Raw genomic sequence first — 44,516 nt, 5'->3', positions numbered from 1 at the left:
TGCGGCCGCTTCGCGGCCTTGTCTTCATCAGGGCCATAGCGGCTCCCGTTCCAGCGCTTCCCAATGTGCTACGGCAGCGAGTTCATCGCCACCGCCGTCCAGACCTGGCTCGGCCAGATCGGCGTGAAGACGCTCTACATCGCCCCGGGCTCGCCATGGGAGAACGGCTATAACGAAAGCTTCAACGGGTCGCTTCGCGACGAACTGCTCAATGGCGAGATCTTCTACAGCCTCGCGGAGGCCAGGGTGCTGATCGAGGCATGGCGCCGTCACTACAACACCGTCCGGCCGCACAGCAGCCTGGGCTACCGCCCGCCCGCCCCGGAAGCGGTGACACCGCCATTACCGGCCTCCGGTTCCGCTTCGCTCCACCTACGCCCGGCAATGGCGGCGGAGACGACAATGCACTAACTAACAAGCCGGACCACCCGGTGGGGGCTGCTCACGGCCCCGCCCCATCATCCGCTTGTAAGGATAGAAGCGCCAAGCAGACTGCCCGATAGCAGGAGTGTAGTACCATGAACGTGCATAACGGACGCCTCGTTAGCGGTGGGCGGCTACAGCTGCCATCCGACATTCGCCGGGAGCTTGGCCTTGCCGATGGCGACGAAGTCATGATGCGAGTAGTCGACGGGGAACTACACGTTCGGCCGCGGCGAGACGTGCTTAAACGGATACAAGCTATGCTACGTCCTTATGCCCCAGCTGACGGGTTGGTCGCGGACGAACTAATCGCCGATCGCCGTGCGGAAGCTGGACGTGACTGATAGGCCAATCATTCTTGACGCCTCAGCTATCCTCGCTGCGTTCTTTGACGAGCCAAGCGCGGATCGCGTTGCGGAACAGATGGGCGGCGGGTTGATGAGCGCTGTCAACTATGCCGAAGTCATGGCCAAGCTGGTCGACCGCGACACACCCCGCGAGCAGATCCTCGATATCATCGCACAGCTTGACGTTGAGGTGGTGCCGGCCGACCGTAACCAGGCCACTATCGCCGGCCTACTCCGCAGCGAAACGCGTGCAGCTGGACTATCGCTCGGTGATCGAATCTGTCTTGCTTTAGCTATCAGTGGTGGCGGTGTTGCTCTCACGATGGATCGCGCCTGGGACGCACTTCAGTTGGATGTCGAAATACAAATAGGTCGGTGAGATGGGCCTCAAGAAATGCCTATTCGAACCTCCAATTACGCCGACGAAAGCGGACAGACCGCTCTTAGGGGTGAGACTCATTCAGAGCCAGAACGCGGTAGCTGTTGCGAGCGCGACGCCTGAGAGGAAGTTGGCGGCCAGCTTGTCGTAGCGGGTAGCGACGCGGCGGAAGTCCTTGAGGCGGCAAAAGGCGTTTTCGATGAGGTGGCGGCCGCGATAGCGGTCCTTGTCGTAGCGGATAGTGCGCTTGCGGTTGCGCCGGCCCGGGATGATCGGAACAGCGCCTCCGTCGCGCAGCGAGCGCCGCAGCCTGTCGGCGTCGTAGCCTTTGTCGCCGAGCAGGTAGCGTATGCGCCCAGGCCCTACATTTTCGGCGGATGACGTCCTGCAGCATCTCCTTGTCTAAGCTGAGGTTCGCCACCAGCCGTTTCAGCCGGACATTCTCCTCCTCCGGCACCTTCAGGCGCTTCATCACCGACGGCATCAACCCTCCGTATTCGCTACGCTATCGATAGTAGAGCCTGCCCCGGCGTAGGCCGGGGTCTGGATTATTATGCCGGCCTTCCGGCAAACCTCCTCGACGGTTGTTATCCTCGGCCTGCTTGAGGATGAACGCTATCTGCTGCTCGCTAAGCCTCGACTTTTTCATCGGCGGATTCCCTCGTCCAGCACCTGCCAAATCTAACCGGGATTTTTTTTACAAAAAATGGACCGATTCGGAGGGCTCAGGTCATCGCCTGGCCGAACGCGCCGATGCTGCGCGTCGTGATCCGGCTGGCCCGGTCATAGGGGATGGTGGCGATGTCGTAGCGAGCGACCGTCGCGGCGGTGCCGTCGGCATTCCACGTCATCGAGTTGAACGCCTGCGCATTGTCGGTGGTATGTTCGCGACATGCCATCGCGCCCGCGATATATTGGATGCGCGGCGCGTCGCCGATCAGCTGGATCTCCTGGCTGAACTGGATCTGGTCGAGCGCGCGATAGGCGGTGATCGACTTGAGCTGAAGCCCCGGCGCCAGATCAACGCCGAGCGTCAGCCGGTGACCATGGCGGCGACCAATGCTCTCCTGCTGCGGCACGCCGACGCTGGCGACCCGCACCCGATCCGGCAGCAGCGGCAGGTCGGGCGCGCGCGCCGCGGTGCCGGCCGCGACCGTTTGGAGATAGAGCGGCGTCGACGCGTCATAGGCGCTGTCGAAGGCATAATCAGCGCTGACCCCGTCTTGCGGCTTCCACAAGGCCTCGACATGGCCGCCGCGCCGGTCGAAGCCGTTGAAATCAGCCTGTCCGGGCAGAGGATTGACGACCAGCCCGCCGCGCCGCGTGACGATGCCGTCCAGCTTGATGCTGACATCGTGCCATTCGGGCAGGTTGAGATGCGCCTTGGCCTCGTGGCTGCCGAACGCGCCGATGCCCATGGTCGCCGACAGATCGAACCGGCCGGTCGGCCGCTTGGTCACGATGTTGACCGCGCCACCCTCGGTATTGCGGCCGAACAAGGTGCCCTGCGGCCCCTTCAGCACCTCGATATTGTCGATGTCGTAGAGCGCGGTCCCCAGCCCCTGCGCACGGCCCAGATAGACCCCGTCGACATAGATGCCGACGCCCTGGTCGCGCGCCGGCTGGTTGCTGTCGGTGAGCACGCCGATGCCGCGGATGTTCATGATCAGCGCCGAGTTGCGCGAATAGAAGGGCGCGACGCGCAGGCTGGGGATCGCGCCGTCCTGCAGGTCGACCAGCGACTGGACGTGGCGGTTGCGCAGATCCTCGGCCGACAGGACCGAAATGGCGATCGGCGTCTTCTGGAGATTCTCGGGCCGCTTCTGCGCGGTGACGATGATCTTGCCCAGCGTGCCGTCGCCTTGCGCCTTCTGGTCGTCGGTCGTCGATGGCGTCGCCGCGGGCGTGGCGACCGGGTCGGCCCAGGCGGGCGTCGCCGTGGCGATCAGCAGGGCGCAGGACGCAAGGAGCCGGCCCGCACGAAGCGCGGTGGTCGAAGTCATGATAGAAGATGTCCCCCGATAAGTGTCGGCCGGCCCCTTGGCGGCGGATCGTTTCGCGGAGATGACATCGGGCCGTCATTTAATCTGAAAAAGTCGTCATCTTTTCTATCGGTCGACGACGCTTCTAAATGACCGGCTTTACCTTGCTGAACTAATCTTCAATAGACTCAATATTTTGAAGCGTGCCGTTGCGCGGCGGAGGGCATCGCGCTAGGGCGATCCAGACGATCGGCACGGCGCGGCTTGCACGCGCGTCGCTCTGCCGCCAATCCGGGTGAACGATCCCGCGAAAGGCCCGCCATGCTCGACCCCGATATGCCCGTACAGGCCGCCGCTGGCGGTCAGGCCGCCATCGCCTTCGCGCTGTTCGAGCATATCGCTTCGCGCGATCCAGAGGCCGTCGCGCGCAAAGACGACGCCATCGCCGTCTTCCGCGAATGCATGGAGGCGGTCGGCCACCGGGTCGAGCCGGGCCTCGCCAAGCCCCGCCCGATCCGGCTGGGCGGCGACTGAGCGCGGCCCGGCCGGCCGGCCGGCGGCCAAGCGGCGTACCATTATATGGCGTCCTGCTGCGCCCGCGCCTCGCGGGCTTCAGTCCCGCTAGCGGCGATCATCCTCCGAACTCCGGTCGACGATCGCGCCACCGCTGACAGGGACCGTTGCGGAATTCCGCTTCACGCTCTTGCCAGCGCAGGAGCACAGCCGACGCGACAATTAGGGGATTGCGCAATCACGCATTTCCGCGTCCCAGACGGGGCGGTCGACGAGAACCGGAAAATCAAGGCATGGGGAGCTGGATGATGAAAAGGCGCTATTGGCTCGGTGCAGCGTGGCTCGGACTGGCCAGCCCGGCCCTGGCGCAGGATTGCGCCGCGCCGGTCGCCGCCTGCGCGACGCCGCGCCCCGCCGCGCTGCGGCTGATCGCCGGGAGCCGGCCGGCGGTGGTGGTGGTGGACGGCGCGGCCGACCCGGCGGTGCTGAACGCCGCCCGGGGCCTGGCCGGCGACCTGGCGCGCGTGGCCGGCGCGCCCGACGCCGGCGTGCGCACCACCCTGCCCGCGTCGGGCAATCTGGTGCTGGTCGGCGAACTCGGCCGCAGCCCGCTGATCGACCGGCTGGTCAAGGCCGGGCGCGTGTCCACCGCCTCCGTCGCCGGGCGGTGGGAGGCGTATCGCCAGGTCGTCGTCGACCGCCCCTTTCCCGGCATTTTGCGCGCGCTGGTGATCCTGGGCGCGGACCGGCGCGGTGCGGTGTTCGGGGCCTATGACCTGTCGGAGACGATCGGCGTCTCGCCCTGGGCCTGGTGGGCGGACGTGCCGGTGCGGCGCCGGACGAACCTCTACATCACCGCCGGCACGCGGGTCGATGCGCCGGGCGTGCGCTATCGCGGCCTGTTCATCAACGACGAGGAGCCGGCCTTCGGCACCTGGGCGCGCATGCATTTCGGGGGCGTCAACTCCAAGGCCTATGGCCATGTCTTCGACCTGATCCTGCGGCTGAAGGGCAATTATCTGTGGCCGGCGATGTGGGGCAAGTCGATCGCGGCCGACGATCCGGCCAGCATGGCGCTGGCGGACGCCAGGGGGCTGGTGCTCGGCACGTCGCATCACGAACCCATGACACGCGCCCAGGCCGAATGGCACCGCGACACCGATGGCGGCGTGACCGGCGGGGCGTGGGACTATACGACCAACGCCGCCAATCTGCGCGCCTTCTGGCGGGGCGGGATCGAGCGGATGATGTCGAAGAGCGGCCGCGGCTATGAGCAGCTCGTCACCGTCGGGATGCGCGGTGACGGCGACGAGCCTATGAGCCGGGACACCGCCACCGGCCTTTTGGAGCGCATCGTCGCCGACCAGCGCCGGATCATCGCCGACGTCACCCACCGGCCGGCGAAGCAGACGCCGCAGCTCTGGGCGCTCTACAAGGAGGTGCAGGACTATTACGATGCTGGGCTGAAAGTGCCGGACGATGTCACCCTGCTCTTTTCCGACGATAATTGGGGCCAGATCCGCCGCCTGCCGACCCGCGACCGGGCACGCGCCGGGGGTTTCGGCGTCTATTATCACTTCGACTATGTCGGCGGACCGCGCAGCTACAAATGGCTCGCCAACACTCAGGTCGAGAAGACTTGGCAGCAGATGGACCTGGCCTGGCAGAGCGGGGCGCGCACCATCTGGATCGCCAATGTCGGCGGCCTGAAGCCGATGGAATATCCGATCGACTTCTTCCTGCGCATGGCTTGGAACCCAGACGGCATGACGCCGGCCGCGCTGGCCGCCTATCCCCGACAATGGGCCGCCCGCCTGTTCGGCCCGGCGCAGGCCGAGGCGATCGGTGCGCTCGCCACCGACTATGCCCGCCTCGCCGCGTGTCGCAAGCCGGAGCTGGTCGATGCCGACAGCTTCGCGCTGGGGGCGGCCGGTCCGGTCCTGGATGGCGGGGCGTTCGGCTGGGTCGTCAGCGAATGGCACTCGCTCGCCGACCGGACCGCGGCGGTGCGGCAACGGCTCGCGCCAGACCAGCAGGACGCGTTCGCCCAGTTGATCGGCCATCCGGTCGCCGCCATGGCGAACCTTCACGACCTCTATTATGCCGTCGCCTGGAACCGCAAACTCGCCGCGCTGGGCGACGCGCGCGCTAACCTCTTCGCCGACCGGGCGGAGGCGGCGTTCCGGCAGGACAAGGCGCTGACCCAGGCCTATCACCGGCTGGCCGGCGGCAAATGGGACGGCATGATGCTCCAGACCCATTTCGGCTACACATCGTGGAACGATCCCAAGGTCGATGCCATGCCCCAGGTGACGCGTATCGCGGCGATGGGCGGCGCGGTCGCCCCGCTTCGCTTCGCGACCGCCGCGCCCCGGCCCGGCCCAGCGCCCGGCGAGGACGGCACGGTGGACGCGGCGGACCTCGGGCGCAGCGTCGCCGCCAAGGGACTGGCCTGGCGGGTGATCCCGAATCTCGGCCGTAGCCGCGGAGCGCTGGTCGCCTTGCCCCAGGGCCGCCCGGCAACGACCCCCGCCGACGGCATCCGCGCCGATTATGCGATGACGCTTGCCCAGGCCGGGGATGCGACGCTCCGGCTGACCATGATCCCGACGCTCGACGTGCGGGGCGAGGCGGGCGGCCGGATCGGCGTGTCTGTCGATGGCGGTCCGGTCCGGACGCTGACGATGAATCTGGTGGTCGACGGCTCGGACTGGACGCGCGCGGTCAAGGACAATGGCTTCTCACTCGAGGCCAGGCTGGGGCCGCTCACGGCGGGAGCGCACCGCGTCAGCCTGTGGCGCATCGACGATAATATGCCGGTGCAGGCACTGCGGCTCTATACCGCCGCGCCTCCCGATCCGCGCCGGTGACCCCGCCTTCGCCGGCGACACGGCACGGCCTGGCGGTGCAGCCCGGCTAGGATCGGCCACGGGCATGTTCGCGCAGGTCCTGACGACCTCCTACCGACCCTTAGCGATCCCATCTCGTGGCGTCGATCGGCGTCGAGCCGGCCCATCAACGCGTCGCGGCCGCCGCGATCTGCCGAACGGTTGCGTCGATCAGCTGCCGGCGCGAAGATTTAGGCGATTGCAGCCCGCCCCGGCCTTACACCGCCATGGTGAACACCGATCCGGCGTCCACACGCAGCCCGGCACCGGTGATGAAGCTGGCGCGTTCCGAACAGAGGAAGGCGACGGCCGCCGCGACCTCGTCCGACCGGCCGCGCCGGCCCAGCACCATGCCCGGCCGCTCCTCCTTCAGGAAGCTTTCGATCGCCGCGTCGAAACTCTCACCCCGTTCCTCGGCCCGCTTGTGCATCATCGCATCGGTCATCGGGGTCGCGACGAAGGCGGGCGACACGGTGTTCACCAGCACATTGTCGCCGCCATAGGCCTTGGACAGGCCCTTGGCCAGGCTGAGGATGCCGGCCTTCGACGCGCAATAGGGCAGCTCATCGACATAGGGCTGGACGGCGTCCTCGGAGGCGAACAGCACGATCCGGCCCCATTTCCGATCGCGCATCGCCGGGATCGCCTCGCGACACATCCGCACCGCGCCCATCAGGTTGATGTCCAGCGTCTCCTGCCAGCCGTCATCGTCCACGTCCAGGAAATCGCCGGTCGCTCCGGTCACGCCGGCCGCGTTGACATAGATGTCCGGGTCGCCCAGCCGCTCGCGTACATCGACCCAAATGGCGCGGACATCGTCCGGCTTGGTCACGTCGCCGGTGACCGCGATGATCTCGCCCAGCGGCTGAAGCTCGGCGAGGCTGTCATCCAGCGTGCCGCCCGCCTTGTCGGTGATCGCGACGCGCGCGCCGGCCTCCAGCAGGAAGCGAGCGGTGTCCTTGCCCATGCCGGAGTCGGCGCCGCTGATCAGCGCGATACGCTTGGTGATGCCCAGGTCCATGGATGCTCCTTGTCTTATCGGTGGGAGATGGCGGAACAGCGCGCCGCATAGTCGCGGATCAGCGCCGCCAGCGCATCGGGTTGTTCATAGGGTATGAGGTGCGCCGCCTCCGCCACGACGTGAAGCGTGCCGGCGGGATAGTGGGGCAGGTTCCAGCGGCGCTGCGCATCCACACCCAGGTCGCCGTCCTCGGCCCCCGCCAGGATCAGGGCCGGGGCATCGATCCGGCCGACGGGGTCGCGCCAGTCCTCGCGACTGCCCCGCTCCAGCCAGCCCCGCCACGCGGCGGGATTGGTCCGCAGCACGTCCGCGATTGCTTGGTCGCGCCAGGCCCCGATCAGCGGCGCAGCGGTGTTGGCATCGATGAATTCGGCCGCCTGCGCGTGCGTCGGCAGGCCGTCCGCAAACCAGTCGATCATCCGGGCGCGGCGCGCCTCGTCCATCGGCTCGGGCGCGGGCGGGGAGGCCGCGACCAGCACCACACCATGCACCGCGAACGGCATCGCGCCGGCCTGCGCGCGCGCGGCGAGCAGCGTCGCGATCTTACCGCCCATGCTATGCCCGACCAGCAAGGCATCGGTCACCCCGCGCGCGCCGAGATCAGCGACGACCCAGTCGGCCATCGCTCCGACCTCGCCATTGCCGGCTGCGGCCGCGGCTGAAGCCGCGTCGCCGAAGCCGGGCAGGTCGACAGCGACGCTGGCCCGATCGCCCAGCCGCTCGCCCACCGGCCGCCACGCCTGGGCGCTGCCGCCTAGCGCATGGAGAAAGATCAGGGTGGGATGAGTCATGCCGCATCAGGACGCGGCACCGCTCCGTCCGTTCCGGACCGGAGTCACAAAATGTTGATGGCGATCAACTTTCCGTGCGTAACCGCCCCCGGGAGTCGCGCAGCATCCAGAAGCGCGACCAGCGCCGCACGCGCGGCAGGATGACCCAGGTCAGCGCGCCCGTCAGCAGCACCGAAGACAGGATCTGCTGCACCGGCCGAGGCGCGTCGGGCAGCAGCCAGCCGACGACGCCGCTGACCAGCAGCAGTGTGGGCACCACTCCCGCCCAGGTGACCAGCGCCGTCTTCCACTTGCGCGCGGCCGCCTCGCTGGGCAATACGACATGCGACGCCGCACCCTCGACTACCTGTTGCCGGCCGGTGGAGAAATCGTCCGCCGCGCGTTGGCGGTCCGCCTGACCCCCCTGCCCTGTCCAGTTGTCGAGCGCGATGCGACCCGCGAACTGCACTAGCAGATGGTGCATCCCGCCGGCCTGATCGAGACGCAGGGCGGCCTGGAAACCTGGCTGAGAGCAGGCGGACCCGATGACGCCGGCCGCCCAGCCGTCATAATCCCCCTCCCGCCCCGGTCGCATCACCCGACTGATGACGAGCGTGGCGGGGCGGGGGGATGAAGGTGTCATGGGGTGCGGGACATTCGGGCGGGCGGTTGGTTCCGCCGCGTCCGCCCCCTACCCGCCCCGCCGCAGCAGCATCCGCGCGCGGGTGACAGGCGGGTCCTCGTACAGGTCGCGGATTGCGCGATGGCGGAACAGGTTCCACCAGCGCTGCCAGCGATGCTCCGCCGCGTCGTGCAGCATATGGCAACGCTGGCACAGCGCCATTAAATTGGACGGTGCGTTGTTGCCGGGGTCATGGTCGAGATGCGCGCAAGCGAGCACGACATAGGTCGTCCGTACCCGCGCCAGCGCAAAGCCGCCGCGCAGCCGGATCGCCCGGCCCCTGCCCGATCGCCAACGGCCAGACGCCGCATCCCACCAGCGCCCATCGCCCAGATGCGCCACATGACGCCGGTGCGGCCGCCCGCACCGCTCGCACCGCGCCCCCGCCCGGTCAAACCGGATCGCGTCCGACACCTGTCGCCAGTCGATCGGATAGAGCCAGCGATTTTCCGGGCGGATCGGCATGGAGCCGTCATGAATCACCGCGGTCCGGAACAAAAGTGAAATCGCAACGATGTTTCCCCCGGGAAACATCTGCTCGGAACGCATCGGGTTCCCGCTAAGGCGCGGCGGGTCAGGCGGTGCCGTGCAGTCCCGCGCGCGCTGTTTAGGGACCGGCCGCTCGCCTCATCACCCGGCGTTCGATGTTTCCCGCGGGAAACATCGCCGCTTCCGGCAAACGCCTCGCGCCGGACTTGCCAAATTGAATGCCATCCGCCAATCCCGACCGGGAAAAGCTTCAAAGGAGCCCGTCCTTGGCGGAAGATCATGCAGTGCTGACCCAGATCGGCGATCTGGCGGACGCTGGCGAGCGGATGATCGAGCGCTTGCGTCGCAAGGCATTCCTGCCCGAAAGCCGCAAAGGGCTCAACGTCCGGTTCGGCATCGCCGAGGCCGCGCAACTGCTCGGCTGCTCGACCAACCGCATCCGCATGGCCGAGGACGATGGCCGCCTGCCCCCTGCCCCGGCGGCCGAGAATGGTCGGCGCGTCGGCTATACGGTCGAGCAGATGCTGCGCATGCGCGAAGTGCTGGGCGCCTCGCCTGCCCGGGCACCGCTCGATATTCCCGCGATCATCGCGGTGCAGAATTTCAAGGGCGGCGTCGGCAAGTCAACCGTCACTACGCATCTGGCGCATTATTTCGCGGTGCAGGGCTACCGGGTGCTGGTGGTCGATTGCGACAGCCAGGCGACGACGACAACGCTGTTCGGCTTCAACCCGCATTTTAATATCACGCGGGGCGAAACGCTTTATCCCTATCTTTCAATCGACCCCACCCAGGCCGACCTGGCCTATGCGGTGAAGGCGACCCCCTGGCCCAATGTCGACCTGATCCCGTCCAATCTGGAACTGTTCGACGTCGAATATGAGCTGGCCGCGGCCGGCAGCGATGGCGGCTCGGTGCTGGCGGCGCGGTTCCGCAAGCTGAAGCGCGGCCTGTCCGACCTGGCGCGCGATTACGACGTGGTGCTGCTCGATCCGCCGCCCGCGCTCGGCACGATCAGCCTGGCGGTGATGCAGGCGGCGAACGCCTTGCTGGTGCCGCTGGCGGCGACGACGCCCGATTTCTGCTCGACGGTCCAGTTCCTGTCGATGATGGACCAGGTGCTTCACCAACTGACCGGCGCGGGTATCGCGGTCGATTACCAGTTCGTGCGGCTGATCTGCTCCAAGTTCGATGGCAACGATCCCAGCCACGCGATGGTCCGCGCGATCATGGAGCAGAGCTTTGGCCCCGCGCTGCTGTCGGTGCCGATCCTGGAATCGGCGGAGATCAGCCATGCCGCGATGCGGATGATGACCGTCTACGAACTCGACAAGCCGATCGGCACGCCCAAGACCCACAAACGCTGCCGCGCCAATCTGGACGAGGCAATGCGCCAGGTCGAGCAGCTCGTCCGTCAGGGCTGGGGCCGGGTGGAGCCGCTGAGCGAGGAGGCGCTGGTCGATGCCGCGGCCTAGGCTTTCCTACATCTCTTCGTTCGCGGTATGTTCCGGCGAGGAGGCGAATCATGGCGCGTAAGCAATCCGATTACCTGGCCGCCCTGCTGGCGGCGGACGAGGCGGGTCCGGGGGAGGGCGGGCCGGACCGGCGCGATCCACCGGCTGGGACGGCGGAGGCGCAGGCGCGACCGTCGGACCGGGCGCCGGATCGGGTGCGGGGCACGACCCTGCTCGGCCGCGAGTCCGCGCTCGCCCGCCTCGCCAGCGGCGAAGTGCGGCAGGTCACGCAAGTGCTGCTCGACCCCGCCCGCGTGCGGGTGTGGCCGGGCAATGCCCGCAGCTATCGCCACCTGTCGGAGGCGAGCTGTCGCGAGCTGATCGACTCGATCCTGGCGGAGGGCGGGCAGAAGGTGCCGGCGGTCGTCCGCCGGGTCGAGGGCGATCCGGACCATGAGTATGAGGTGATCGCGGGCACCCGGCGGCATTGGTCGATCACTTGGCTGCGCGCCAACCACTATCCCGACATGCAGTTCCTGGCCCAGGTCGCGCAGCTCGACGACGAGGCCGCGTTCCGGCTCGCCGACCTGGAGAACCGCGCGCGTGCCGACGTGTCCGACTTGGAGCGGGCGTGGAACTACCGGTTGGCGCTGGCCAGCCATTACGGCAACCACCAAACGCGGATGGCCGAGCGGCTGAAGCTGTCCAAAGGCTGGCTGTCGAAGATGCTCAAGATCGCGACGCTGCCGCACGAGGTCGTCGGGTCCTTCGCCTCGCCCGCCGAGCTGGCGCTGAAGCCAGCCTATGCGCTGGCGCAACTGCTCGACCATCCGGACGCGCAACCCGCCATCCTGGCGACCGCAGAGCGGCTCGCGCGGGAGCAGCGCGCGCGGCGCGACGACGGTCAGCCGCCGATCCCGGCGAGCGAGGTGATGCGCCGGTTCCAGGACGCGCCCCGGCGGGTGGCGGGGCTCGACTACCGCGAACCGTTGCGCCAATTCGACCATCATGGCCGCCCGCTAGTGTCGGTGCGATCCGCCAACCGCCAGGGCGTGACGCTGCGCCTTCATGCCGGCTCGGGGGCGGACTTGGACGAGACGCTCCGTGTCGTACGCCAGGCGCTGGAGGCGCTGGAGGCGCAGGGTCAGGGATTGAAGCGCTGATGTTTCCCCCGGGAAACATCGGGCCGGACGGGGCCATCCGGCGGAACCCCGAGGTGCGACGCGCTGTGTTTCCCGCGGGAAACACCCGCCGGGGACGGGACATGGATCCACGCCGGGCATGACAAAGCCGATCACCAAGGGTGGGACGGAGCAGATCGACCTGTTTCTGCCCTATCTGTCCGACCTGCCCTTGCGCGATCAGCGCGAGATGATGGAGAGGCCGTTCTTCAGCCTGGCCAAGTCGAAGCGGGTCAAGCCGATCGACTATCGCTCGCCCGACGGTAAATTATGGGTCCATGTCTCCGCCAGCTCCGATTACGGCATGGCGACGATCTGGGATGCCGACATCCTGATCTATTGCGCGTCGATGCTCGCCGACATGGCGCGACGCGGGATCAACGACGTACCGCGGACGCTGCACCTGATGCCCTATGACCTGCTGCGCGCGATCGGCCGGCAGCCCACCGGTCGGGCCTATGAACTGCTCGGCCAGGCGCTCGACCGGCTGGTCGCAACCACGGTCAAGACCAACATCCGCGCCGATGCCGGGCTGCCGGCGGGTGGGCGGGGACGGCGCGAGGCGACGTTCAGCTGGCTCGACGGCTGGACCCAGATGGTCGACGAAAAGACCGAGCGATCGCGCGGCATGACCATCCAGCTCTCCGCCTGGTTCTGGGAAGGCGTGATGATGTCCGGCGGGGTGCTGTCGATCGACCGCGCCTATTTCGACATCACCGGCGGGCGCGAGCGCTGGTTGTACAAGGTCGCGCGCAAACATGCGGGCGGCGCGGGCGAGGCGGGGTTCGCGATCGCGCTCCCGACGCTGTTCGAGAAATCCGGGGCGGAGGGGCAGTATCGCCGCTTCAAGTTCGAGATCGCCCGCATCGTCGAGCGCGACGAGTTGCCGGGCTATCGGCTGGCGCTGGAGACGGTGGAGGGGCAGCGGGAACCCTTGCTGCGGATGCGGCGCCGGACGGCCGGGGCGGCGGCCGCCCCCGCGCCGGCCTCGTCGGCCTCGTCGGCCTCGTCGGCCTCGTCGGCCTCGCCAGCCTCGCTGGCCCCGCCGGCCCCGGCCGGCTCGCCGGCTGTGCCCGACCCGGTGATGGATGTCGGCGCGCTCGTCCGGCGTAGCGTGACCAGCCTGTCGACCCGCGCCCAGGCCGGCGACATCACCGATGCCACGCTGGCGACGCTGCGCGCCGAATGCCCGGGCTGGGATTACCAGACCCTCCATGCCGAGTTCCGCGCCTGGGTGGAGGCCGATCCGGCACGGACGCCGGTCAGCTACCAGAATGCGTTCATCGGCTATGTGCGGCGCTATCACGCGCGCAACCGGCACCTGCTGCGCGGTTGATCCGCACGGCCGCGCGCTTCACCGCGACGCTGTCGTTCCCGATGTATCGGCTGTCCGGAATCGGACGGCGAGCAGATCTTCCTGTTTTCCGTCGATTGAAGCTTCCCAGCGAGCGTGAGCGTCGAACTGATTCAAACCCGTGCATCGTGCGACCGGCTGTTCCGGACCTTCGACACTTCGGGAACGCTCCGACGGCGCACCGACCGGCGTCATCGATATATCGGGAACGGTGCCACGGACTATCGGGAACGCCGGTATCGATATATCGGGAACGATCCGACGATATTCCGGGAACGCCGGTCGACCTGAAAAGCTCGGTTTTCTAACGATTCGGGAGGCGGTTCGGCGCGCTTAACCTTTTAACCCTCTATTTAACCCTCTAACCCGGGGAGGGCTTGAATGGTTGGAAGGACAGAGAAGGAAGAGGGCCTGCGGTCACCGTCCACCTGATCTGGATTGTCGCAAACGATATCGGAGGCGGAGAAGCGGTGACAGGGTGATGACCCGCCGCTAAGTCCGAATCCGTGCAGGCCGTCCGCCATCTTCTCGCGCAACGCCATCTCGCGCTATGGCTGTACGCGGCGACCCTGATCCTGCGCCTGGTGGTGCCGACCGGCTATATGATCGACGTCACGCAGGCTCATGTCGCGGTGATCGCCTGTCCGGGTGTCACCGCGCCATCTGCGATGCCATTCGCAGGCCCGGGCGCAGACCCAGATGCAGCCATGCCGATGATGCATCACGCAGCAGCCGTTTCGGCGGACCCCACGGCGGACCGGGACCATCCACCCGCCGGGCACGAACGCGCCGACATGCCCTGCGCCTTTGCCGGCCTGTCCGCCGCGATGCTGGCGGCGCTCGACCCGCTGCTCCTGGCCGGGTTGATCGCCTTCATCCTGCGGCGGGGCCTCGGCGCAGCGCGCATCGCCATCCCGACCGGCTTCCGCCACGCATGGCCCCCGTTGCGCGGACCACCGGCGCGCGCCTGATCGCCGTTCGCGCGCCGGGCGACTGGAGCGCACGTGATCCCGCCGCCCGGACGACCGCCGGGCGGACCGAAAGCGTCCTCCATGATCCGTCATTTCCTGAAGGCCGGCGCAGCTGCGTCGTGCCTGACCCTGGCCGTCCCGGCCAGCGCGCAAAGCGTCGCGCCCTCCGCACCCGCCGGGGCCGCGATCGTCGTCACCGGCCAGCGCGATCCCCTGGCGCAAGACGCCGGCACCGGCAGCCGGCTGGGCCTGAGCGTCGCCGAGACACCCGCCAGCCTCGAGCAGCTGACTCAAGGCGACCTGCAGCAGCGTGGGCTGCGCACCGCGCGGGAGGCGTTCGACGGCGTGGTCGGCGCGATCGCCGGCAACGTGCCGGGCAATCCGGCGGTGCTGTCGCTGCGCGGCTTCGCCGGCAACGCCGTGTCGATCCTGCGCGACGGCGTCCGCGTATCGACGTCGACCGTGGTCCAGCGCGACACCAACACCTGGCATTATGACCGGATCGAAGTGCTGAAGGGCCCCGCCTCGGTCCTGTACGGCGAGGGCGCGCTGGGCGGCGTCGTCAATCTGGTGACGCGCAAGCCGGTGATCGGCGAGCGCCGGCTCGACCTGCTCACCTCCGCCGGCAGCTTCGGGACGGTCTATGCGGCGGGCGGCGTCAACCTGGCCGTGACGCCCGACCTGGCGGTCCGCGCCGATGCCAGCTACCAGCGCTCTGACAGCCTCTACGATGTCGAGCGCAACGCCAGCCATGCCGCCGGCCTGACCGCCAGCGCGCTGTGGCGACCGGCGGGGCGATGGTCGCTGCTGCTGGGCGTCGAGCATTTCGAGGATCGCTACGCCGCGACCTATCAGGGGCTGTTGCTGATCCCCGGCCGCTACGCGCTGGAGCCGAGCGACGCGGTGCGATCCACGACCGGGTTGGTCGCCGACCGTTCGCTGCGCCGGGTGAACTACAATCCCCGGGGCGCGCGGTCGGACGCGGACGAGACGACGGTGCGCGCGCGGCTGGACGGAGCGCTGGGCGGCGGGTGGCGCGTCGCGGTCGACCTGACCGGCTATGCCGCCCGCCGCGCCTTTCTGCTGGCGGACACGCAGGTCTTCGTGCCGCCGAGCCCGGCCTTTCCCCAAGGCGGCATCCGGCAAAGCTACCAGGATTTCCGCCACGACCATCGCTTCTGGAACGCGCGCGGGCTGGTCGCGCAGGACGGCCGACTGCTGGGCCGGCGCAACCGTTTCAGCCTGGGGGTGGAGGGCAATGCGACCCATTTCGTCAGCCCGCGGCGCCAGGCGCCGCTGACGGCGCTGCCCATCGTCGACCTGCGCCGTCCCGCCATCGTTCCGGCGCCGACCGGGCCGGGGGTGTTCACGACCAGCGACGTGACCTTCGACTCCCGGTTGCACCAGCTGTCGCTGTTCGCCGAGGACGCGCTGAACCTGACCCCCCACTGGCTGGTGCTGGGCGGCGTCCGCCTCGACGATATCGCGCTGACCCGCGCCACGACCCAGAACGCGACCGGCGCGGCCGAGCGCAACGCGCCGCGCTTCGATCCCGTCTCCTGGCGGCTGGGCACGACCTGGGAAGCGCGGCCCGGCGTCACTCTCTACGCGCAATATACCACCGCCGTGTCGCCGGTCTCGTCGATCCTGCTCGCGTCGATCGCCAACAGCCGCTTCCGCCTGACCAGTGGCCAGGCCTGGGAGGCGGGGGTCAAGGCGAGCGGCTGGGGCGGACGGGCGGGCGTCACCGCCGCGCTCTACCGGATCGGGCAGCGCGACATTCTGACCCGCGATCCCAACAACGCGTCGCTGACCGTGCAGGGCGGTCGCCAGTCGTCACGCGGGGCCGAATTGACCGCCAGCGTCCAGCCGGTCGTGCCGCTGCGCCTGTCGGCAGGTCTGTCCTATACCGACGCGCGCTACGACCGGTTGTCCGAGCTGGTGGGCGGCGTGCGGGTCGACCGCCGCAGCAACCGCCCGATCAACGTGCCGGCATCGACCGTCAACGTCACGGCGCTCTATACGATCGGGCGCGTCACCCTGGGCGGCTACCTGCGCGGGGCGGGGGGCTTCTACACCGACACCGCGAACAGCATCCGCGTCGCCGGCCACCGGCTGGTCGATGCCAGCCTGTCGGTGCCGGTCAGCGACCATGCGACGTTGACCCTGCGCGGGCGCAACCTGACCGACGCCTTCTACGGCGAATATAGCGGCTATCCGACCACCAACGTCTATTTCGGCGCGCCGCGTTCATTCGAGATCGCGCTGGCGGGGCGGTGGTGAGGGGCGCCGGGGTAAGGGGGCCGGGAGCGATGCGGCGCTGGATGCGTCGGCTCCACCTGGGCCTGGGCCTCGGCCTGGGGCTGCTCTTCGCATTGATCGGCCTGACCGGGTCGGCGCTGGTCTTCTATACCGGCATCGACGCGGGCCTGCACCCGTCGTTGCGCACGGGGCAGGGGGGCGAGGCCCCCGGCTGGGATTCTTCTGCCTGGGACCAGGCGCTGGCGACGGGTCGGGCGACGCGGCACGATCCGGTCGGCCAATGGACCCTCGAGGCGACCGGCGAGGGCGGGACGATCCCGGCGCGCTATTATGCCATGCCCGGTCACCATGGCGACCGCATGATGCTGTGGTTCTCGCCCGACGGCCGGCGCATCCTGCGCGCTCAACCCTGGGGCGGCTATGCGATGAGCTGGATCTACCAGCTGCACATGCAGTTGCTGGCGGGCGAAACCGGGCACCAGATCGTCGGCTGGTCGGGCGTGGCGATGCTGGTGCTGCTGGCGAGCGGGCTGGTCGCCTGGTGGCCCCGGGGGACCTGGCGCAAGGCGCTGGCCTTCAAGCGGGACGCCGCGGCTCTGCGCCGCCTGCGCGACTGGCACAAGCTGACCGGGCTCGTCAGCCTGGCGGTGCTGCCGGTGCTGGTGGCGACGGGGGTGCTGCTGGCGCTGCCGGTGGTGACGCAGACGCTGTTGGCCCCCGCGCCGCTTCCGACGCCGACGCCGACGCCGGCGGTCGGACCGGTGATCGGCGTTGCCCGCGCGCTGGAGGTGGCGCACCGGGCGCTGCCCGACGGGCGGCTGGTGTTCGTCGACGTGCCCAATGCGCCCGATGCGCCGATCCGCGTGCGGATGCAGGTGCCGGGGGACCCGCAGACGCGGTTCGCCGGCAGCTATGTCTGGGTCGACCACCGGTTCGGCCGGGTGCTGGCGGTGCGCGACCTGCGCCGGGCGGGGCGGCGGGCGTGGGTCGATGCCTGGGTGCGGCCCCTGCACGACGGCACGGTCGGCGGCCTGGCGACGCGCATCCTGGCGGTGCTGGTCGGCCTGGCCCCGGCCGTGCTGTTCGCGACCGGGCTGCTCCACTGGCTGCGACGCAGGCGATCCTATCGCGCCCGGTAGCCCAGCGGGTAGAGCGGGCGGGCGCTGTCGGCCGGGCGGGCGGGGTCCTGCGCCGCGACCGCTGCCATGGTCGCGGGCAGTTCGAACGGCAGCCGGCCGGTCATCGCCGTCCGCCCGGTCAGCGCGTCGAGCAGGCCCGCATCGCCCGCCCCGAAATCGGCCGCGAGCATGCGGGCATGGGGCCGCAACCGGGTCAGGATCGCCGGCCGGTCGAGCCGGACGACGACGATGGTCGGCACCAGCCCGGCGACGCGGCGCAGCCGGGCGAGCGCGGGATCGTCGTCGGGATAGTCGAGCGCCCCCTCATGCTGGACCGCGCCGGCGGGGTAGTGGGGGTGGAGCCGCTCGTGCGGCGCGGCCATGCGCAGGATCGCGACGTCGGCGCGCGCGGGATCGGTCGCGGTCACCAGGCCGGCCTCCGCCACCGCGGCGGGTGACAGGTCGGGCGCATAGACCCGAACCCTACGCAGCGGCAACAGCCGGGCGTCGTCGCGCAGCAGCACGATCGAGCGCGCCTGCGCCGCCCGACCCGCCGCGAGGAAGGCGGGCTGGCCAACGATCCGCGCGGCCGTGTTGGGATCGGCATAGGGATTTTCGAACAGGCCGAGCGCGAAGCTCTGGGTCAGGATGCGCAGCACCGCGCGGTCGACCTGCGCGACCGTGATCCCGCCCTCGCGCACCGCCTGGGTCAGGCTGGCGAGATCCTGGGTGCCGCCGAACTGGTCGATGCCGGCCCGCACCCCGGCCGCGAACCGCTGCGCCGGGGTCAGCGCCTCGACCCCCCAGGGGGTGGCGGCATTGGCCCAGTCCGGCGCCTGGCCCGCCGGGCTGCCGTCGCGGCAGGCGGCGTTGCAATCGTCGGTGATCTTCCAGTCGGACAGGACCACGCCGCCAAAGCGATAGCGGATGCGCAGCAGGTCGGTCAGGAGGTAGCGGCTATAGCCCGCCGCGACCGGGGGCAGGGCGCGGCCCCGCCCGTCGTGCAGCGCGCGCGGCACCGAATACATCGGCATGACGCCCGCGACCCGCGCCGCGAAGGCGGGCAGGAACGGCCGGACGTGGAGCGGCAGCGTCGCGTCGGTGACGGCGGAGAAGCGGCCATAGCGGTTGTGGCTGTCGAAACCCCGGTCGCCGGCCGCGCCGTAGCCGACCCAGTGCTTCACCACCGCCGCGACCCCGTCGGCCCCGGCCCCGCCGCTTCCCGCCTGGAGGCCGCGGACGAAGGCGCCGACCATGCGCGCGGCGACTGCCGGGTCCTCGCCGAACGTCCCGTCGATTCGCGGCCAGCGCGGCTCGGTGGCGAGATCGGCCTGGGGAGACAGCGCCATGCGCAGGCCCACCGCGCGATATTCGCGGCGGATGATGTCGGCATACTGGCGGGTGAGGGCGGCATCGTCGATCGCGGCCATCCCCAGCGGATCGGGAAAGGGCGTGAAGCCGCCCGCCGCGATGCTCGCCCCCATGCTGCCGGCGAGCTGGTTGCGCGGATCGGAGCTGAACAGCACCGGGATGCCGAGCCGGCCCTGTTCGGCGATCGCCTGCACCGCATTGTTCGCGGTGGCGAAGGCGGCGGGCGTCGCCTCCAGCCGGGTGATCATCGCAGTGATCCCCCGGCGCAGCACGAGGTCGCGGACCGCATCCAGATCGTAGCGATCGCGCCCCGCCTGTGGGGCCGAGCCATGCAGCATCTGCCCCAGCTTCTCCGCCAGCGTCATCCGGCGCAGCAGGTCGGCCGCGCGCGCGGCCGGGGGCCGACGCCAATCCTCATAGACGCCGAGCCGCCCGTCGCGGTCGAGATCGCGAAAGCGCAGGCCGTCGACGCGCAGCAGCGGCGCAACGCGGCTGCCCAGCGGGACTTGCGCGACGCGGGCGACCGGTGCGGGCGCGGCCGCCAGGAGCAGGACGGCGGACGCGAGGCGGAGAGGCAGGCGCATCGTAAATCCCTTGTTGGCGGACGGTTGCACGCCTCCGGCGATAGACGATGCGGGCGGGCGATGGCGACCGCCATTTGTCCCCGTCCGATCCGCCCGCTCTGCCGGATGCGGCAATCCGCCGGGCGGTAACGTGCGGATTATCGCACAGGGCAGACGCGCCCGAGGTCGCTGCACCAAACTAACCACCTGAGAATGAAGAGAATTATATTTTTCAAATGGCTGATTTACCCCGGCTTCACGCGCGCGCATCCTGATCCTGCTTCACCTTTTCGGACCCACCGGGTCCGTGTGCGACAGTGACAATGAACGATAACGGGAGAGATGACATGGCGACGACGCCCGTGACCCAGGCGGTCGGGTCCGCCCCGCCCACCACCAACATGCGGCTGAAATCGATCATCGGCGGCTCGACCGGCAACCTGGTCGAATGGTTCGACTGGTATGTCTATGCGGCCTTCACCCTCTATTTCGCGCCGCACTTCTTCCCCAGCGACGACCAGACCGCGCAGCTGCTGAGCGCTGCGGCGGTGTTCGCGGTGGGCTTCGTCATGCGGCCGATCGGCGCCTGGGTGATGGGCGTCTATTCCGACCGGCACGGCCGCAAGGCGGGGCTGACGCTGTCGGTGACGCTGATGTGCGCCGGCTCGCTCATCATCGCGCTGACCCCCGGCTATGCCACGATCGGGGTCGTCGCGCCGGCGCTGCTGGTCATCGCGCGGCTGATGCAGGGCCTGTCGGTGGGCGGCGAATATGGCGCCAGCGCGACCTATCTGTCGGAGATGGCGGGCAAGGACCGGCGCGGCTTCTTCTCCAGCTTCCAATATGTCACGCTGATCTCCGGCCAGCTGCTCGCGATTCTGCTCCTGCTCCTGCTCCAGAACGTGATGGGCAAGCCCGCGCTGGAGGAATGGGGCTGGCGCATCCCCTTCGCGGTCGGCGCGGTGCTGGCCGTGGTCGTCTTCCGCCTGCGTCGCGGCCTGGCGGAGACGGAGAGCTTCAAGAACGCCAAGGCCAGCGACGCGCCCAAGTCGGGCTTCCTGCCGCTGCTGCGCCACCATCCGAAGGAGACCGCGCTGGTCATGCTGCTGACCGCCGGCGGCACGCTCGCCTTCTATGCTTATTCGATCTACATGCAGAAGTTCCTGGTCAACACCTCGGGTTTCTCCAAGGAAGCGGCGACGCAGATCAACGCAGTCACGCTGTTCGTGTTCATGCTGCTCCAGCCGGTGGCCGGCGCGCTGAGCGATCGGATCGGGCGCAAGCCGCTGATGATCGCCTTCGGCGTGTCGGGCATGCTGTTCACCTATCCGATCTTCTCCGCGCTCGAGCAGACGCGCGACATGCTCACCGCCGGGCTGCTGGTGATGGCCGCGCTCATCATCGTGACCGGCTACACCTCGATCAATGCGGTGGTGAAGGCGGAGATGTTCCCCGCCCATATCCGCGCGCTGGGCGTCGCGCTGCCCTATGCGCTGGCCAACACCCTGTTCGGCGGCACGGCGGAATTCGTCGCGCTGAAGTTCAAGGCCGCCGGGTGGGAGCAGGGCTTCTACTGGTACGTCACCGCGATGATCGGCATCTCGCTGATCGTCTACCTGCGGATGCGCGACACCCGCCGCGACAGCTTGATCGCGGAGGACTGAGCCGAAACGGGCCGGGCAGGGGGCACCGCGTCGGGCAGGCCGTGGCCCGACGCGGTGCCCCCTGCCCGGCGCCTGCGGTCTCGGGCCCGACCGCTGCGGCGGATGCTACACGGTCAGTCCGACGAAGATCGCGCCGGTCCGGCGACGGTCCTGCGCCACTGCGAACGCCTCGTTGATCCGGTCGAGCGGGAAGCGATGGGTGATCAGCGCCTGCGTCTCCAGCACGCCGCGCGCCACCAGGTCGAGCACTTCCAGCTGCTCGGCATGGATGTCGTGGAAGGCGAAGCTGGCGCTGGGGATCAGCCGGATTTCGGACATCTGGATGCGCTGCCACTCCAGCGGAATGGCGATCGTGCCCGCGTCGAAGCCGCCGACGATCACCACCACGCCCCCGCGCCGCACCAGCCGCGTGGCGAGCGGCAGCGTCTCCGGCATCGACTCGCCGCCCGCGCATTCGAAGACGATGTCGGCGCCGCGATCCTCGGTCATCGCGCGGACCGCCGCCTCGGGCTCCGCCTCGCCGGCCTGGACGATCCGGTCCGCGCCCAGCCGTTCGGCCAGCGCCAGGGCGTGGGGCAGCGGGTCGATGATCGTCACCACCGCCCCGCTCGCCTTGGCGAGCATCAGCTGGCCCAGCCCGATTGGCCCCGCCCCGATGATCGCCACGCGCGACCCGATCGTCAGGCCGGACAGATGCTGGGCGTGGAGCGCGACGGCATAGGTGTCGAGCAGCGCCGCGTCGTCGAAGCCGACCCGGTCGGGGAGCGGGTGGAACTTGTGCTGCGGCCCGATCACATATTCGGCATAGGCGCGCGAGACGCTGGCGCGGCGGGTGGGATAGAGATCCGGGCAGCGATTATATTGCTCCACCCGGCACCAGGCGCAGTGGCCGCAGCCGAGCACGGACTCGATCAGCACCCGGTCGCCGAGCGCGACCCGGGTGACGGCCGCGCCCACCTCCACCACCTCGCCCGCCAGTTCATGGCCCATGATGCAGCAGTGGAGCTCCGCCTCCGCCTTCTCCCAATGGCGCAGGTCGGTGCCGCAGATCCCCGCCATCCGCACCCGCGCCTTGACCCAGTCGTCGGCGGGCAGGACCGGGTCGTCGACCTCGGCGATCTCGAAACGTCCATCGGCGGTCTTGCGGGCGGCCTTCATGGCGGGACTCCTGCATCGAAGGGCCGCTGATATGGCCGGTTGAATCGCCAAGATTCAATGAGATGGATCAGGGTTCGGCGGCTGGGACGGTGTTTGGGGCGTTGCCGGGCGCGATGTCGTTGGAGCCGCAGCCAGACCTGAGCCTTGCCAACCGGGAGCGCGGCTTGCGGCTGCTGGTGATCGAGGCGATCTTCTCGGGCGGGGCGGCCGCGCTGACCAGCGGCGTGATCCTGACCGCCTTCGCGCTGCACCTGGGCGCGTCGAACCTGATGGTCGGCACGCTCGCCGCCATGCCCTTCCTGGCGCAGCTGCTGCAACTGCCCGCCATCCAGCTGGTTGAGCGATGGCGCCGGCGCAAGCGGATCGCGGTCGTGACCAGCCTGGTCGGGCGCACGATGCTGGCGCTGATGGCGGTGCTGGCCTTTTCCAGCGAGACGACCGCGCTCCTCCTGTTCCTGGCGGCGCAGATGCTGCTGTGCGGGCTGGGCGCGGTAGGCGGATGCGCCTGGAATGCGTGGATGCGCGACCTGGCCCCGGAGGAGCGACTGGGCGACGTGTTCGCGCGCCGCACCATCTGGCTGACCGCGATCAGCCTGGTGCTGGGGCTGGCCGCCGCGCTGGCGCTGGACCGGACCCCGGCGGGATCGACGGCGCGCGACCTGGTCTTCGCGGCGATGTTCGCGGCCGGCTGCGTCACCGGCCTGATCAGCGCACAAATTGTCGCGATGATGCCGGAGCCGGTCATGCCGCCGGCCGAGGGGCCGGTCGCGCTGCGCGCCCTGCTGCGCCAGCCGCTGGGCGATCCGAATTTCCGCCGGCTGCTGGTCTTCGTGGCGAGCTGGCAGTTCGCGATCAACCTGGCGACGCCATTCTTCACCGTCTTCATCGTCCGCCAGCTCCACTTCGCGGTCAGTTTCGTCCTGTTGCTGAGCGTGGCGAGCCAGGTCGCCAATCTGCTGGCGCTGCGGCTCTGGGGCCGGTTGAGCGACCGGTTCGCCAACACGTCCGTGCTGGCGGTGTGTGCGCCCGCCTATATCCTGGCGATCGTCGCGATGATCGGCGCGTCGCAGTTCGGCGACCGGACGGTGGTGAAGCTGTGGCTGGTCGCGCTGCACCTGGTGATGGGCGCGACCATCGCCGGGGTGACGCTGGCCAGCACCAACATCGCCCTGAAACTGTCGCCCAAGGGGTCGGCCACCGCCTATGTCGCGACCAATGCGATGACCACCGCCGTGGCCGCCGGGATCGCGCCGATCCTGGGCGGGCTGCTGGCGCAGTTCTTCGCCGCGCGCCAGTTCGAGCTGCTGGCGCGCTGGCGCAGCCCCAACGGCGTCTTCACCCTGCCGATCACGCTGGCCGCCTGGGATTTCTATTTCCTGCTCGCCGGGCTGATCGGTCTCTATGCCATCCACCGCTTGTCGCTGGTCCGCGAGGAAGGCGAGATCGAGCGGCGGGCGATGGTGGGGCAGGTGCTGAACGAGACGCGGCGCAGCATCCGCAACATCTCCTCGGTCGCGGGCCTGCGCGCCGCGACCGATTTGCCGGGCGCGCTGCTGCGCGACGCGCGGGTCCGCATCCGGCTGAAACGGGCGCAGCAGGCGCATGCGGCGAAAACCCACTGACGCAGTTTACGGTGGTCGGAAATGCCCGGAACTCGGGGCTTTTTCGGCGGATTACGGCCTATCATCGTCCCTTGTCGGAGTTGTCGGATGCCCCGAACGGCGACCGCCCAGATGCCGCCCGCGATCAGCCCGCACCTTCTCGAACTGGGCGAGATGCTGCGCGGCGATCCCGAAATGCTGGCGCAGTTCGCGATCGGCGACCTGGCCGTCGCGCTGCATCGGAGCGCCGAGTCCGTCTTCGCGATCGTGCGGCGGGCGGCGGGTGGCGGACTGGCGATCCGGGCCGCCTATCTGCCCGTCGCCTTCGACTGTTCGGCGCTGCCGGCGCAGGCGGGCGAAGCCGCCCGCCTGCGCCTAACCAGCGCGATGGGCGAGCATGTCCTGTCCTTCGTCGTCGACCGCCACGCGGTCGAGCGATTGCGCATCGTCACCCGCTTCACTCCCGCCAGGCCGACCATCCTGCCCTTCGCGCCGCGCGATCTCTATCCGCTGGGGGTCCGGGACGATCCGTTCGGCGCGCAAGGGGTGGTCGAGGCGTCGCAGCGCGGGCTCAACACCGCGCTCCTCTATTTCCGCATCGACGAACCCGGCTTCGGCAACGTTCTCTACATCCAGAACCTGACCGCCTCGAACGCCTATTTCCGCGCGACCGGCACGGTTCCACGCGACGTGGTCGGGGGTGCCTGGCCGGAGCTCGGCTATGCGCTGCCGGTCCCCGAGCCGAACGCCGACCCGGCCGCAGTTACATTGGCGGCGGGCGAGCCGGTGACGCTGTCCGACACCATCCTAGTGTTCCGCCACCAAGCCCCGCCGCACGAGCGCGAATCCGCGCGCCGATTCGTGCAGATGCTGGGCAGCGCCTATGACCTGCTCGACCCGCCCCCGGTCGCCTATCGCGACTGGCTGGACCGGGCCGAGCGCGCCGCCCGCGACCTGGACGAGGCCCCGACGGCGACGATCCGCCATTACGGCCACCGCTACGTCCATCCCTACACCGGCGCCGAATATCCGGACATCATGGTGCAGATGTCGGTCGTCGCCGCGCTCCACCAATGGGGCCGCTGGCGTGGCGAGCCGCATCCGCTGGAAGCGGAGCTGAAGGCGGGACTACCCAAATTCTTCGACGAGGCGCTCGGCACCCTGCGCCGCTACCTGCCCAATGTCGGCAAGGACAAGAACGCCGATGCGGTGGACAGCTGGTATCTCTACCACCCGCTGCTCAATCTCGGCCGGCTGGCGCTGGACGGCGACGGTGCGGCGCGCGCGCTGTTCCTGAAGGCGATCGGATATGGCGTGAAGGCGGCGCGGCATTTCGCGTATCGCTGGCCGATCGAATATGACGTCACCGACTTCTCGGTCATCACCGAAGCGGCGCCGGTCGACGGGCGCGGCCAGACCGATGTCGGCGGCATCTATGCCTGGGTGATGCTTCAGGCGTTCGAACTGACCGACGACAAGCAGTATCTGGACGAGGCGCGCGCGGCCATCGACGCGGCGATCGGCCTGGGCTTCGCCATCAACTATCAGGCGAACCTGACCGCCTGGGGCGCGGCCGCCTGCATGCGGCTGTGGCGGATCACCAATCAGGGCGTCTATCGCGAGCAGAGTTATGTCTATCTCGCCAGCTTCCTGCACAATGCGGTGTTGTGGGACAGCCAGATCGGCCATGCCGCGCATTACGCGACGTTCCTGGCGGTCACCTGCCTCCAAGATGCGCCGTACATGGCCTTGTACGAGTGTTTCGACAGCTTCGTCGCGTTCGAACAGTATCTGAACGACGGCGGCCCCGAGCTGGAGCCGGAGGCGCGGATGCTGATCGGCGAATATTGCCGCCATGCCCTATCGCGCGCCTGGTATTATTATCCTGACGCCTTGCCGGCCGACGCGCTCGCCGAGACCCAGCGCGAGGCCAATGGCCATATCGACCGGACGCTCTCCTTCCCGGTCGAGGATCTTTATCCGGATGGGCAGCCGGCGGGCCAGGTCGGGCAGGAGGTGTACGGCGCGGGCGCGGCCTTCATCTTCGCTTCGCGCGCCTTCCACCATGTCGAGGGCGCGCCGTTCCGGCTGTATTGCGACCTGCTGGTCCGCGCGGTCGAGCGGGTCGGCGACCATGCGCTGTCGATCCTGCTCGACGGAGGCGAGACGCGCACCGCCTGGCTGCGCCTCGTCCGGGTGAAGCGGCGCACATTGACCGCCAGCCACGTCACCACCGCCAGCGGTGCGACCATCGAGCCCGACGCGATCCATTCCGACCGCGTCGATTATTGCGTGCCCGCCTAAGGGCGCCTGATCCTGACCTGGGAATAGCCATGACCCTGCCTTCCACGACCTCTTCCCGCACCGATCTGGCCGGCAAGCGCATCCTGCTGACCGGCGGCACCACCGGCATCGGGCGCGCCACGCTCCACGCGCTGGCAGCGTCGGGCGCCCGCATCCTGACCTTCGGCCGGCACCAGGCGGCGCTGGACGAGGCCCTGGCCGGCGTCGACGGCGATGTCGGCGGCCTGGCCGTGGATGCCGCCACGGCGGACGGGATCGACCGGGTTTTCGCCGCGCTGGACGAGCGGCTGGGCGGTATCGACATGCTGGTCGCCTGCGCCGCGCTGGGCGCGCAGCCGGTCCACGAGATGGCGGACCAGGACTGGCGCTACGTCATCGACACCAACCTGACAGGCTATCTCGCCTGCGCCCGCGCCGCCATCCTGCGCATGGCGCGGCAGGGCGGCGGTCATCTGCTGTTCGTCGGGTCGATCAGCACCGAGATCAAGGCGGCGGGCGAAAGCGTCTATGCCGCCACCAAGGCCGGCATCCAGGCCTTCGCCGAGACGTTGCGCAAGGAAGTGGCGGACAAGGGCATCAGGGTGAGCGTGATCCAGCCCGGCTCGATCGACACCGACATGCAGGAATGCAGCGACGAGGAAAAGCGCGCAGCGGTCGCGGCGGGCCGGATGCTCCCGCCCGAAGAGGTGGCCGAGGCGATCCTGTTCGTCCTGACGCGCTCGGCGACCTGCGACATCGTCAATCTGCGGATCGAGCCGCTGATCCAGAAGACGGGCTGAGGGGGGCTCAACGGCCGGGCTCCCGCGCCGGCAAGAGCTCGGAGAGGCCTCGCAGACGAAGCTCGCGAGCAGGGGGCGGCCCGCGCCGGCCGCCCCGCCCTTCTACGTCGCGGCGTTGCCCCGTCGCAGCGCCCCGAACAGCAGGGCCGCCGCGAGCCCCGCCGCGCCCGCGACCAGCACCGCGGGACGCTGGCCCAGCCGCACCGCCGCACGGTCGAGCCACACCTCCGCCGTGCCGGCCGTGTTGACCAGCCGGGGCACGACCTTGGTATCCAGGAGATATTTGGGACCCGACGGGCCGCTGGTCTTCTTCAACATGTAATCCCGGCCGACCGTCATGATAAATTTCCTTTTAATTCCGTGCCTTGGATCAGGTTTCGGAAAAGCGCTGCCGTCACCGGGTTTAACGTGACGACCCGGCGATGGTTTCGCACGAAACGCCCGCCGCCCCGGCCGGAGAGACAGGATGAAAGCCACCTACAAACCCTATCGCCTTCCCTCCGGCGGATGGGGATCGGCGCGTTCGGTCGGGAACATCCTGCGTCGCGAGGGCGTGCTGGGCAGCGCCAGCATCGCACTGTCGCAGCACAACAAGGTCGATGGCTATCAGTGCAACAGCTGCGCCTGGGTGAAGCCGGCAAGCCCCTTGCCGTTCGAGTTCTGCGAGAATGGGGTGAAGGCGGTGGTCTGGGAGCTGACAGCGCATCGCTGCACCCCCGCCTTCTTCGCCGAACATACGGTCACCGAGCTGCTCGGCTGGGACGATTATCATCTCGAACAGCCGGGTCGCCTGACCCATCCGCTGCGCTACGACGCCGCGACCGACAAATACGTCCCCGTCTCCTGGGGCCATGCGATCGAGGAAATCGCGCGTGAACTCCGCGCGGTCGAAGACAAGCAACACGGAACCGTCTTCTACAGTTCGGGCCGTTTGTCGAACGAGGGCAGCTATCTCTACCAGCTGTTCGCGCGCCTTTATGGCAACAACAACCTGCCCGACAGTTCCAACATGTGCCACGAGACGACCTCGGTCGCGCTGCCGGCCAGCATCGGCCAGGGCGTCGGCACCGTCGACCTGGCCGATTTCGCCAAGACCCATTGCCTGATGTTCTTCGGGCAGAATCCGGGCAGCAACTCGCCGCGCATGTTGCATCCGTTGCAGGAGGCGAGCCAGCGCGGCGTGCCGATCATCACCTTCAACCCGTTGCGCGAACGCGGGCTGGAACGGTTCCTGAACCCGCAATCGCCGACCGAGATGCTGACCGGCAAGGATACGCGGATCAGCTCGGACTATCACCAGGTCAAGAATGGCGGTGACCTGGCGGCGATCGCGGGCATCTGCAAGGCGGTGCTGGCGCTGCACGAAGCGGCGCTGGCGGCGGGCGAGGCGCCGGTTCTCGACCTGCCCTTCATCGCCGAGCACACCCATGGCTTCGAGCCGTTCGCCGAATGGCTGCGCGGACAGGAGTGGGACGAACTGGAGCGCCGCTCCGGCCTGCACCGCGCCGACCTGGAGGCGACCGCGCTGATCTATGCGCGTGCGCCCTCGACCATCGGCATCTACGGCATGGGCCTGACCCAGCACCGTGCCGGCGTGGAGACGGTGCAGATGCTGGTCAACCTGCTGCTGATGCGCGGCAATATGGGCCGGTCGGGGGCCGGCATCTGCCCGGTGCGCGGGCATAGCAACGTGCAGGGCCAGCGCACCGTCGGCATCACCGAGAAGCCCGAGCTGTTCCCGCTCGACCGGCTGGGCCAGCAGTTCGGCTTCGAACCGCCGCGCGAGGCAGGCTACAACACGGTCGAGGCGTGCGAGGCGATCCTGGACGGCAAGGTGCAGGCCTTCTTCCTGCTCGGCGGCAATTTCGCCCGCGCCATTCCGGATCATGGACAGATGGAGCCGGCCTGGCGCAGGATGCGGCTGACCGTCAACGTCCTGACCAAGCTCAACCGCACCGCGCTGCTGCCCGGTGAGATCAGCTATATCCTGCCGGTGCTGGGGCGGCTGGAGATCGACGAGACCGCGGCCGGCCGGCAGGCGGTGTCGATCGAAGACACCTCGGCCTGCGTGCATGGCAGCCGGGGCCTGCGCGATCCCATCTCGCCGCATCTGATCAGCGAGATCCGCCTGCTGTGCGAGCTGGCCAAGCAGGTGCTGCCGCCCAATCCCAAGGTGCGCTGGGACGATTACATGACCGACTATGCCGAGATCCGGCGCGAGATTGGCCATACCTTGCCCGACAGCTTCTGGGACTATGACCGGCGCATGTGGGAACCGGGCGGCTTCCAGCGCGACCTGCCGGTCAAGCGGCGCGAATGGCGAACGGACACCGGCCGCGCCAACTTCGTCACGCCGCAGGCGCTGGACGAGGATCTCGACATGCCGGACGTCGGGCACGATGCGCTGCGGCTGATGACATTGCGCAGCAACGACCAGTTCAACACCACCGTCTATGGCTATAACGACCGGTTCCGGGGGATCGACGGCATCCGCAACGTCGTGCTGATGAACCGCTCCGACATCGAGCGGCGCGGCCTGAAGGTCGGACAGGCGGTGACGCTGCGCACCGTTGCCGATGACGGGGTCAACCGGCACCTGTCGGGGATGATCGTTGTTGCCTATGACATACCGGTCGGCTGCATCGGCGGCTATTATCCCGAATGCAACGTGCTGATGCCCGTCTGGCATTATGCGGTCGGCAGCAAGACCCCCGCCGCCAAGTCGATCCCGGTGACGGTGCACAGCGACGGCGACGCGATTGTCGAGCCGGGCATGGACGACCAGTCCGACCGGTGACGTGGGAGCCGGGCCACATGGCCGGCGCGCCGGCGCCCTGTCGCCGGATCACGGCGGATAAGGCAGGTCCGTGGCCAGAGGCATCGACGGTTACGGTGTGGTCAACAGGCGGGTTGATGCTTTAAAAGATGGTCGCCGCCAGCACCCAAAGGTTCGTCAAAATGGGTGTTGATGGCGACCATATGTGCTTAGACAGAAACCTTGCTGATCAGCCCGACTTTATTGACAAACGGTAGTGGTTTGAAATAAAAAATCTGCATAAGTCAGTAAATACGTTGATATAATCAAGCGTAAGTAAGTTATGCAAAATTACCTCTCAGAGTAAATAAATATTAGCGCTACATAGTTTATTGGTCTGTAGTGACTAAAAATGTAAGCATGCCATACTAGCTCCAGAATAATTAAGCACTTCTTAATTATCTGTGGCTTACGAGCTATTTGCTCAACCGGCGAACAGCCGAAACAAGCTTGGCCAGCGCTGGATCTCGAATCGGCTCAGCAATGCGAAGTTCGCGGCTGCGCCCGGCAATCGTCAGGCCAACCGTATAGGTCCGGCCGTCTGGGCCTGCAGTATCCTTTGCAGGCGTGCAGCCGAAGAAGTCCGCCTGATCGGCGAGGCTGGCAATCTCCTGACGCTCCGCGGTGGCGAGATCGTCAAACGAAACCGTCTGCTCCTTCGCCAGTCCGGGAAAATGGGCAAGCCCGCCCTCGATCCGCACGCGGGCCTCGCCCGTCATGGTCTCGTCGCAGGTCTTGCCCGTCTGCATCAGATCACTCCAACTGCGCTCCAGGCCTCGGTGACGGCGGTCGCCTCGGCACTGCCCGAGCCGTACATACGCGCCGCGACGTCGATGGTGACGCGGGCGAAGCCGGCGAAGTCCGTGTTGGCCCTGGTATTGGGGTCCAGCAGCGCATTTTACCAGATTTGCCCGGCCTGGTCCCATGCCTTTCCGCCGATCGCGGTCGCGGCCAGATAGAAGGCTCGGTTGGGGATGCCCGAGTTGATGTGGACGCCGCCATTGTCCTGATTGGTGCGGACGAAGTCGTTCATGTGGCCCGGCTGCGGATCCTTGCCGAGGACGGGATCGTCATAGGCAGTGCCGGGCGCCTTCATCGAGCGCAAGGCAACTCCGTTGACCTTGGCGGTCAGCAGCTCGGCGCCGATCAGCCAGTCGGCCTGGTCGGCGGTCTGCCCTAAAAGGCGCTGCTTCACGAGGCTGCCGAATACGTCGGAAATGCTCTCGTTCAAGGCCCCCGACTGATTAAAGTAGGCAAGACCTGACTCCTTCTCGGTGACGCCGTGGGTCAGCTCATGGCCGATCACGTCGAGCGAGATGGTGAAGCGGTTGAAAAGCTCACCGTCGCCGTCACCGAACACCATCTGGGTGCCGTCCCAGAAGGCGTTGTCATAGTCCTGGTCGTAGTGGACCGTGGCGTCGAGCGGCATGCCGGCATCGTCGATCGAGTTGCGCTGATAGGCCTCCCAGAACAGCGCGAACGTCGCGCCGAGCCCGTCATAGGCCTCGTCGACGGCGACATCTCCGGTGGGCGCGTCGCCCTCGCGCCGCACCACGGTCGCACCTGGTGCCTCGGGTTCGCCGCCCGCGTCACGGATCGTCCGGAGCGGGCTTGGCGTCAGGATATTGCCCGCCGCGGCGCGACGCCGTGCGATTGCGCCCGTGACCGGCCCCGCAGTGCTGGCGCGGACGATCCGCATGGTCGGATCAACCAGCAGACTGCGGACGGCCATCGCCCGCAGCTCGGGCGAGCCATTCTCGGCGATCTGCGACAGGATGTAGGGCGGCAGGATGCAGTGAAGCGAATGACGATGGGGGGAGGTGCACATGGTCGTATCTCCTCGAGGGGGCTGGGTCAGCTGCGGGCGCGACGAAGGACGAAGGGGACGAGTGCGACCCACATGATGGTGATGAAGGCGAGGACCTGGCTGGTCTGCTCGGGGCCTCCCGGCAGGTAGCCAAAGCCACCAAGCGATGCCGCGTATAGCTCGAACGAGACCACCGCGACGGCGATCGCCACCACATCGGCATCCCCCCCTCTCTCCTCCTGCGTTCCGAACCAGCGCAGCACGATGATGAAGAGGGTGATGACGGCGATCAGGATCAGGCGCACGACGACGTCGCCAGCTGCGATGCCGATCGCCAGCGGGTAGAGCGTCACCGCCTCGACCGGAAACAGCTTCACGAGGCTGGCATAATAGGGCTCGGGCGCTGGTGCGGGTGCTGGGCGACGCCCTCCCCTCACCGACGGGGCGGATCCGCTGCGCAGCCGCAGTGTGCCCCGCAACGCGGGTCGCGCGGCCATGCTGCCCGGCCCATCCAGCGCCGCGATCGCGTGCTGCACCGCGTCGGCATAGCGCGTCACCGCTGATGGGTCCGGCGTGAGGGCATCGCCAATCGTTCTGGCCTGTTCGCAGCGGTCGAGGACCGTGGCGAACACCGGTCGATCGCCGTCGTCGTCGCTATGCTGAGCCGCGAACTGTTCGCTTGCGCTGCCAAGCGCCGTTCGGAGCCCGAAGACGGTGTCGAAGAAGCGCGGCAGGTAGCGCGGATCGACGGTGAACGCCTGCAGCTGGTCGATCAAGGCGTCAGCTGCGCCAATAGCCTGGGTGAAGGTCGTCAATGGAATCCTCCTCAGGCGGGGCTCGCGAGCGAGGCGATCAGGCCAAGCGCGCGTGTGATGCGGTCGATGTTGAGGCGCGCTGCGGCGCGCCGCTGCGCCGGTGTCAGCCGGCCGACGAGCGCATCGCGCAGGCTTGCTTGTGCCTTGGCGGCGAGGTCGATGGCGTCGGCGACCTGTGCGGCGCGGGCCGGTCCATCCTTCGCGGCCTCACGAGCGGCAAACACCCGTCCCGCGAGCTGCTCACGCTGGTCGGCGGACAGGCTCGCGCGGTTGCGGATGTACGTCCGGAATAGGGCATTGCCGTAGAGGTCGTCGGCGTTGCGCGCCGCTCCCCTTCCCCAGGTCCTGACCTGCGCCGAAAGCGATGCGAGCGCTCGGTCGACGACAGCCCCACGCTCGATAACAAGAGCCCGCACATCGAGGGTCTGCCGCGCTTCGCGTGCGAGCTCGTCGGCAAAGGCGATCAGCGCGACAAGGCTCTGCCCCTGCTCATTGGCGACGGCTGCATTCACATTCGGCAGGTCAGTGCCGGCGACGAAGTCGGCGAACCGGGCGAGCCGATCTGCCTGGTCGGCAAAGGCGGTGATCTCGGCCGAGACGTCGGTCTTGGGCGCATCGAGGATCGCAGCCAGCGCATCGGCATAGTCGCTGATCGCGGCGATCAGGGCGATGCGCGGCTCCAGCACGGCGCGCGGGCTGCTGCCGATGTCAATCTCGAACGCGGTGTAGCCCGGCGATGGTGCTTCGCCAGAGAGGCACAGCGGCGCTGCCGGCGCCGATGGCGTGATAGGCACCTGAATCCGCAGCGGGGTTGCCGGCAGGCAGCTCGGATCGCTCGCGACCAGTGCGGCCGCTGCCTCACGGCGACGTTGCTCGATGGAATCGAAGTAGCCGGCGGTCGCGGTTACCGCCTCGCGGCTTCGGGCTTGTACTGTCCCTGCAGCCTCCAGCCTGATTGCGTTCGTGGCGCACCCAGCCAGAAGCAGTGGAGCAAGCATCAACGGTAGAACGGCACTGGCGCAGCGGCGCATGGCAGTCTCCTTCAGCTTTCGGGCATCGAGCCCTCGAACTTCGCATCTCCCTCCCCTTTCTAGGCCTGGGCAGGCGCGGTGCCCTTGGTCGCTCCGGCAGCCGATCGCGGGGCCGCAGGGTGGTGATGGCATTGACGATACTGGTGATGAGCGCGGCGATCCCCACCAGCATCGGTCCGTCAATCATGTCGGTCATGTCTCCCGACTCCATGTTGATCCGACGGCCCATGTTCCACGTTTGTTCAGTGTAGGACAGATTTAATTTCGGTCTCAGAGCAGAATGTCCTCCGGCCCCGCGATCAGCCGTCGAACGGCCGTGCCGGTTGCCGCCTCCTCGTTCGAGAAACCGTCGAAACGGGCCAAGTCTCCGAAATCGAGAGCCGTTAGCTTTGCGATTGCGGTGACGGAGCGCTGATATGTATTGAACGCACCGAACAGCAGCGTGTGCTCATTCAGGTCGACATCGTAGTCGATGAGGTAGGCGGAAGCAGATGGCCGCCCGTCATCGTGGATGAAGGCGACCACCTTCCAATAGGCGAGCGGAATTGCGATGCCGCGATAGACTGGATCGTCTGCCCTGAAGATCGGACCGGTGAACACGGTCGCGCGCTCGCCGACCCTGCGTGTGTTGCTGAGGATATAGTCCTCGAGGCTGAGCCAGGTGCGCTGATTGAAGGCCGAGAGCTGCGGTGCGCAATTGGTGAAGTGGAAGGTGTCGTGATTGGCGATGCTGGCGCTCGGCCCCCAATTCGGGTCTTCGCGGCGGACAAGGTGGCCGCGGTCGAAGTCGTTGTTGGCGTAGAGCTCATCCCCGGCCTGGGCCTCTTCGGGAATTCGCCCGTCAAACGCCCATGGGTCGCCTCCACGCGGGACCGAAACGCTCGCGCTGCCATCGATGTTGACGCCGGTGAAGAGCGCTAGGCGCCGGCTCTTCGACATAACAACTGTGAAATGCTCATAGTCGAGCCGTGCATCTGTCCTGCCGGCGACAGGCAGGACGTCGGCAGCAATCACGGAGGTGCCGGGCAGCGGCACGACAAATCCACCGAGATGCTCTGCTTGGTAGCCCTGACGGCCCGCAAAGGAGGAGGCTAATGATATTCGAACCGGTGTAGCCTCTGGCGCAATCAGGCCTTGGTTTCTCGACGTAATGGGCCGCAGGTCGCGCAGGCGGGGTTGATAGGCTAAGTCTATCACTGTGTTTCTCCAGTGCTTTCATCCCCGGTTCGCTCGAGGCGCAGCCGTTCAACGACGAGCAGGCCAGGATGGGTCTGAATCAGCCTTTTAAAAGCTAAAGATGGCAGGCGCGGTGCATAAAGCCACGGCACCTGAGGCTTGGGTTAAAGGCGGCCACCTTCAAGGAGCTGGCAACTATCGGGCACCTCAACAAGAATTTACTGCACTTGGCGCATGAAAGCACGATCAAGATCGTACGGCCAGTCTGATCGGGCATCGACAAGCTTTATCAGGTATCGTCTTAATACTGATCGCAACCCTTTCTGAGATCATCAGCGTTAGCCACATGCTAGGTGTTCAGTCCCGGCTTCTTCAAACGGGCGGCGCGGCACGTCGCCTGATGTGGCAGCGGGTGTATTTTCTGCCATTTCGAGGAAATTGGCTTGGGTCGGCGGGGGAATGTGCGTGCATGCCACGTGCCCTCATGCCCAATCTGACGCCGCCCTGTGTTCTCTCAATGCGAAATAAGAGTTGTCCGGCCCTTTGAAGCCGACGAGCAAAGAGCTGGAGTATAAATGAATGGAGATACACGGAAGAGCAGATTGTCTTCGTGCTAAAGCTTGAGGCGACGGGTACGCCGGTGGCTTACGTCATCCATTGGAAGAAGTGTATGCGCACATATTCGATTGATGCAAGAGAATGCATGGCGGGCTAAAGCGTGTGCGAAGTGCGGCCAGTCAAGCAGCTTGTGGACGACATTTGTAAAAGGAAGCAAATTGCTGTAATTCTAGGATTGAATAAGCATGTCCTGCAATCTACTAAGGCAAAAAGCTCCAAAGAATGGGGGAATCGCGAGATGGTCGCCCACATTCACGGCCGAGATGCTCAGCCTCATTCTGTTCTATAGTTATCAATATGGAACACCTGAGCCAGAAGCGCGACTGGATCGACGCCAATCGCGCGTGCGACTGCAACAAATTCGTCCACTGCCAGCATCCGTTCGCTGGTCTCGTAGCGCGACACATAGGCTTGCTGCCAACCGAGCCGCTTTGCCAGATCGAGCTGACGCAGTTTGGCGTCTCGGCGCTCCTCGGTCAGCGCGGTGACGATGCGGGCGTGCAGCTCGGGGAGGGCGGGGGAGACAGGCATGCTAAGGCCTTTAAAATGCGGAAAGCGTATATTGTCTGACCTTCTCACAAGGAGGCCGAACCTCATGGGACTGTTGAACCACCTGGCGACGTTCTTTGATGACTGGCACTCGCTCACCGCTGGGTCGGCGGTGGCTGAAACCCCGACAATCAACCCCGCCACCGGGCTACCAATAACCGACGGGATCGACATCGCCGGCAACTCGTTCGGCACCGATCTGTCGCGCGACCATCATGACCACTGGCAGCATCATTCGCATGGCCTGGGCTTGGCGTGTGATGATCATCACACCACGTGGCATGAACCGTTCCCGACCGACATCGGAGGTGGACATGATTCGTGGCGTGACTGACCCAGTACCTTGGTCCGACCGGATGCTTGCACGCTGGGAAGTCAGCCGCTTTGCGGTGGTGCCGTTCAGTATCTCGCTGTTCGCCGCTCCGATCAGCTGGCTGATCCTTTTGCTGGCGCTCTTTAGTGGCAGACGCTCGGCGATCATGGCCGTGCTTCTCCTGATTATCTGGGCCGTGCCGGTCTGGCTCGACCAGGCACGTGGCTGGTGGCTAGCTCGCCATCCTCATGCCTCGCCACGCTGGCTGCGGGCCGTCCGCGCTGCGGTCGGTGATGCGGTGTTCGACGACGCGCTGGCGCATCTCAAGATCCTGCACGGTGATGACCCTGGCTACCGCATCGAACGCGCCCATGTGGCCAATGCGGTACAGGTGGCGTGGAACGCAAGGCGCAAGGGTCGGCAGCAGGCGGAAGGGATCCGGCTCGATGATGCGGTAAGGCAGGCATGACGGCGTCTCGATCATACCGCATGGGCGATCTCATCGGTGTCCGAGTATCCAGCGGTAGCGGCGACTTTCCCGACCTTGTGAGCGAGCAGATCGTGGCGCTTGGTGCACTTGATCCGCACCACGTTTCGACGCTGCTTTGCGCAGCGGATGCTGCAGCGTTCTTTACCCGCGAAGAGCCTTGCAGCAGGCACACAGGGTCCGATCCGGACTTGGCATGTACGGTTGAGCCATGGTGGCAAAGCGCGCCTGCTTGCCTTTCCGGAGCCGTTCCCGGACGTTGCGACTAAGGTGTTGATCCGTTTGGCGCACAGCTGTCTTTCCGCTCGTCGAGCAGTGGGCATCGAGGAGGTTTCGCAGGCACTTCGTAACGCGGTCGCCACCTCTCGGGCACCATCCGAAAGCGCCGCGTTCAACCACGAGATAGAACCGGACGCCGGCCGGTAAAACGAGCCTGCTGCGAACAGAATTGTCTAAAGCCTTTCAGGATGATTCAGGCCTCATGCTGTGCGCCCTGAGAGAGTGTCCAGCCGATGGAACAGATTGCGTCAGCGGACTGGTCCGCGTTGCTCGACCATTCCAATGCGATCGACGTTTTCGAATGCCTGAACCAGGGGCCACCGGGGCCGGCTGACTGCATCTTCCATCTCGCTGTCACAGTCGGGAACCGCAGCCGCAAACTCGCGATCGTCGATCCTCTTTGGACACCTGAACTCGCCCGTCTGATCGTGCTGATCCAGCGCGTCATGTGTGACCGTCAGCTGCTGTCGCCAGACACGTTGAACAACGTAGAGTTTGCCGCATTGGCAGCGGCCTGACTGCAGCGGTAAGCAGTCGATCACGGCAATGATCCAGACCGCTGATGCACAGGCCAAATGCATGACTGACGACCGAGACAATCAGATGGCTGAGACGCCGCTACCGGGCGATGCAGAGCCGCATCGCCGCCCTTCGATCAACATCCTCGGCGCCCTCGACATGGTGGATATCGGTGAGATCGAAATTGCGGTCGAGCGACCGCTCAGCCATCCGCGTTCCGCCACGTTCGACTGATACACCCGGCGGACCGGATAGCACGGCAGCAGGGCTGCCCTCTTAGTCGGGGCACATACGATCTGCTGGCCGGCTGTCACGCCGGCCCGGGGGCCCGCCGGAAGCCAGGAACGATGCCGAGGTCGTCACCTCACCCAACATCGCCATGACGATCGGTGAAGGGGGGCACACACCACGCTATGCATAGCGGTTGTGCGGAGAGCAAAAAGTGGTTTCTTTACAATGGTTTAGCGCAGTAGCGGCATTGCTACCGGGCAGGCGAAAGCTTGCGGGCAACGTGCTACAGGCCTGCTACGCCGCTACGCACAGCCTCCCAGGATACCATGCACAGGCTCGGCATTCCGGCAGAGCATAGCCGCTGACGAACCAGTTTCCGGTGCTGCGAGGCAGCCGGACAGGCCATATCGGAAGCGCGTCCAGGTCAGTTTTCGACATCCCGCAGATCACCCGTGGGAACGCCGGGCAAGCCTGCGAAAAGAAGCAGCTAGTTTGCTGACACGATATCCAGCATAACTGACGACCCGACCGCCCTCGCAAGCTTGCCGTGCTGATCGACGCTGACAACGCGTCCCCTCAGATCGCTGCCGTGCTGTTCGATTGAACCGCAAAAGTCGATGGCGCCAGCGTGCGGTGGATCTACGGCGATTGCACCGGCACGAGGCTCAACGGCCAGGCCAAGATTGCGCCACTCGATGAACGCCGGCCACATCGAAATTTTGCGAACTCGGTTGGCAAGAACCCCTCCGATATCACGCCGATCATCGACGCCATGAACCTTCTGTGTCCGAAGCGGCTCGGAGGCTTCTACCTGATGCCGTCGGATAGTCATTTTATCCAGCTGGCAGCGCGTATCCGGGAGCAGCGCACCGACGTTTCCAGCCTCAGCGAGAACAAGACGCCGGTCAGCTTCCGACACGTCTGCAAGCGCTTCATCTACACGGGGCATCTGACCTCATCTGGCAAGGCCGCACCGGTCGTAACGGCAAGGCAGACCCGGCTAATGCCGCGAAGGCAATAGGCTTGCCGACAAAGGCTGCCGCCGCCTTGATCGAGACTGCGTTTGAGCAATTCGATGATCAGGCCGGCAGTCAATTTCTACGTTCGGTCGGGCAGCGTCTGATCGTACTGATGCCGGACTTTGATCGGCGCAAGCACGACTGCGTCAAGCGCGTCACGCTCAGCGAAAAGATGGACACATTCGACGTCGGCCAGGATGGTTCAAGAAGCCCACAACCGCTCCCATGAAGCGGCATGAACGTCGGCCTGATCGTACGACCTGGACAGGTCAGCTTCGATCCTGAAAATCGGCACGTTGCGTGATGAAGAAGCGGTCATCGTAGAAGCGGATCAGCATGGTCACGCCGCTTGCCGCCGCTCCGATCCAGCACAGGGTCGCCACGAGCGAGGAACCAAGCAGGATATCGGCCGCAAGACCGGAAAAAAGCAGCACAGTGCATAACCAAGCGAGACGGCGCTCACCGCGCCAGTCACGTCGTTCGAAACCCACCTGACGGTTGCCGTCTGCCCACTCGGCCATGACCCTGTCGCTGCGTTGTTTCATGTCATTCCCCTTGTGATAGCGCGAGCATCATAACGCGAAGGCGTCGGCGTGTATCGGCATCGTCATCGTCGCCTTCGTCATAGAGCGAGCGGGCCAATGCCTGACAGCGATCAGGCTTCAGGCGCAAGCCGACGTCGACACAGAGCGCCTCGATCATCGCCATCAGCCGGTCGTACCGTTTCCACTCAACGGGGCCATGATAGCGGGTCGGCACAGTATCGGTGCCAAAGAGCAGCCAGCCGGCATCGATCTCATGATCGCGGCAAAGCTGCCGCACGACGCTCAGTGGCGGTTCAACCACGTCCTTTTCCCAGCTGATCAGCGACCTGGTGGAGAAGCCTAGCGCATGTGCCAGTGCATCCTGACCCATCCCCGCCGCGCGACGGATCGCCTTGACGCGGCTCCCGAGGGTTGAAGGTTCACTCACTCAAAGCTCATTGACATGAAGGTAGCTTCACCTAGCCTAGGATGGACAAGCGCGAGTGTACCCGGTTGCGCTTTCGGAAGCGATGGTCTGACGGGAAGGGGCAGGGCATGTCGAGAAACATCCAGGTCAACATACGACTGACCCCCGAGGAGCATGCCCGGCTGCTGAAATGCGCCGACGAAGCCGGCCTGGAGCGCGGTGCACTGGCGCGAGACCTCGTCATGGAAGGTCTCGATCGCAAAGCCGGCGGTGAGCCGCTGGTCCAGCGCATGCTGCCCGGACCCGGCCACATCGTGGCCATGGAGGCTATGCTCAACAAGGCGATCATGGAGGTTGAGCGTTTCGCCAACACATGGGCTGCTCATGAGAAGGAAGTGCTCTCGACCGAGCGCAAGGATCGGCTCGCAATGCATTCCGCACGGGTCGAGTTCCTCAACGGTTTCCCCGAACGCATCGCGCGCAGCCTTGAGCCGTTCAAAGCGGAGATGACGGCGATGAAGGCTGCTATCGCGGAACAGCCGCGTCTCGATGCGATCGACAGCAAGCAGGCGGAGCTCGTCCAAGCGGTGCGGGAAAATACCGAGGCGATCGAGCATGTCCGGAAGGACCCGCGTAAGGTGACCGGTCTCGTGCTGGGTGACGACCGCTTCTGGTCATCGGCGTTCATCTGCCTGTGGAGCCTGCTGATGGTTGGCACCGGTGCCGTGTTTATCACTGGGCTGGGTATATCCGTTCCAGCGTTCGGTGTCCCGATGGCGCACAAGATGGCGGCGGGGGACGCCGAGTTTTGTCGGCTGGTGCGCTACCGATTCGAGGTCGATGGCTGTCAGGTGCCTGCTGACCATCGCATCGATGCGGCGGCCGCGCCAACAGCGGCATCGGCCAAGGTGAAACGCTCATGATTTCGGTGAATGCGGTCGCGTCGGCCGGCAATGCCGCGAACTATTATGCCAAAGACAATTACTACACCGCTGATCAGGCCGAGGGGGCGAGCGCCTGGGGCGGGGAGGGGGCGGCGGCGCTCGGCCTCGAAGGTGCGGTCGATGCCGCTCGATTTGAGCGTATACTCGAAGGCCGCTTGCCTGATGGCAGCGTGATTGATGCACGCCGGGGGACACATCGCCCCGGCTGGGACCTGACCATGTCGGTGCCGAAGTCGGTGTCGATCCTGGCGCTGGTCGGTGGCGATGCGCGACTGATCGCGGCGGTGCGCGAAGCGGCGACCGTGACGCTCGGCTGGATCGAGCGCAACATCGTTGAGGGGAGGGTATCAACGACTGAAGGGCAACGGGCGGTGCGCACCGGCAACGTGCTGGCCGCGACGTTCCTGCACGACGTGAACCGCAACGGCGAGCCGCAGCTGCATGTCCACAACGTGCTCGCTAACGCCACCCGCATGCCAGACGGGAGCTGGAAAGCGCTGCACTCCGATGGGCTATACCAGCGCCAGCACGTCATGGGCGCAGTCTTCGCATCCAACTTGCGCGCCCGTGTCGAGGCGCTGGGCTATGCAACGACACCGGCGTACACTCCGATCGATGGTGCCTTCGACATCGCCGGTGTGCCCCGCGGCGTGGTTGAAGCGTTTTCGACACGCTCAGACGAGATTGATGCTCATCTCGAAGCACATGGACGCCAGGGAACGGCACGTGAGCGAGAGCTGGCGGCGCTTGCAACCCGGAACGCCAAGACCCCCGGCATTGCGCCGGCAGTCCGCGCGGAAGGGTGGCGGACGTTGGCGGCGGAGAATGGCTTCGACCCAAGCCGGCTGGTGAGAGAGGCGCTTGCCCGGTCGGGGCGAGAAGAGACCATGTGGACGCGAACGATGCGTGGAATCCGCGGTAACGGGGAGCGAGGCCTCGCTGTCGTGGCACGAATGGGGCTTTCTCCACGCGACGGTGATCCGCTCGTACCCGAACGGCTCGGGCGTCTCGATCCAGTCCGCTATAGTGCGGCGCAGGCCGTTACGTCGGCGGCTCGTGATCTGGGGGAGAGTGAGGCGGCGTTCGACCGGCTCGACCTGATCCACGCCGCTCTCGAACGCGGTGGGCCGGTCACGGTCGGTGACGTGGAGGCGCGCATCGCGTTTTTGGAGGGCAGGGGCCTGCTGTTGGGTGACGGCGACCGCATGGTGACCACCGAGAGCGCGGTACACCTTGAGCAGGCCTATCTGGCCAGCATCGATGCAGGCCGGGGGCAGGGGGCAGCGATCGTGTCGCCAGATGATGCCATGTCTGCCGCGCAAGGTGCGGCACGTGACCTGGGCCTGCGCACACTCAATGCCGGTCAGCTGTCTGCGGCGGTATTGATCCTGTCGTCGAGCGACCGGGTGGTGAACATCCAGGGCGGCCCCGGTCGCGGCAAATCAGCGGCGCTGGCGCCAGTGACCGCGATCGCGAAAGCACAAGGACACCATGTCATCGGTCTCGCCATCGCCAGTCGCACGGCGACCGCGCTTGGGCGTGATACAGGCGCGGAGACGAGCACAGTTGCATGGTTCCTGGCGCGTCATGCCCGCGTGATCGATGGCACTGCGAGCGCTGCCCAACTTGCCCGTGTTACTACCGAGCTGAAGGGTGCGGTGATCATGGTCGAGGAGGCTAGTCAGGTCTGCACCTGGGACATGGAGCCCATCGTCCGTCTCGCCGACATGATCGGCGTGGCCCGCTTGGTGCAGGTTGGCGATAGCCGCCAATTAGGCGCAATCGCGGCCGGCAGACCGTTTGAGGATAGCCAGCGTGCCGGGCACGCGACCGCGTACATCACCGAGAACCTGCGATCACGTTCCGACCAGATGAAGGGGATCGTCGCGGCGCTTGATGGCAAGGATTTCTCCACAGTATCTGACTTGCTCAAGCCCGACACGATTGAAGTAGCAGCAGGCGATGTCGCGCGGGTTGCCGCTGCCCGGTGGGCGGCGTTGCCGAAGGCGATGCGTGACAATACGCTGCTCCTCACCGCCGGCCGGGCGATGCGCAGCGAGGCCAATCAGGCGGTACAGGCCGAATTGAAGGCGACAGGTGAGATCGCCAGCGTCGGCACCCGGATCGAGGTGCTCGACCGGGTCAACGCTACCCGGGAGGGCGCGCGGCTGTTGAAGGGCTACCATCCTGGTAGGGTAGTCGAGATCCGTACCGATCTGCCCTCACAAGGTTTCGTCCGCGGCGATCGGGGTGTCGTCAAGGCGATCGAGGGTGGGCGGGTACGCCTCGAAATGCGAGGCGGCGGAGAGAAGCACCTACAGCCGAACCGGTTGGCAAAGAACCTCAAGCACGATGCCGTCTCGATCTATCAGCCAAAGCAGATCGAACTTCATGCTGGTGACCGCATCCGCTGGACTGACAACGACCATGACCGCAAGCTCAGCAACGCTGACATGGCCCGCGTTGAGGAATTAGGTGGTGGCAGGCTTGTCGTGTCCTCGCTGGTCGACGGCACGGTGCACGAACTGAAGGTCGGTGACCGCATGACCGAGCGGCTTGATCTGGCGTACGCGATCAACGTCCATATCGCGCAAGGGGTCACCAGCGACCATGGCATGCTGGTGCTTCGCTCGAGCGAGCGCCGTCTACTGAGCGAACGCTCATTCCTGGTTGCGCTGACCCGCATCGCTGACAAGGCGGCGCTGATTGTCGACGATGGTCGTGCCGTCGAACGCGGCGTTGTGCGCAATACCGGTGATAAGACCTCGGCCTTGGAGACGATCGGGCAGACGGGATCGGGTACAGCGACCCAAATGCCGGAGCCGTCGCCGGCGATCAATGCCGCGGTCGAACGTTATGCACGGCTATTCCTTACCGCCGAGCAGCAGGCGATTGACGGCCAGCCTATGTTGAGGGCGCAGGACCGCGAACTCGGCGCAGCTGCTGCGGCGCTTGAACGGGCACGGGTCAACGGCGCGGAGGATCTGCGAATCGTGCTCGATCGCGAACTTGGATCGCCGGGGGCAGGGCGTTACGATCCAGGCCAGCTGACGCAGGCATGGATGCGGGAAGGGCAGATACGCACAGATCATGGTGCCTATGCGCAGCGCTTCATCGCTGACTGGAAGGCGGCAACGGCGGACAGCATGGCGGCGATGACCAACCGTAGCGAGGCGGCCGTCGAACGGCGGCAGGAACGGCTGGAGGATCGTATGTTGCGCGAGCCGGCGCTGGAACGCGCGCTCGACCGCGCCCTGCCGGAACGTCAGCTTTCTATGAAGGAGCCCGGTTCCGGGGGGCCTGGGCGTGACCGGGATTTTGGCATGGAGATGTAGCGCGATGAAGCCGGTCACCCTGTTTTCTGCGTGCAGCACTTTAGCCGGTGCCGCTATTACCTGCGTTCACCGTCTCACCAAGCAGCTCAAGGCCATCCACGACCGGCTCTTTGGCGAAAAGGTCCACACTGGTGCTGCTTTCGATGTCAACCTGGCATGTCGATGGCTGCATGCTGGTGATGACGGCCAAGGGCACGCCCTTTATGTAAGGCATAATTTAACATAACATAAGTTATCGAGCAGCATGGCTGTAGGCGCCATGTCGGCGCTATTTAGAAAAGACACTTTCTCTGCCAGATAGAAATGACACTGCCTCGTGGCAGCGGGGGCAGCGTGGAGCCCCTCAAGCAGCG

39 protein-coding genes and 4 pseudogenes are annotated in these 44,516 nt (G+C 66.7%); 25 read left to right on the top strand and 18 right to left on the bottom strand.

Features of this window, described 5'->3' with window-relative positions; all coding sequences use genetic code 11:
• Positions 1–72: 72 nt before the first annotated feature.
• From GGQ96_RS19475 to GGQ96_RS19465, 3 genes and pseudogenes are all read left to right on the top strand, one after another.
• Positions 73–411 (top strand): annotated as a pseudogene (locus GGQ96_RS19475) (integrase core domain-containing protein); the annotation flags it as partial.
• 107 nt (positions 412–518) lie between these two features.
• Positions 519–767: an AbrB/MazE/SpoVT family DNA-binding domain-containing protein gene (locus GGQ96_RS19470; RefSeq protein ID WP_184117017.1), complete on the top strand. Its 249-nt coding sequence runs from the start codon at positions 519–521 to the stop codon at positions 765–767.
• The gene (locus tag GGQ96_RS19465; RefSeq protein ID WP_343059142.1) at positions 745–1,149 is read left to right on the top strand and encodes a type II toxin-antitoxin system VapC family toxin; all 405 of its coding nucleotides are present in this window, start codon (positions 745–747) and stop codon (positions 1,147–1,149) included. Before GGQ96_RS19470 ends, GGQ96_RS19465 begins: the two co-directional genes overlap by 23 nt.
• An 81-nt stretch (positions 1,150–1,230) precedes the next feature.
• Here the strand turns inward: GGQ96_RS19465 and GGQ96_RS19460 are convergent.
• From GGQ96_RS19460 to GGQ96_RS19455, 3 genes and pseudogenes are all read right to left on the bottom strand, one after another.
• Positions 1,231–1,509, bottom strand: a pseudogene (locus tag GGQ96_RS19460) (transposase); the annotation flags it as partial.
• A 192-nt stretch (positions 1,510–1,701) separates the two neighbouring features.
• Positions 1,702–1,798, bottom strand: a pseudogene (locus tag GGQ96_RS21880) (transposase); the annotation flags it as partial.
• Between the two features lie 76 nt (positions 1,799–1,874).
• Positions 1,875–3,152, bottom strand: a complete 1,278-nt coding sequence (locus tag GGQ96_RS19455) for a TonB-dependent receptor (RefSeq protein WP_184117015.1) — start codon at positions 3,150–3,152, stop codon at positions 1,875–1,877.
• A gap of 300 nt (positions 3,153–3,452) precedes the next feature.
• Between GGQ96_RS19455 and GGQ96_RS19450 the strand changes: the two genes are divergently transcribed.
• Both GGQ96_RS19450 and GGQ96_RS19445 read left to right on the top strand, forming a co-directional pair.
• Complete coding sequence (locus tag GGQ96_RS19450) at positions 3,453–3,665, top strand: hypothetical protein (protein WP_184117014.1); 213 nt, start codon at positions 3,453–3,455, stop codon at positions 3,663–3,665.
• A gap of 287 nt (positions 3,666–3,952) precedes the next feature.
• Positions 3,953–6,514, top strand: a complete 2,562-nt coding sequence (locus GGQ96_RS19445) for a glycosyl hydrolase 115 family protein (protein ID WP_246360738.1) — start codon at positions 3,953–3,955, stop codon at positions 6,512–6,514.
• 235 nt (positions 6,515–6,749) lie between these two features.
• Here GGQ96_RS19445 and GGQ96_RS19440 read toward each other — a convergent pair whose 3' ends face one another.
• The 4 genes from GGQ96_RS19440 to GGQ96_RS19425 form a co-directional block, all read right to left on the bottom strand.
• Positions 6,750–7,553, bottom strand: a complete 804-nt coding sequence (locus GGQ96_RS19440) for an SDR family NAD(P)-dependent oxidoreductase (protein WP_184117012.1) — start codon at positions 7,551–7,553, stop codon at positions 6,750–6,752.
• Positions 7,554–7,567: 14 nt separating this feature from the next.
• Positions 7,568–8,344, bottom strand: coding sequence for an alpha/beta fold hydrolase (locus GGQ96_RS19435; protein ID WP_184117011.1), 777 nt, complete (start codon positions 8,342–8,344; stop codon positions 7,568–7,570).
• Positions 8,345–8,408: 64 nt separating this feature from the next.
• Positions 8,409–8,966: a putative antibiotic biosynthesis monooxygenase gene (locus GGQ96_RS19430; RefSeq protein ID WP_184117010.1), complete on the bottom strand. Its 558-nt coding sequence runs from the start codon at positions 8,964–8,966 to the stop codon at positions 8,409–8,411.
• 48 nt (positions 8,967–9,014) lie between these two features.
• On the bottom strand, positions 9,015–9,470 hold the full coding sequence (locus GGQ96_RS19425; RefSeq protein ID WP_184117009.1) for a hypothetical protein: 456 nt from the start codon (positions 9,468–9,470) through the stop codon (positions 9,015–9,017).
• 350 nt (positions 9,471–9,820) lie between these two features.
• Between GGQ96_RS19425 and GGQ96_RS19420 the strand changes: the two genes are divergently transcribed.
• The 6 genes from GGQ96_RS19420 to GGQ96_RS19395 all read left to right on the top strand — a co-directional run bounded on the left by GGQ96_RS19420 (position 9,821) and on the right by GGQ96_RS19395 (position 17,855).
• Positions 9,821–10,969: an AAA family ATPase gene (locus GGQ96_RS19420; protein WP_184117018.1), complete on the top strand. Its 1,149-nt coding sequence runs from the start codon at positions 9,821–9,823 to the stop codon at positions 10,967–10,969.
• A 50-nt stretch (positions 10,970–11,019) separates the two neighbouring features.
• Positions 11,020–12,111 carry a ParB/RepB/Spo0J family partition protein gene (locus GGQ96_RS19415; protein WP_184117008.1) on the top strand — a complete coding sequence of 364 codons (1,092 nt, stop codon included), beginning with the start codon at positions 11,020–11,022 and terminating at the stop codon, positions 12,109–12,111.
• A 118-nt stretch (positions 12,112–12,229) separates the two neighbouring features.
• Positions 12,230–13,465 (top strand): replication initiator protein A, encoded by a 1,236-nt coding sequence (locus GGQ96_RS19410; protein WP_184117007.1) that lies wholly within the window; start codon positions 12,230–12,232, stop codon positions 13,463–13,465.
• Between the two features lie 524 nt (positions 13,466–13,989).
• On the top strand, positions 13,990–14,454 hold the full coding sequence (locus GGQ96_RS19405; protein ID WP_184117006.1) for a hypothetical protein: 465 nt from the start codon (positions 13,990–13,992) through the stop codon (positions 14,452–14,454).
• An 81-nt stretch (positions 14,455–14,535) separates the two neighbouring features.
• The gene (locus tag GGQ96_RS19400; RefSeq protein WP_184117005.1) at positions 14,536–16,737 is read left to right on the top strand and encodes a TonB-dependent receptor; all 2,202 of its coding nucleotides are present in this window, start codon (positions 14,536–14,538) and stop codon (positions 16,735–16,737) included.
• 41 nt (positions 16,738–16,778) lie between these two features.
• Positions 16,779–17,855, top strand: a complete 1,077-nt coding sequence (locus tag GGQ96_RS19395; RefSeq protein ID WP_221240073.1) for a PepSY-associated TM helix domain-containing protein — start codon at positions 16,779–16,781, stop codon at positions 17,853–17,855.
• Here the strand turns inward: GGQ96_RS19395 and GGQ96_RS19390 are convergent.
• Entirely contained in the window at positions 17,840–19,789 is a 1,950-nt protein-coding gene (locus tag GGQ96_RS19390) for a glycoside hydrolase family 3 protein (RefSeq protein WP_184117003.1), read from the bottom strand. The two genes, GGQ96_RS19395 and GGQ96_RS19390, sit on opposite strands and share 16 nt — an antisense overlap.
• A gap of 326 nt (positions 19,790–20,115) precedes the next feature.
• On the opposite strand from GGQ96_RS19390, the gene GGQ96_RS19385 reads away from it, so the two are divergent.
• Complete coding sequence (locus GGQ96_RS19385; RefSeq protein WP_184117002.1) at positions 20,116–21,432, top strand: MFS transporter; 1,317 nt, start codon at positions 20,116–20,118, stop codon at positions 21,430–21,432.
• Positions 21,433–21,537: 105 nt separating this feature from the next.
• Here GGQ96_RS19385 and GGQ96_RS19380 read toward each other — a convergent pair whose 3' ends face one another.
• Complete coding sequence (locus GGQ96_RS19380; RefSeq protein WP_184117001.1) at positions 21,538–22,590, bottom strand: zinc-dependent alcohol dehydrogenase; 1,053 nt, start codon at positions 22,588–22,590, stop codon at positions 21,538–21,540.
• Positions 22,591–22,652: 62 nt separating this feature from the next.
• Between GGQ96_RS19380 and GGQ96_RS19375 the strand changes: the two genes are divergently transcribed.
• The 3 genes from GGQ96_RS19375 to GGQ96_RS19365 all read left to right on the top strand — a co-directional run bounded on the left by GGQ96_RS19375 (position 22,653) and on the right by GGQ96_RS19365 (position 27,274).
• On the top strand, positions 22,653–24,212 hold the full coding sequence (locus tag GGQ96_RS19375; protein WP_184117000.1) for an MFS transporter: 1,560 nt from the start codon (positions 22,653–22,655) through the stop codon (positions 24,210–24,212).
• Positions 24,213–24,299: 87 nt separating this feature from the next.
• A complete protein-coding gene (locus GGQ96_RS19370; protein WP_184116999.1) occupies positions 24,300–26,495 on the top strand; it encodes a hypothetical protein in 2,196 nt (731 codons plus the stop codon).
• A gap of 29 nt (positions 26,496–26,524) precedes the next feature.
• Positions 26,525–27,274 (top strand): SDR family oxidoreductase, encoded by a 750-nt coding sequence (locus tag GGQ96_RS19365; protein ID WP_184116998.1) that lies wholly within the window; start codon positions 26,525–26,527, stop codon positions 27,272–27,274.
• Positions 27,275–27,376: 102 nt separating this feature from the next.
• On the opposite strand, the gene GGQ96_RS19360 is transcribed toward GGQ96_RS19365, so the two are convergent.
• Positions 27,377–27,613 carry a hypothetical protein gene (locus GGQ96_RS19360; RefSeq protein ID WP_184116997.1) on the bottom strand — a complete coding sequence of 79 codons (237 nt, stop codon included), beginning with the start codon at positions 27,611–27,613 and terminating at the stop codon, positions 27,377–27,379.
• A gap of 127 nt (positions 27,614–27,740) precedes the next feature.
• On the opposite strand from GGQ96_RS19360, the gene GGQ96_RS19355 reads away from it, so the two are divergent.
• Positions 27,741–30,071, top strand: coding sequence for an FdhF/YdeP family oxidoreductase (locus tag GGQ96_RS19355; RefSeq protein WP_184116996.1), 2,331 nt, complete (start codon positions 27,741–27,743; stop codon positions 30,069–30,071).
• 434 nt (positions 30,072–30,505) lie between these two features.
• On the opposite strand, the gene GGQ96_RS19350 is transcribed toward GGQ96_RS19355, so the two are convergent.
• From GGQ96_RS19350 to GGQ96_RS19325, 6 genes and pseudogenes are all read right to left on the bottom strand, one after another.
• Positions 30,506–30,838, bottom strand: coding sequence for a protealysin inhibitor emfourin (locus GGQ96_RS19350; protein ID WP_184116995.1), 333 nt, complete (start codon positions 30,836–30,838; stop codon positions 30,506–30,508).
• Positions 30,838–31,788: pseudogene (locus GGQ96_RS19345) on the bottom strand (M4 family metallopeptidase). The gene GGQ96_RS19350 and the pseudogene GGQ96_RS19345 overlap by 1 nt, the downstream one beginning before the upstream one ends.
• A gap of 155 nt (positions 31,789–31,943) precedes the next feature.
• A complete protein-coding gene (locus GGQ96_RS19340; protein WP_184116994.1) occupies positions 31,944–32,711 on the bottom strand; it encodes a hypothetical protein in 768 nt (255 codons plus the stop codon).
• An 11-nt stretch (positions 32,712–32,722) separates the two neighbouring features.
• Positions 32,723–33,742, bottom strand: a complete 1,020-nt coding sequence (locus tag GGQ96_RS19335; protein ID WP_184116993.1) for a hypothetical protein — start codon at positions 33,740–33,742, stop codon at positions 32,723–32,725.
• 270 nt (positions 33,743–34,012) lie between these two features.
• Positions 34,013–34,939 carry a DNA/RNA non-specific endonuclease gene (locus GGQ96_RS19330; protein ID WP_184116992.1) on the bottom strand — a complete coding sequence of 309 codons (927 nt, stop codon included), beginning with the start codon at positions 34,937–34,939 and terminating at the stop codon, positions 34,013–34,015.
• A gap of 870 nt (positions 34,940–35,809) precedes the next feature.
• Entirely contained in the window at positions 35,810–36,067 is a 258-nt protein-coding gene (locus GGQ96_RS19325; RefSeq protein ID WP_184116991.1) for a helix-turn-helix domain-containing protein, read from the bottom strand.
• A 64-nt stretch (positions 36,068–36,131) separates the two neighbouring features.
• On the opposite strand from GGQ96_RS19325, the gene GGQ96_RS19320 reads away from it, so the two are divergent.
• The 6 genes from GGQ96_RS19320 (at position 36,132) to GGQ96_RS19295 (ending at position 39,162) form a co-directional block, all read left to right on the top strand.
• On the top strand, positions 36,132–36,419 hold the full coding sequence (locus GGQ96_RS19320) for a hypothetical protein (RefSeq protein WP_184116990.1): 288 nt from the start codon (positions 36,132–36,134) through the stop codon (positions 36,417–36,419).
• Positions 36,400–36,867, top strand: a complete 468-nt coding sequence (locus tag GGQ96_RS19315) for a hypothetical protein (protein WP_184116989.1) — start codon at positions 36,400–36,402, stop codon at positions 36,865–36,867. The genes GGQ96_RS19320 and GGQ96_RS19315 overlap by 20 nt, the downstream gene beginning before the upstream one ends.
• A 530-nt stretch (positions 36,868–37,397) precedes the next feature.
• Positions 37,398–37,682, top strand: a complete 285-nt coding sequence (locus tag GGQ96_RS19310) for a hypothetical protein (RefSeq protein WP_184116988.1) — start codon at positions 37,398–37,400, stop codon at positions 37,680–37,682.
• Positions 37,683–37,710: 28 nt separating this feature from the next.
• Positions 37,711–37,917, top strand: coding sequence for a hypothetical protein (locus GGQ96_RS19305; RefSeq protein ID WP_184116987.1), 207 nt, complete (start codon positions 37,711–37,713; stop codon positions 37,915–37,917).
• A 625-nt stretch (positions 37,918–38,542) separates the two neighbouring features.
• Complete coding sequence (locus GGQ96_RS21565; RefSeq protein WP_184116986.1) at positions 38,543–38,935, top strand: NYN domain-containing protein; 393 nt, start codon at positions 38,543–38,545, stop codon at positions 38,933–38,935.
• Positions 38,936–38,961: 26 nt separating this feature from the next.
• Positions 38,962–39,162 carry an LOTUS domain-containing protein gene (locus GGQ96_RS19295; protein ID WP_184116985.1) on the top strand — a complete coding sequence of 67 codons (201 nt, stop codon included), beginning with the start codon at positions 38,962–38,964 and terminating at the stop codon, positions 39,160–39,162.
• A gap of 40 nt (positions 39,163–39,202) precedes the next feature.
• Here the strand turns inward: GGQ96_RS19295 and GGQ96_RS19290 are convergent, their stop codons facing one another.
• Together GGQ96_RS19290 and GGQ96_RS19285 are read right to left on the bottom strand one after the other, a co-directional pair.
• Complete coding sequence (locus GGQ96_RS19290) at positions 39,203–39,478, bottom strand: hypothetical protein (RefSeq protein WP_184116984.1); 276 nt, start codon at positions 39,476–39,478, stop codon at positions 39,203–39,205.
• Position 39,479: 1 nt separating this feature from the next.
• Entirely contained in the window at positions 39,480–39,905 is a 426-nt protein-coding gene (locus GGQ96_RS19285) for a helix-turn-helix domain-containing protein (RefSeq protein WP_343059140.1), read from the bottom strand.
• 107 nt (positions 39,906–40,012) lie between these two features.
• On the opposite strand from GGQ96_RS19285, the gene GGQ96_RS19280 reads away from it, so the two are divergent.
• Genes GGQ96_RS19280 through GGQ96_RS19270 form a run of 3 tightly spaced genes read left to right on the top strand, consistent with a single transcriptional unit; the run spans position 40,013 to position 44,389 of the window.
• A complete protein-coding gene (locus tag GGQ96_RS19280; protein WP_184116982.1) occupies positions 40,013–40,807 on the top strand; it encodes a plasmid mobilization protein in 795 nt (264 codons plus the stop codon).
• Positions 40,804–44,163, top strand: a complete 3,360-nt coding sequence (gene mobF / locus GGQ96_RS19275) for a MobF family relaxase (protein ID WP_184116981.1) — start codon at positions 40,804–40,806, stop codon at positions 44,161–44,163. Before GGQ96_RS19280 ends, mobF begins: the two co-directional genes overlap by 4 nt.
• A 4-nt stretch (positions 44,164–44,167) precedes the next feature.
• The gene (locus tag GGQ96_RS19270) at positions 44,168–44,389 is read left to right on the top strand and encodes a hypothetical protein (protein ID WP_184116980.1); all 222 of its coding nucleotides are present in this window, start codon (positions 44,168–44,170) and stop codon (positions 44,387–44,389) included.
• The last annotated feature ends 127 nt before the right edge of the window (positions 44,390–44,516 follow it).

The sequence above is a fragment of the Sphingomonas abaci genome (assembly GCF_014199625.1).
Taxonomy (GTDB): Bacteria; Pseudomonadota; Alphaproteobacteria; order Sphingomonadales; family Sphingomonadaceae; genus Sphingomonas; species Sphingomonas abaci.
This window is presented reverse-complemented; position numbering and strand designations above follow the sequence as displayed.

Coding starts and splice junctions, on each gene's coding strand:
- GGQ96_RS19470 (WP_184117017.1), top strand. CDS start 519: ATGAACGTGCATAACGGACGCCTCGTTAGCGGTGGGCGGCTACAGCTG.
- GGQ96_RS19455 (WP_184117015.1), bottom strand. CDS start 3,152: ATGACTTCGACCACCGCGCTTCGTGCGGGCCGGCTCCTTGCGTCCTGC.
- GGQ96_RS19450 (WP_184117014.1), top strand. CDS start 3,453: ATGCTCGACCCCGATATGCCCGTACAGGCCGCCGCTGGCGGTCAGGCC.
- GGQ96_RS19445 (WP_246360738.1), top strand. CDS start 3,953: ATGAAAAGGCGCTATTGGCTCGGTGCAGCGTGGCTCGGACTGGCCAGC.
- GGQ96_RS19440 (WP_184117012.1), bottom strand. CDS start 7,553: ATGGACCTGGGCATCACCAAGCGTATCGCGCTGATCAGCGGCGCCGAC.
- GGQ96_RS19435 (WP_184117011.1), bottom strand. CDS start 8,344: ATGACTCATCCCACCCTGATCTTTCTCCATGCGCTAGGCGGCAGCGCC.
- GGQ96_RS19430 (WP_184117010.1), bottom strand. CDS start 8,966: ATGACACCTTCATCCCCCCGCCCCGCCACGCTCGTCATCAGTCGGGTG.
- GGQ96_RS19425 (WP_184117009.1), bottom strand. CDS start 9,470: ATGCCGATCCGCCCGGAAAATCGCTGGCTCTATCCGATCGACTGGCGA.
- GGQ96_RS19420 (WP_184117018.1), top strand. CDS start 9,821: ATGATCGAGCGCTTGCGTCGCAAGGCATTCCTGCCCGAAAGCCGCAAA.
- GGQ96_RS19415 (WP_184117008.1), top strand. CDS start 11,020: ATGGCGCGTAAGCAATCCGATTACCTGGCCGCCCTGCTGGCGGCGGAC.
- GGQ96_RS19410 (WP_184117007.1), top strand. CDS start 12,230: ATGACAAAGCCGATCACCAAGGGTGGGACGGAGCAGATCGACCTGTTT.
- GGQ96_RS19400 (WP_184117005.1), top strand. CDS start 14,536: ATGATCCGTCATTTCCTGAAGGCCGGCGCAGCTGCGTCGTGCCTGACC.
- GGQ96_RS19395 (WP_221240073.1), top strand. CDS start 16,779: ATGCGTCGGCTCCACCTGGGCCTGGGCCTCGGCCTGGGGCTGCTCTTC.
- GGQ96_RS19390 (WP_184117003.1), bottom strand. CDS start 19,789: ATGCGCCTGCCTCTCCGCCTCGCGTCCGCCGTCCTGCTCCTGGCGGCC.
- GGQ96_RS19385 (WP_184117002.1), top strand. CDS start 20,116: ATGGCGACGACGCCCGTGACCCAGGCGGTCGGGTCCGCCCCGCCCACC.
- GGQ96_RS19380 (WP_184117001.1), bottom strand. CDS start 22,590: ATGAAGGCCGCCCGCAAGACCGCCGATGGACGTTTCGAGATCGCCGAG.
- GGQ96_RS19375 (WP_184117000.1), top strand. CDS start 22,653: ATGGATCAGGGTTCGGCGGCTGGGACGGTGTTTGGGGCGTTGCCGGGC.
- GGQ96_RS19370 (WP_184116999.1), top strand. CDS start 24,300: ATGCCCCGAACGGCGACCGCCCAGATGCCGCCCGCGATCAGCCCGCAC.
- GGQ96_RS19365 (WP_184116998.1), top strand. CDS start 26,525: ATGACCCTGCCTTCCACGACCTCTTCCCGCACCGATCTGGCCGGCAAG.
- GGQ96_RS19360 (WP_184116997.1), bottom strand. CDS start 27,613: ATGACGGTCGGCCGGGATTACATGTTGAAGAAGACCAGCGGCCCGTCG.
- GGQ96_RS19355 (WP_184116996.1), top strand. CDS start 27,741: ATGAAAGCCACCTACAAACCCTATCGCCTTCCCTCCGGCGGATGGGGA.
- GGQ96_RS19350 (WP_184116995.1), bottom strand. CDS start 30,838: ATGCAGACGGGCAAGACCTGCGACGAGACCATGACGGGCGAGGCCCGC.
- GGQ96_RS19335 (WP_184116993.1), bottom strand. CDS start 33,742: ATGCGCCGCTGCGCCAGTGCCGTTCTACCGTTGATGCTTGCTCCACTG.
- GGQ96_RS19325 (WP_184116991.1), bottom strand. CDS start 36,067: ATGCCTGTCTCCCCCGCCCTCCCCGAGCTGCACGCCCGCATCGTCACC.
- GGQ96_RS19320 (WP_184116990.1), top strand. CDS start 36,132: ATGGGACTGTTGAACCACCTGGCGACGTTCTTTGATGACTGGCACTCG.
- GGQ96_RS19315 (WP_184116989.1), top strand. CDS start 36,400: ATGATTCGTGGCGTGACTGACCCAGTACCTTGGTCCGACCGGATGCTT.
- GGQ96_RS19310 (WP_184116988.1), top strand. CDS start 37,398: ATGGAACAGATTGCGTCAGCGGACTGGTCCGCGTTGCTCGACCATTCC.
- GGQ96_RS19305 (WP_184116987.1), top strand. CDS start 37,711: ATGATCCAGACCGCTGATGCACAGGCCAAATGCATGACTGACGACCGA.
- GGQ96_RS19290 (WP_184116984.1), bottom strand. CDS start 39,478: ATGAAACAACGCAGCGACAGGGTCATGGCCGAGTGGGCAGACGGCAAC.
- GGQ96_RS19280 (WP_184116982.1), top strand. CDS start 40,013: ATGTCGAGAAACATCCAGGTCAACATACGACTGACCCCCGAGGAGCAT.
- mobF (WP_184116981.1), top strand. CDS start 40,804: ATGATTTCGGTGAATGCGGTCGCGTCGGCCGGCAATGCCGCGAACTAT.
- GGQ96_RS19270 (WP_184116980.1), top strand. CDS start 44,168: ATGAAGCCGGTCACCCTGTTTTCTGCGTGCAGCACTTTAGCCGGTGCC.